57 protein-coding genes and 4 tRNA genes (1 of these 61 only partly in view) are annotated in these 57671 nt (G+C 56.1%); 19 read left to right on the top strand and 42 right to left on the bottom strand.

Annotated elements, in window-relative coordinates; genetic code table 11:
• Window positions 1–5: 5 nt before the first annotated feature.
• The 34 genes from rpsH to RZA33_RS13905 form a co-directional block, all read right to left on the bottom strand.
• A complete protein-coding gene (gene rpsH / locus RZA33_RS14070) occupies window positions 6–398 on the bottom strand; it encodes a 30S ribosomal protein S8 (RefSeq protein WP_317508335.1) in 393 nt (130 codons plus the stop codon).
• 32 nt (window positions 399–430) lie between these two features.
• Entirely contained in the window at window positions 431–736 is a 306-nt protein-coding gene (rpsN, locus tag RZA33_RS14065) for a 30S ribosomal protein S14 (RefSeq protein ID WP_022520866.1), read from the bottom strand.
• A gap of 10 nt (window positions 737–746) precedes the next feature.
• Window positions 747–1286: a 50S ribosomal protein L5 gene (gene rplE / locus RZA33_RS14060; RefSeq protein ID WP_317508334.1), complete on the bottom strand. Its 540-nt coding sequence runs from the start codon at window positions 1284–1286 to the stop codon at window positions 747–749.
• A gap of 18 nt (window positions 1287–1304) precedes the next feature.
• Entirely contained in the window at window positions 1305–1619 is a 315-nt protein-coding gene (gene rplX, locus RZA33_RS14055; protein ID WP_007111996.1) for a 50S ribosomal protein L24, read from the bottom strand.
• Between the two features lie 14 nt (window positions 1620–1633).
• Window positions 1634–2005, bottom strand: coding sequence for a 50S ribosomal protein L14 (gene rplN, locus RZA33_RS14050; protein ID WP_008959163.1), 372 nt, complete (start codon window positions 2003–2005; stop codon window positions 1634–1636).
• Window positions 2006–2054: 49 nt separating this feature from the next.
• A complete protein-coding gene (rpsQ, locus tag RZA33_RS14045) occupies window positions 2055–2315 on the bottom strand; it encodes a 30S ribosomal protein S17 (RefSeq protein ID WP_317508360.1) in 261 nt (86 codons plus the stop codon).
• 1 nt (window position 2316) lies between these two features.
• A complete protein-coding gene (gene rpmC / locus RZA33_RS14040) occupies window positions 2317–2508 on the bottom strand; it encodes a 50S ribosomal protein L29 (RefSeq protein ID WP_317508333.1) in 192 nt (63 codons plus the stop codon).
• Window positions 2508–2921, bottom strand: coding sequence for a 50S ribosomal protein L16 (rplP, locus tag RZA33_RS14035; RefSeq protein ID WP_007112000.1), 414 nt, complete (start codon window positions 2919–2921; stop codon window positions 2508–2510). The genes rpmC and rplP overlap by 1 nt, the downstream gene beginning before the upstream one ends.
• A gap of 15 nt (window positions 2922–2936) precedes the next feature.
• Complete coding sequence (gene rpsC, locus RZA33_RS14030) at window positions 2937–3641, bottom strand: 30S ribosomal protein S3 (protein WP_317508332.1); 705 nt, start codon at window positions 3639–3641, stop codon at window positions 2937–2939.
• Window positions 3642–3651: 10 nt separating this feature from the next.
• Window positions 3652–3984: a 50S ribosomal protein L22 gene (rplV, locus tag RZA33_RS14025; RefSeq protein ID WP_007112002.1), complete on the bottom strand. Its 333-nt coding sequence runs from the start codon at window positions 3982–3984 to the stop codon at window positions 3652–3654.
• A gap of 18 nt (window positions 3985–4002) precedes the next feature.
• Window positions 4003–4278, bottom strand: a complete 276-nt coding sequence (gene rpsS / locus RZA33_RS14020; RefSeq protein ID WP_027337511.1) for a 30S ribosomal protein S19 — start codon at window positions 4276–4278, stop codon at window positions 4003–4005.
• Between the two features lie 33 nt (window positions 4279–4311).
• Window positions 4312–5142 (bottom strand): 50S ribosomal protein L2, encoded by an 831-nt coding sequence (gene rplB, locus RZA33_RS14015; protein WP_317508331.1) that lies wholly within the window; start codon window positions 5140–5142, stop codon window positions 4312–4314.
• 17 nt (window positions 5143–5159) lie between these two features.
• The gene (rplW, locus tag RZA33_RS14010; RefSeq protein ID WP_317508330.1) at window positions 5160–5456 is read right to left on the bottom strand and encodes a 50S ribosomal protein L23; all 297 of its coding nucleotides are present in this window, start codon (window positions 5454–5456) and stop codon (window positions 5160–5162) included.
• Entirely contained in the window at window positions 5453–6058 is a 606-nt protein-coding gene (rplD, locus tag RZA33_RS14005) for a 50S ribosomal protein L4 (protein WP_317508329.1), read from the bottom strand. Before rplD ends, rplW begins: the two co-directional genes overlap by 4 nt.
• Before the next feature lie 15 nt (window positions 6059–6073).
• A complete protein-coding gene (rplC, locus tag RZA33_RS14000; protein ID WP_240718646.1) occupies window positions 6074–6712 on the bottom strand; it encodes a 50S ribosomal protein L3 in 639 nt (212 codons plus the stop codon).
• 158 nt (window positions 6713–6870) lie between these two features.
• A complete protein-coding gene (gene rpsJ, locus RZA33_RS13995) occupies window positions 6871–7182 on the bottom strand; it encodes a 30S ribosomal protein S10 (RefSeq protein WP_007112007.1) in 312 nt (103 codons plus the stop codon).
• A 158-nt stretch (window positions 7183–7340) separates the two neighbouring features.
• On the bottom strand, window positions 7341–8534 hold the full coding sequence (gene tuf, locus RZA33_RS13990; RefSeq protein ID WP_317508328.1) for an elongation factor Tu: 1194 nt from the start codon (window positions 8532–8534) through the stop codon (window positions 7341–7343).
• A 29-nt stretch (window positions 8535–8563) separates the two neighbouring features.
• Window positions 8564–10687 carry an elongation factor G gene (gene fusA / locus RZA33_RS13985; RefSeq protein WP_317508327.1) on the bottom strand — a complete coding sequence of 708 codons (2124 nt, stop codon included), beginning with the start codon at window positions 10685–10687 and terminating at the stop codon, window positions 8564–8566.
• Between the two features lie 258 nt (window positions 10688–10945).
• The gene (rpsG, locus tag RZA33_RS13980) at window positions 10946–11416 is read right to left on the bottom strand and encodes a 30S ribosomal protein S7 (RefSeq protein WP_146874554.1); all 471 of its coding nucleotides are present in this window, start codon (window positions 11414–11416) and stop codon (window positions 10946–10948) included.
• Window positions 11417–11579: 163 nt separating this feature from the next.
• On the bottom strand, window positions 11580–11954 hold the full coding sequence (rpsL, locus tag RZA33_RS13975; RefSeq protein ID WP_008959173.1) for a 30S ribosomal protein S12: 375 nt from the start codon (window positions 11952–11954) through the stop codon (window positions 11580–11582).
• A 275-nt stretch (window positions 11955–12229) separates the two neighbouring features.
• Complete coding sequence (gene rpoC, locus RZA33_RS13970; protein ID WP_317508326.1) at window positions 12230–16444, bottom strand: DNA-directed RNA polymerase subunit beta'; 4215 nt, start codon at window positions 16442–16444, stop codon at window positions 12230–12232.
• A 10-nt stretch (window positions 16445–16454) separates the two neighbouring features.
• A complete protein-coding gene (gene rpoB / locus RZA33_RS13965; protein ID WP_317508325.1) occupies window positions 16455–20531 on the bottom strand; it encodes a DNA-directed RNA polymerase subunit beta in 4077 nt (1358 codons plus the stop codon).
• A 346-nt stretch (window positions 20532–20877) separates the two neighbouring features.
• On the bottom strand, window positions 20878–21246 hold the full coding sequence (gene rplL / locus RZA33_RS13960; protein ID WP_317508324.1) for a 50S ribosomal protein L7/L12: 369 nt from the start codon (window positions 21244–21246) through the stop codon (window positions 20878–20880).
• A 112-nt stretch (window positions 21247–21358) separates the two neighbouring features.
• On the bottom strand, window positions 21359–21865 hold the full coding sequence (gene rplJ / locus RZA33_RS13955) for a 50S ribosomal protein L10 (protein WP_317508323.1): 507 nt from the start codon (window positions 21863–21865) through the stop codon (window positions 21359–21361).
• 366 nt (window positions 21866–22231) lie between these two features.
• Complete coding sequence (gene rplA / locus RZA33_RS13950) at window positions 22232–22924, bottom strand: 50S ribosomal protein L1 (protein WP_317508322.1); 693 nt, start codon at window positions 22922–22924, stop codon at window positions 22232–22234.
• A gap of 2 nt (window positions 22925–22926) precedes the next feature.
• Window positions 22927–23358, bottom strand: coding sequence for a 50S ribosomal protein L11 (rplK, locus tag RZA33_RS13945; protein WP_317508321.1), 432 nt, complete (start codon window positions 23356–23358; stop codon window positions 22927–22929).
• A gap of 85 nt (window positions 23359–23443) precedes the next feature.
• Window positions 23444–23977: a transcription termination/antitermination protein NusG gene (gene nusG / locus RZA33_RS13940; RefSeq protein WP_317508320.1), complete on the bottom strand. Its 534-nt coding sequence runs from the start codon at window positions 23975–23977 to the stop codon at window positions 23444–23446.
• A gap of 8 nt (window positions 23978–23985) precedes the next feature.
• Window positions 23986–24369 carry a preprotein translocase subunit SecE gene (gene secE, locus RZA33_RS13935; protein ID WP_317508319.1) on the bottom strand — a complete coding sequence of 128 codons (384 nt, stop codon included), beginning with the start codon at window positions 24367–24369 and terminating at the stop codon, window positions 23986–23988.
• Between the two features lie 73 nt (window positions 24370–24442).
• A tRNA-Trp gene (locus tag RZA33_RS13930) sits at window positions 24443–24518 on the bottom strand.
• Window positions 24519–24709: 191 nt separating this feature from the next.
• Window positions 24710–24784 (bottom strand) — tRNA-Thr (locus RZA33_RS13925).
• A 13-nt stretch (window positions 24785–24797) separates the two neighbouring features.
• Window positions 24798–24871, bottom strand: a tRNA-Gly gene (locus RZA33_RS13920).
• A 134-nt stretch (window positions 24872–25005) separates the two neighbouring features.
• A tRNA-Tyr gene (locus RZA33_RS13915) sits at window positions 25006–25089 on the bottom strand.
• A 119-nt stretch (window positions 25090–25208) separates the two neighbouring features.
• Window positions 25209–26048 carry a type III pantothenate kinase gene (locus RZA33_RS13910; protein ID WP_317508318.1) on the bottom strand — a complete coding sequence of 280 codons (840 nt, stop codon included), beginning with the start codon at window positions 26046–26048 and terminating at the stop codon, window positions 25209–25211.
• The gene (locus tag RZA33_RS13905) at window positions 26045–27040 is read right to left on the bottom strand and encodes a biotin--[acetyl-CoA-carboxylase] ligase (protein ID WP_317508316.1); all 996 of its coding nucleotides are present in this window, start codon (window positions 27038–27040) and stop codon (window positions 26045–26047) included. Before RZA33_RS13905 ends, RZA33_RS13910 begins: the two co-directional genes overlap by 4 nt.
• A 234-nt stretch (window positions 27041–27274) precedes the next feature.
• Between RZA33_RS13905 and typA the strand changes: the two genes are divergently transcribed.
• From typA to RZA33_RS13875, 6 genes are all read left to right on the top strand, one after another.
• Window positions 27275–29125: a translational GTPase TypA gene (gene typA, locus RZA33_RS13900; RefSeq protein ID WP_317508315.1), complete on the top strand. Its 1851-nt coding sequence runs from the start codon at window positions 27275–27277 to the stop codon at window positions 29123–29125.
• 289 nt (window positions 29126–29414) lie between these two features.
• Window positions 29415–30848 (top strand): sodium-dependent transporter, encoded by a 1434-nt coding sequence (locus RZA33_RS13895; RefSeq protein ID WP_317508314.1) that lies wholly within the window; start codon window positions 29415–29417, stop codon window positions 30846–30848.
• A 65-nt stretch (window positions 30849–30913) separates the two neighbouring features.
• Window positions 30914–31684 carry an ABC transporter ATP-binding protein gene (locus tag RZA33_RS13890; RefSeq protein WP_317508313.1) on the top strand — a complete coding sequence of 257 codons (771 nt, stop codon included), beginning with the start codon at window positions 30914–30916 and terminating at the stop codon, window positions 31682–31684.
• 74 nt (window positions 31685–31758) lie between these two features.
• Window positions 31759–32463, top strand: a complete 705-nt coding sequence (locus tag RZA33_RS13885; protein WP_317508312.1) for an ABC transporter ATP-binding protein — start codon at window positions 31759–31761, stop codon at window positions 32461–32463.
• A 15-nt stretch (window positions 32464–32478) separates the two neighbouring features.
• The gene (locus RZA33_RS13880) at window positions 32479–33486 is read left to right on the top strand and encodes a branched-chain amino acid ABC transporter permease (RefSeq protein WP_317508311.1); all 1008 of its coding nucleotides are present in this window, start codon (window positions 32479–32481) and stop codon (window positions 33484–33486) included.
• Entirely contained in the window at window positions 33483–34808 is a 1326-nt protein-coding gene (locus tag RZA33_RS13875; protein ID WP_317508310.1) for a branched-chain amino acid ABC transporter permease, read from the top strand. The genes RZA33_RS13880 and RZA33_RS13875 overlap by 4 nt, the downstream gene beginning before the upstream one ends.
• A gap of 209 nt (window positions 34809–35017) precedes the next feature.
• Here the strand turns inward: RZA33_RS13875 and RZA33_RS13870 are convergent, their stop codons facing one another.
• Together RZA33_RS13870 and RZA33_RS13865 are read right to left on the bottom strand one after the other, a co-directional pair.
• Window positions 35018–36226 (bottom strand): ABC transporter substrate-binding protein, encoded by a 1209-nt coding sequence (locus tag RZA33_RS13870; protein ID WP_317508309.1) that lies wholly within the window; start codon window positions 36224–36226, stop codon window positions 35018–35020.
• A gap of 118 nt (window positions 36227–36344) precedes the next feature.
• Complete coding sequence (locus tag RZA33_RS13865) at window positions 36345–36590, bottom strand: hypothetical protein (protein WP_317508308.1); 246 nt, start codon at window positions 36588–36590, stop codon at window positions 36345–36347.
• A 117-nt stretch (window positions 36591–36707) separates the two neighbouring features.
• Here RZA33_RS13865 and RZA33_RS13860 point away from each other — a divergent pair, with 117 nt between their 5' ends.
• Both RZA33_RS13860 and rapA read left to right on the top strand, forming a co-directional pair.
• Window positions 36708–37511 (top strand): TlpA disulfide reductase family protein, encoded by an 804-nt coding sequence (locus RZA33_RS13860; protein WP_317508307.1) that lies wholly within the window; start codon window positions 36708–36710, stop codon window positions 37509–37511.
• A gap of 115 nt (window positions 37512–37626) precedes the next feature.
• Window positions 37627–40572 carry an RNA polymerase-associated protein RapA gene (rapA, locus tag RZA33_RS13855; RefSeq protein WP_317508306.1) on the top strand — a complete coding sequence of 982 codons (2946 nt, stop codon included), beginning with the start codon at window positions 37627–37629 and terminating at the stop codon, window positions 40570–40572.
• Window positions 40573–40582: 10 nt separating this feature from the next.
• Here rapA and RZA33_RS13850 read toward each other — a convergent pair whose 3' ends face one another.
• Window positions 40583–41485, bottom strand: a complete 903-nt coding sequence (locus tag RZA33_RS13850; protein ID WP_317508305.1) for a TIGR01777 family oxidoreductase — start codon at window positions 41483–41485, stop codon at window positions 40583–40585.
• A gap of 178 nt (window positions 41486–41663) precedes the next feature.
• On the opposite strand from RZA33_RS13850, the gene RZA33_RS13845 reads away from it, so the two are divergent.
• The 9 genes from RZA33_RS13845 to RZA33_RS13805 all read left to right on the top strand — a co-directional run bounded on the left by RZA33_RS13845 (window position 41664) and on the right by RZA33_RS13805 (window position 50670).
• Window positions 41664–42737, top strand: a complete 1074-nt coding sequence (locus tag RZA33_RS13845; protein WP_317508304.1) for an NAD(P)/FAD-dependent oxidoreductase — start codon at window positions 41664–41666, stop codon at window positions 42735–42737.
• A gap of 238 nt (window positions 42738–42975) precedes the next feature.
• Window positions 42976–43896: a MerR family transcriptional regulator gene (locus RZA33_RS13840; protein WP_317508303.1), complete on the top strand. Its 921-nt coding sequence runs from the start codon at window positions 42976–42978 to the stop codon at window positions 43894–43896.
• Between the two features lie 91 nt (window positions 43897–43987).
• The gene (gene phrB / locus RZA33_RS13835; RefSeq protein ID WP_317508302.1) at window positions 43988–45400 is read left to right on the top strand and encodes a deoxyribodipyrimidine photo-lyase; all 1413 of its coding nucleotides are present in this window, start codon (window positions 43988–43990) and stop codon (window positions 45398–45400) included.
• 37 nt (window positions 45401–45437) lie between these two features.
• Window positions 45438–45869 (top strand): nuclear transport factor 2 family protein, encoded by a 432-nt coding sequence (locus RZA33_RS13830; protein WP_317508301.1) that lies wholly within the window; start codon window positions 45438–45440, stop codon window positions 45867–45869.
• A gap of 109 nt (window positions 45870–45978) precedes the next feature.
• A complete protein-coding gene (locus RZA33_RS13825) occupies window positions 45979–46764 on the top strand; it encodes an SDR family NAD(P)-dependent oxidoreductase (RefSeq protein WP_317508300.1) in 786 nt (261 codons plus the stop codon).
• The gene (locus tag RZA33_RS13820) at window positions 46764–48110 is read left to right on the top strand and encodes an NAD(P)/FAD-dependent oxidoreductase (protein ID WP_317508299.1); all 1347 of its coding nucleotides are present in this window, start codon (window positions 46764–46766) and stop codon (window positions 48108–48110) included. Before RZA33_RS13825 ends, RZA33_RS13820 begins: the two co-directional genes overlap by 1 nt.
• Window positions 48107–48871 carry a DUF1365 domain-containing protein gene (locus RZA33_RS13815; protein WP_317508298.1) on the top strand — a complete coding sequence of 255 codons (765 nt, stop codon included), beginning with the start codon at window positions 48107–48109 and terminating at the stop codon, window positions 48869–48871. Before RZA33_RS13820 ends, RZA33_RS13815 begins: the two co-directional genes overlap by 4 nt.
• On the top strand, window positions 48868–50136 hold the full coding sequence (locus tag RZA33_RS13810) for a cyclopropane-fatty-acyl-phospholipid synthase family protein (RefSeq protein ID WP_317508297.1): 1269 nt from the start codon (window positions 48868–48870) through the stop codon (window positions 50134–50136). The genes RZA33_RS13815 and RZA33_RS13810 overlap by 4 nt, the downstream gene beginning before the upstream one ends.
• Complete coding sequence (locus RZA33_RS13805; RefSeq protein WP_317508296.1) at window positions 50137–50670, top strand: DUF2878 domain-containing protein; 534 nt, start codon at window positions 50137–50139, stop codon at window positions 50668–50670.
• Here the strand turns inward: RZA33_RS13805 and RZA33_RS13800 are convergent.
• Window positions 50651–52492, bottom strand: a complete 1842-nt coding sequence (locus RZA33_RS13800) for a putative bifunctional diguanylate cyclase/phosphodiesterase (RefSeq protein WP_317508295.1) — start codon at window positions 52490–52492, stop codon at window positions 50651–50653. The genes RZA33_RS13805 and RZA33_RS13800 overlap by 20 nt on opposite strands.
• Before the next feature lie 372 nt (window positions 52493–52864).
• Between RZA33_RS13800 and fabA the strand changes: the two genes are divergently transcribed.
• Together fabA and fabB are read left to right on the top strand one after the other, a co-directional pair.
• The gene (gene fabA, locus RZA33_RS13795; RefSeq protein WP_146874617.1) at window positions 52865–53380 is read left to right on the top strand and encodes a 3-hydroxyacyl-[acyl-carrier-protein] dehydratase FabA; all 516 of its coding nucleotides are present in this window, start codon (window positions 52865–52867) and stop codon (window positions 53378–53380) included.
• Window positions 53381–53393: 13 nt separating this feature from the next.
• Window positions 53394–54611, top strand: a complete 1218-nt coding sequence (fabB, locus tag RZA33_RS13790; protein ID WP_317508294.1) for a beta-ketoacyl-ACP synthase I — start codon at window positions 53394–53396, stop codon at window positions 54609–54611.
• A 92-nt stretch (window positions 54612–54703) separates the two neighbouring features.
• On the opposite strand, the gene RZA33_RS13785 is transcribed toward fabB, so the two are convergent.
• The 4 genes from RZA33_RS13785 to RZA33_RS13770 all read right to left on the bottom strand — a co-directional run.
• Entirely contained in the window at window positions 54704–55438 is a 735-nt protein-coding gene (locus tag RZA33_RS13785; RefSeq protein WP_317508293.1) for a lysophospholipid acyltransferase family protein, read from the bottom strand.
• Entirely contained in the window at window positions 55435–56325 is an 891-nt protein-coding gene (locus RZA33_RS13780) for a sugar nucleotide-binding protein (protein WP_317508292.1), read from the bottom strand. The genes RZA33_RS13785 and RZA33_RS13780 overlap by 4 nt, the downstream gene beginning before the upstream one ends.
• A 20-nt stretch (window positions 56326–56345) precedes the next feature.
• Entirely contained in the window at window positions 56346–56933 is a 588-nt protein-coding gene (gene ssb / locus RZA33_RS13775; RefSeq protein WP_317508291.1) for a single-stranded DNA-binding protein, read from the bottom strand.
• A 70-nt stretch (window positions 56934–57003) separates the two neighbouring features.
• Window positions 57004–57671, bottom strand: the final stretch of a protein-coding gene (locus RZA33_RS13770; protein ID WP_317508290.1) for an MFS transporter. 712 nt of this gene lie beyond the right edge of the window; 668 of the gene's 1380 nt are visible here — the last part of the coding sequence; its start codon lies off the right edge, out of view; it ends in the stop codon at window positions 57004–57006.

Below are 57671 nucleotides of genomic sequence, written 5' to 3'. Positions count from 1 at the left end.
GCCTCCTAGAATACGGTGCAGATGACTTCGCCACCGACACCGGCTTGGCGCGCGGCACGGTCGGTCATGACACCATTGGACGTGGTGACAATCGCGATACCCAGCCCATCGGCGACCTTAGGCAGTTCGTCCTTGCCTTTATAACGGCGCAGGGACGGCTTGGAAACCCGCTGAATGTGCTCAATAACCGGCTTACCCTCAAAGTACTTGAGAGTCACGGTAAGCTCGGGCTTAACGCCCTCTGCTACCGTAAAGTCGGCAATGTAGCCTTCTTCCTTTAGCACTCGGGCCACTTGCACTTTCAGCTTGGAGGACGGCATGGTTGCCGCCTCCTTGGTGGCCATCTGCGCATTGCGGATACGGGTAAACATATCCGCCAGAGTGTCTTGCATGCTCATTTAATGTGCGCTCCTGATGATTCTACGTGGCGTTACCAACTGGACTTCTTCAGCCCAGGAACGTCGCCACGCATGGCGGCTTCACGCAGCTTGTTACGGCCGAGGCCGAACTTGTTGTAAAAACCGTGCGGACGACCGGTGATACGGCAGCGGTTACGCTGACGCACCGGGCTTGAGTCGCGCGGCAGTTGCTGCAGCTTCAGCGTCGCCTCGAAGCGGTCTTCCTCGGACGTGTTAACGTCCGAGATGATTTTCTTGAGTTCAGCACGCTTGGTCGCATACTTCGCGACTAGCTGAGTACGCTTAAGCTCACGCTCTACCATACTTTTCTTAGCCATGATCTCGCCCCTATTTCTTGAACGGGAAGTTGAGCGCGCTTAACAGCGCACGACCTTCCTCGTCGTTTTTGGCGGTCGTGGTGATAGTGACATCCAACCCCCGGATACGATCGATCTTATCATACTCGATCTCCGGAAAGATGATCTGCTCACGCACACCCATTGAGTAATTGCCGCGACCGTCGAAGGACTTCGGGTTGAGACCACGGAAGTCACGCACGCGGGGAATCGCGATGTAAACCAAGCGGTCCAAGAAGTCCCACATGCGCTCAGCGCGCAGGGTCACCTTGATGCCGATTGGCCAACCTTCGCGCACCTTGAAGCCCGCGATGGACTTACGTGCCTTGGTCACCAACGGTTTTTGACCAGAGAGCTTCTCTAGATCGCCGATGGCATTGTCAATCAACTTTTTATCGTTGACTGCTTCGCCGATACCCATGTTCAGAGTCACTTTCGTGATCCGGGGTATCTGCATAACGTTGGCATAGCTGAACTCTTCTTTGAGTTGAGCTGCTACCTCGTTTTGATAACGTTCTTTCAAGTTCGCCATTTTGCTACCCGACTCGCGTTAGGCGTCGATCTGCGTCTGCGTCGACTTGTAGATACGTACCTTGGTACCGTCTTCCTTCACCTGGAAGCCGACGCGATCCGCCTTACCGGTCTCCGAATTGAAGATGGCTACGTTGGACGCGTGAATCGGAGCCTCACGCTCGACGATACCGCCCTGATTTCCCGCCATGGGATTTGGCTTGGTGTGACGTTTAATCATGTTCACACCGGACACCAAGAAGCGGTTCTCTAATACCCGCTTAACGGTGCCACGTTTGCCTTTATCCTTCCCGGCGATGACGATGACTTCATCGTCACGTTTGATCTTTTGCATATCCGCCTCGCTCCTTACAGCACTTCAGGCGCTAAGGAAATGATCTTCATGAACTTTTCATTACGAAGTTCACGAGTCACCGGCCCAAAAATACGGGTACCGATGGGCTGTTCGTTGGTGTTATTCAACAAAACCGCCGCATTTCCATCGAAACGGATGAGCGAACCGTCGGGACGACGGACGCCACTACGGGTCCGGACCACGACCGCTTTTAGCACCTGGCCTTTTTTGACCTTGCCACGCGGAATCGCTTCCTTAACCGTGACCTTGATGATATCACCTACGCGAGCGTAGCGACGGTGTGAACCGCCTAACACCTTGATGCATTGCACCCGGCGCGCTCCGCTGTTGTCGGCGACATCCAGCATTGTCTGAGTCTGAATCATCGGTTTTCTCCAAACCTAATCTGACTGCACTGATTGGACAGCTTCGGGATCAACCCTTAGCGTGTTCAACCACCTCGACCAGCGCCCAGGCTTTCTTCTTGGAAAGCGGACGGCACTCCTGAATGGAAACCGTATCGCCTGCCTTAGCCTGGTTCGCCTCATCATGGGCTTGCAGCTTGGTGGAGCGCTTAACGTATTTTCCGTAGATCGGGTGACGCTCGCGCCGCTCGATCATGACGACGATGGACTTGTCCATCTTATCGCTCACCACTTTACCGGTGAGCGTACGCGTTGTTTTCTCTTCGGCCATCTCAATCACCTGCCTTCTCGTTGAGCATAGTCTTAACGCGGGCTATATCCCGGCGGACCTGCTTGAGCAGATGAGTCTGGCTCAGTTGGCCAGTGGCCTTCTGCATGCGCAGGTTAAACTGCTCGCGGAGGAGTTCGAGGAGTTGCTCCTGGAGCTCTCCTGCGGACTTGTCACGAATTTCCTGGGCTTTCATCACATCACCGTCCGTTTCGCAAAGGTGGTGGATAAGGGCATTTTCTGTGCGGCAAGCTCAAACGCTTCACGTGCGAGCTCTTCCGACACGCCTTCAATTTCATACAGGACCCGACCCGGTTGGATCTGGGCAACCCAGTACTCAACTGAACCTTTACCTTTACCCATACGAACTTCGAGCGGCTTCTTAGAGATCGGCTTATCAGGGAAGACGCGGATCCAAATCTTACCGCCACGCTTAACGTGACGTGTGATCGCACGACGGCCGGCTTCGATCTGACGCGCAGTGATGCGGCCGCGACCGGTAGCTTTTAGGCCGTATTCCCCGAAGCTGATCTTACTTCCGCGATGCGCCAGGCCACGGTTGCGGCCTTTCATCATCTTGCGGAATTTCATACGCTTGGGCTGTAACATCGACTCGCTCTCCCCTTACCTGGAACCTTTCTTCTTGGGCGCGTTGCCGGAAGGCTGCTGTTGCTTAGCCTTGGCACGTACTTCCTCAATACCGCCGAGGATTTCACCCTTGAAGATCCACACTTTGACGCCGATAACGCCATAGGTGGTGTGAGCTTCGTAAGTGGCGTAGTCGATATCCGCACGCAACGTGTGCAGCGGAACGCGACCCTCGCGGTACCATTCGGTACGTGCGATTTCAGCGCCACCAAGACGACCTGACAGCTGAATCTTGATGCCACCAGCGCCAAGACGCATTGCGTTTTGTACCGCGCGCTTCATCGCACGACGGAACATGACGCGACGCTCAAGCTGACCCGCTACGTTAGCAGCGACTAGCTTGGCATCCAGCTCCGGCTTGCGAACTTCTTCGATGTTCACATGCACGGGGACACCCATCATCTGGGTGAGATCGCGACGCAAACGGTCGACATCTTCACCTTTCTTACCAATCACGATACCCGGACGGGCAGTGTGAATGGTGATGCGGGCATTGTTCGCCGGACGCTCGATGTGGATGCGGCTAACAGAGGCGCTTTTAAGACGCTCTTCCAGGAAGCTACGCACAGCGAGATCGTTATTGAGCTTATCGGCGTAAGCGCCGCGCTCAGCATACCAGACAGAAGCATGGTCTTTGACGATGCCCAGTCGAATGCCTGTTGGATTGACTTTCTGACCCATCGGTCGACTCCTACTTCTCGGCTACCTTGACGGTGATGTGGCACGTGCGCTTCAAGATACGATCCGCCCGCCCTTTGGCACGCGGCTTGATACGCTTGAGCGTCATGCCCTCATCGACGCAGATGGTCGAGACACGCAGCTCGTCAATATCCATGCCGTTATTTTCTTCCGCGTTTGCAATGGCGGATTGAAGCACCTTCTTAACCAGCTTGGCAGCCTTCTTCGGTGAGAAGGTCAGCAGGTCGAGTGCCTCGGCGACCGGTTTACCGCGCACCTGGTCAGCCACCAAACGGGCCTTCTGGGCGGATAAACGAGCGCCAAGCAGCTTAGCTGTGACTTCCATCTCTCAATCCTCTCTGGCTTACCGTTTGGCTTTCTTATCCGCCACGTGCCCACGGTAAGTGCGGGTGGCAGCGAATTCGCCCAATTTGTGGCCAACCATTTCCTCGGAGACGTGCACCGGGACGTGTTGGCGACCGTTATGGACCGCGATAGTGAGGCCTACCATGTTTGGCAGGATCATCGAACGGCGCGACCAAGTCTTAATTGGTTTGCGATCGTTCTTCTCCACTGCAGCCTCTACCTTCTTCAAAAGATGAAGGTCAATGAAGGGACCTTTCTTAAGTGAACGTGGCACAGCCATTACCCCTTAATGTCTTGGCAATTTCGATCAACGTGTCTTATTACGACGACGAATGATCAGCTTGTCGGTGCGCTTATTCTTACGCGTCTTATAACCCTTGGTTGGTACACCCCATGGGGTAACCGGGTTACGACCACCGCTGGTGCGGCCTTCGCCACCACCGTGCGGGTGATCCACCGGGTTCATCGCGACACCGCGAACCGTCGGACGCACACCTCTCCAGCGCTTCGCACCGGCCTTGCCAAGTTGACGCAGGCTGTGCTCGGAGTTGCTCACTTCACCCAATGTTGCGCGGCACTCGGCCAACACTTTACGCATTTCGCCAGAGCGAAGACGTAGCGTGGCGTAGTTACCTTCACGCGCTACAAGCTGGGCGCTTGTACCGGCACTGCGAGCAATCTGCGCGCCTTTACCCGGTTTGAGTTCGATGCAGTGCACCGTAGAACCCAGCGGGACGTTACGCAGCGGCAAAGCATTGCCTTTCTTAATCGGCGCATTAACACCAGATTCCAGCACGTCACCCGCGCTGACACCTTTCGGTGCAATGATGTAACGACGCTCACCATCGGCATACTTCAGCAGCGCAATGTGCGCACTGCGGTTGGGATCGTGCTCTAGGCGCTCAACGGTGGCAGGAATGCCATCTTTGGTGCGCTTAAAGTCGACCAGCCGGTAGTGGTGACGATGACCACCGCCCACGTGGCGGGTGGTGATACGACCGTAATTATTCCGGCCGCCGGACTTGGACTGTTTTTCTAGCAGCGGTGCATAAGCACGGCCCTTAAACAGTTCCTCGCCAACGATCTTGACGACGTGGCGACGACCGGCGGAAGTTGGTTTGGTCTTGACGATTGCCATTATCCGTACTCCTGCCCTTATTCGGCGCCTGTGAAGTCTTCGAGCGTTTCACCCGCAGCCAGGGTCACATACGCTTTACGGTAACCCTTACGCAGGCCAATGCCGTTCGCAGTACGCTTTGTTTTACCCTTGACGTTCAACACTTGAACGCCGCCGACCTTCTTGCCGAAGAGTGCTTCAACGGCTTTCTTGATCTCGGGCTTGGTAGCATCGCTCGCTACCTTGAAAACGTACTGGTTGCGCTCGGCTGCCATCGCGGCTTTTTCGGTCACGTGCGGTCCAAGCAGAACCTTGAATACGCGTTCCTGGTTCATGCCAGCTTCTCCTCGAATTTACGCAGGGCGGAGACGGTAATCAGGACCTTATCAAAGGCAACCAGGCTTACCGGGTCAGCTGCCGCGACATCCACCACGTCAACGTGGGGAAGGTTGCGTGCGGCTAAATAGAGCTTCTCGTCAATTTCTTCGGTGACGATCAACACTTTTTCAAGGTTGAGCTCTTTTAGCTTGGCAGCTACCTGCTTGGTCTTAGGCGCATCGACGATGAACTCTTCAATCGCGACTAAGCGCTCTTGACGTACCAGCTCTGACAAGATGGAGCGCATCGCTGCACGATACATCTTGCGGTTAACCTTCTGGGTATAGTCTTGCGGGCGAGCCGCGAAGGTTACACCGCCGCCACGCCAGAGCGGTGAGCGGATAGTACCGGCACGTGCACGACCGGTGCCTTTCTGACGCCACGGCTTTTTACCACCGCCACGTACGTCGGAACGACTCTTTTGTGCGTGAGTTCCCTGACGGCCAGCTGCTAGATAAGCAGTGACAACCTGGTGAACGAGCGCTTCGTTGAATTCTTTGCCAAAAGTGGCGTCGGCTACTTCAACGGTACCCGTGCCTGCAGCAAGATTCAGATTCATTGGTAATTATCCCCTTCAGCCTGCTTTCACGGCGCTGCGAACGATAACGTCACTACCAGGAGCACCCGGTACGGCGCCTTTAATCAGCAGCAGGTTACGCTCGGCGTCGACACGGACGATCTCAAGGCTTTGAACGGTGCAACGGGCATTACCCATTTGACCGGCCATCTTTTTGCCTTTAAAAACGCGACCCGGAGTCTGACACATGCCGATAGAACCCGGCGCGCGGTGCGACAGAGAGTTACCGTGAGTCATGTCTTGGGTACGGAAATTCCAGCGCTTAACAGCACCCTGGAAGCCTTTACCCTTAGAGGTGCCAGTCACGTCAACCATTTGACCAGCTTCGAAGAGGGATACAGTGATTTCGCCGCCCACCTCAGGAATTGTTTCGCCTTCTGCAAGACGGAATTCCATCAGCGCACGACCAGCCTCAACACCCGCCTTGGCAAACTGACCAGCCTGCGCTTTGGTGAGGTGCTTAGCTTTGCGAGAGCCAGATGTGACCTGAATCGCTGCGTAACCGTCAGAATCGACTGATTTAACGCGTGTAACACGATTAGGATCAACTTCAATAACGGTTACGGGCACGGATGCACCGTCTTCGGTAAAGACACGAGTCATCCCGGCCTTTTTACCGACTAAACCGATAGTCATACTCAGTCTCCTATAGTGTACGGGGCTATCACCCGCTATGGCTGCCCTTTCCAGAGCATTCCACTAGCACATTGTATGGCGCCTCACGGCGCGGCGGCTGCTGCTCATGCTGACGCTATAACAAGCGATGAGCGCTGGGCCGCAAGTGACTAGTGTTATTAGTTGAGCTTGATTTGCACGTCAACGCCAGCGGCGAGATCAAGTTTCATCAATGCATCAACAGTTTTCTCGGTTGGCTCAACGATGTCGAGCACACGCTTATGCGTACGAATCTCATACTGGTCACGCGCATCTTTATTGACGTGCGGCGAGATCAGAATGGTGTAACGCTCGCGATTGGTCGGCAGCGGGATCGGCCCACGAACCTGAGCACCAGTACGCTTAGCGGTTTCAACGATCTCCGCTGTGGACTGATCGATCAGGCGATGGTCGAACGCTTTCAACCGAATGCGAATCTTTTGGTTCTGCATTTGCCCTAAACTCCAATGGATGTCGACGGCGCGAGCCGTCTACCCACGCATTCAAAGGATGCGCATTATAGGCACGCCACAAGCCCATGTCAAACATTTGCTGATGGTGCGCAGAAAAGGGGGCTCACCAGAGCCCCCTCCATCATTCAAGCAACTGCTTACTTGACGATCTTGGCCACAACGCCAGCGCCGACGGTACGGCCGCCTTCACGAATAGCGAAGCGCAAGCCTTCGTCCATGGCGATTGGAGCAATCAAGGTAACAACCATTTGCACGTTGTCACCCGGCATGACCATTTCAACGCCTTCTGGCAGTTCACAAGTACCGGTTACGTCGGTGGTACGGAAGTAGAACTGCGGACGGTAGCCCTTGAAGAAAGGCGTATGACGACCGCCTTCTTCTTTGGACAGCACGTAAACTTCTGCTTCGAAGGTAGTGTGCGGGTTGATGGTGCCCGGCTTAGCCAGTACTTGGCCACGCTCGACGTCATCACGCTTAGTACCACGCAGCAGGGCGCCAACGTTCTCACCAGCACGACCTTCGTCGAGCAGCTTACGGAACATTTCAACGCCGGTAACGATAGTCTTAACGGTATCACGGATACCGACGATTTCGACTTCGCTACCCGGTGTGACGATACCGCGCTCAACACGACCGGTCACAACCGTACCGCGACCAGAGATGGAGAACACGTCTTCAATCGGCATCAGGAACGGCTGATCGATGGCACGCTCCGGCTCCGGAATGTACTCGTCCAGTGCTTTGATCAGATTGGCAACGGCGGTGGTGCCCATGCCGTTCTCATCTTCACCGTTCAACGCCATCAGCGCAGAACCAGTGATGATCGGCGTGTCGTCACCCGGGAAGTCGTACTGGTCGAGGAGTTCGCGAACTTCCATCTCTACCAGCTCAAGCAGCTCTTCGTCATCGACCATGTCCGCTTTGTTCAGGAACACAACGATGTACGGTACGCCTACCTGACGCGACAGCAGGATGTGCTCGCGAGTCTGCGGCATCGGGCCGTCTGCGGCAGAACATACCAGGATCGCGCCGTCCATCTGCGCGGCACCGGTAATCATGTTCTTGACGTAGTCAGCGTGCCCGGGGCAGTCAACGTGCGCGTAGTGACGCGCCTCAGACTGATATTCCACGTGCGATGTCGCGATCGTGATACCGCGCTCACGCTCTTCCGGCGCATTATCGATAGCGGCGAATTCACTCCAGTCGCCGCCAAAAACTTCAGCGGAAACACGGGTCAAGGCCGCTGTCAGAGTCGTTTTACCGTGGTCGACGTGACCAATGGTGCCGACGTTGATATGCGGTTTGGAACGTTCAAATTTTTCCTTAGCCACTGCTATAACCTCTTTACGTTAGCTAACGGTTAACCGTTTTGATTGATGACGGCTTCAACGACGCTGGAGGGCGCCTCGTCGTACTTCGAGAACTCCATGGAGTAGCTCGCACGGCCCTGGGTTTGTGAGCGCAGATCGGTAGCATAACCGAACATCTCGCCCAGCGGCACCGTTGCACGAATGACTTTACCAGAAGAAGAGTCATCCATGCCCTGCACCAGGCCGCGACGACGGCTCAGGTCGCCCATGACGTCACCCATAAATTCTTCGGGGGTCACGATTTCGACCTTCATCACCGGCTCCAGCAGCACGGCCTTGGCCTTCCTGGCACCTTCTTTTACTGCCATAGAAGAAGCAATCTTGAACGCAGTCTCGTTCGAGTCCACGTCGTGGAAAGAGCCGTCGAACAGCGTTACTTTAACGTCAATCATCGGATAACCCGCGATGACGCCGTTTTTAAGCTGCTCGTAAGCCCCTTTCTCAACCGCAGGGACGTATTCCTTAGGAACCGCACCGCCTACGATTTCAGAGTTGAATTTGAAGAAGATTTCTTCGTCGCCTTCACCCTTTTCTTCAGCAGTCAGCGGTTCGATACGCAACCAAACGTGACCGTACTGACCACGACCGCCCGACTGACGTACAAACTTGCCTTCTTGCTCAATATTACCGCGGATGGTTTCACGGTAGGCAACCTGCGGCTTACCGATATTGGCTTCAACCTTGAACTCGCGACGCATACGGTCAACAAGGATATCGAGGTGAAGCTCACCCATGCCAGAAATAATCGTCTGGCCGGTTTCTTCGTCGGTCTTAACCTGGAAAGAGGGGTCTTCTTGGGCAAGCTTGCCCAACGCAACGCCCATCTTCTCCTGGTCTGCCTTGGATTTCGGCTCTACGGCAACCGAAATAACCGGGTCCGGAAACTCCATGCGCTCGAGAACAATTTTGTTATCGATATCGCACAGGGTGTCACCGGTAGTGACATCTTTCAGACCGATACAAGCGGCGATATCGCCAGCCAGAACCTCTTTGATCTCTTCACGGGAGTTGGCGTGCATCTGAACGATACGGCCAACGCGCTCTTTTTTCTGCTTAACGGAGTTATACACACCGTCGCCAGACTTCAGAACGCCCGAGTAGACGCGGATAAAGGTCAGCGTTCCGACGAAGGGGTCGGTAGCAATTTTAAACGCTAGCGCGGCAAACGGCTGATTGTCGTCTGCTTCACGCGTATCGATGGTGCCGTCTTTATCATCAAGCTCACCTTCGATCGCCTTAACTTCCGTCGGCGAAGGCATGTACTCGATAACACAATCAAGCACTGCTTGAACGCCTTTGTTTTTAAAGGCAGAGCCACAGGTAACCAGGACAATATCGTTAGCCAAGGTACGCGCACGCAGCCCAGCTTTGATTTCTTCGATGGTAAGCTCGTTACCTTCGAGGTACTTTTCCATCAGCTCGTCAGAGCCTTCGGCAGCCGCTTCGACCATCTCTTCGCGATATTTTGCAGCTGTGTCTTGTAACTCAGCCGGAATATCCACGAGGTCATAATTCATACCCAGGCTTTCCTCATCCCACAGGATAGCCTTCATCTGAATCAGGTCGATAACGCCTTTGAAGTCCTCTTCCGTGCCCCAGTTAATCTGGATCGGCACAGCCTTGGCGCCCAAACGCTCTTTAAGCTGGTCAACGACCATGAAGAAGTCTGCGCCGGTACGGTCCATCTTATTGACGAAAACCATGCGCGGTACTTCGTACTTGTTGGCTTGACGCCATACTGTTTCGGTCTGCGGCTGAACGCCGGAAGAACCACACAGCACAACGACCGCACCATCAAGCACGCGCAGAGAACGTTCAACTTCGATGGTGAAGTCAACGTGCCCTGGGGTGTCGATAATATTAATACGGTGCTCAGGAAACTGCTTGCTCATGCCCTGCCAGAAACAGGTAGTTGCAGCTGAGGTGATAGTGATACCACGCTCCTGCTCCTGCTCCATCCAGTCCATGGTCGCAGCACCGTCATGCACTTCGCCCACTTTGTGGGAGAGGCCGGTATAGAACAGTACACGCTCAGTCGTCGTGGTTTTACCCGCGTCAACGTGAGCGACGATACCGATATTGCGGTAGCGATTTAGTGGAGTCTTGCGTGCCACGGTGAAACTCCCGTTTGTTGGCGATGCTCGTTAATTTAGCGGCGTATGCAGCGAGGCTTATGCGACCGCCGCTACCACTGCAGGGTAGCGGTTGGGCATTGCAACTTAAGCGTTGCAACGACGCGACTCAGCGAACACTTCACCATGCTGAACAACGTGCATATAAAAGCCATAAGGCCGTACTTAAAAACGCCGTACTCAGAAACGCTGATCTCAGAAACGTCGACCTTAAAAGCGACGATCTTAGAAACGACGCTCTTAGAAACGGTAGTGCGAGAAGGCCTTATTGGCTTCAGCCATACGATGCACGTCTTCGCGCTTCTTAACGGCCGAACCTTTGCCTTCTGCAGCATCCAGCATTTCGCCTGCCAGACGCAGCACCATAGTTTTCTCACCGCGACGACGCGCCGCGTCTACCAGCCAGCGCATGGCTAGCGCTTGACGACGAGACGGACGTACTTCTACCGGCACCTGATAAGTTGCACCGCCCACGCGGCGCGACTTCACTTCGACCATCGGCTGAATAGCTTCCAGCGCCTTGTCGAAGATCTCCAGCGGCTCTTCTTTACTACGCTCGGCAACCTTGTCCAACGCACCGTAGACGATACGCTCAGCTATGGACTTTTTGCCGCTGAACATCAGGTGGTTCATAAACTTCGCTAGACGCTCACTTCCGAACTTAGGATCCGGCAGGATTTCGCGTTTAGCTACTACTCTTCTTCTAGGCATGATAAGCCCTCAATTAAGGATCTTTCAGGTAAACCCGGAACTCGTACTGTGCAAAAAATGCCGTGCACCGCCCGACCTTACTCTTATCAGACCGTCAAATTCGTGATAATCGTTACTCAGCACACCCAACTACACGACTGTGCTGTAAAGCCACCCTATCGTCTTAAGACTTAGGACGCTTAGTACCGTATTTAGAACGACCCTGACGACGGTTTTGAACGCCGGAGGTGTCAAGGGCGCCACGTACGGTGTGATAACGCACACCTGGCAAATCCTTTACACGGCCGCCACGAATCAAAACGACAGAGTGTTCTTGAAGGTTGTGACCTTCACCACCGATGTAAGAAGACACTTCAAAGCCATTCGTCAGGCGCACACGGCAAACCTTACGCAGGGCCGAGTTAGGCTTCTTCGGGGTGGTGGTGTAAACGCGGGTACATACGCCGCGCTTTTGCGGACAAGCCTGCAGCGCGGGCACATCACTTTTAGTGACGGGGCGCTTGCGCGGCTTGCGCACTAGCTGATTAATCGTTGCCATGGTGTTTAGCTGACTCCAATGGTTGCCTGACCTTTTACAAATACAAGCAGCGGCTGCGGGCGTACCCACCCCACTGTTAAAGGCTGCGCATTCTAAAGGCTGACCCTAGGTGGCGTCAAGCCTTGCCGGCGGTTTTACCGGCAAGGCTACGCTTTTCAGGTCAGCGACTCGTTTTACTTACTGATGTTACTTACTGTTTTTACCAACTGTTTTTTCCAGTTGTTTTTACTAACAGTTTTTACCAACAGTCTTAACGACTGCCTAAGGCGTCAAATTTACAGCTCGTCGTCAGAATCGAGAGCGGTTAACTGAGCGCCCAGCTCCTGCTCTACTTCGGTAGCCGAAGGATTGAACAGTTGCTCAACGTCTTCGCGCTTGCGACGACGCTCGGCGTGGTGAGTCAAGCCGGTACCTGCCGGAATCAGACGACCCACAACGACGTTTTCTTTCAGGCCGCGCAGGTAATCGCGCTTGCCGGTTACCGCTGCTTCGGTCAGTACGCGGGTTGTCTCCTGGAAGGAGGCCGCGGAAATGAACGACTCGGTCGCCAAGCTGGCCTTAGTGATACCCAACAACATGCGCGTATACTTGGCTGGGAATTTCTGCTCTTTTTCGAGACGAATATTCTGTTCCAGCACGCGTACCAGTTCTGCCTGGTCGCCAGTGATGAAATCTGAGTCGCCCGAGTCTGTAATCTCTACCTTGCGTAACATCTGACGCACGATCACTTCGATGTGCTTATCGTTAATGCCAACGCCCTGCAGACGATAAACGTCTTGTACTTCGGCAGTGATGTACTTGGCGAGTTCCTCAACACCCAGCAAACGCAGGATATCGTGAGGGTTGCTCGGGCCATCGGAAATCACTTCGCCCTTCTCGACGGCCTCACCTTCGAAGACCGCAATTTGACGCCACTTGGGAATCAACGCTTCAAATGCATCGCCAGATTCCGGCGTAATCATCAAGCGACGCTTACCTTTGGTCTCTTTACCGAAGCTAACCACACCGCTTATTTCAGCCAGGATAGACGACTCTTTCGGCTTACGTGCTTCGAACAAGTCAGCCACCCGTGGCAGACCACCGGTGATATCTTTGTTCGCCGATGCTTCTACCGGGATACGGGCGACCACTTCACCGACACCGATCGTGACACCATCGTCGACCGAAATAATCGAGTTGCCTGGCAGCAAATACTGCACCGGAGTATTAGAACCGGAGACGGAAACGTACTCACCAGCGTTGTCCTGCAGCATGACCATCGGGCGCTTGTCACGACCAGCCATCGGGCGGGCTGCAGATTCAATCACCTCAATAGAGGACAGACCGGTCATCTCGTCGACACTACGGTGCATGGTGACACCTTCGTCGAGATCGATAAACTGCGCCTTGCCTTCTACTTCGGCAACGATCGGGTGCGTGTGCGGGTCCCATTTAGCAACAATAGCACCGGCATCAACAACATCACCGTCGCGCACAGAGAGCTCAGCACCGTAAGGCAGCTTGTAGTACTCGCGCTCGCGGCCATGGTCGTCGGCAACGGCCAAGGCGCTTGAGCGCGAGACCACCACCAGCTTACCGTCGGCACGCTCAACGTTTTTAATGTTGTGCAGACGAACCTTACCACCGTGCTTCACTTGAACACTGTCGGTAGCTGAAGACCGTGACGCCGCACCACCAATGTGGAACGTACGCATGGTCAGCTGGGTACCCGGCTCACCGATGGACTGTGCGGCGATAACGCCGACTGCTTCACCGATATTAACCTGGTGGCCGCGCGCCAAGTCACGGCCGTAGCAGGACGCACACACGCCGTGAGCGGTTTCACAGGTAATCGTGGAGCGCACGACTATCTCGTCGACACCCATGGTGTCGAGCTCGGCACACCACTTCTCGTCAAGCAGCGTACCTTTAGCGAGCTGCACTTCACCGCTGCCCGGATGAATGACATCCTGAGCCACCACGCGACCTAGTACGCGCTGTGAAAGCGGCACAATGATGTCACCGCCCTCGATGATCGGGTGCAGCGTCAGGCCATTTTCGGTGCCACAGTCGACTTCGGTGATGACCAAGTCTTGCGCTACGTCTACCAAGCGGCGGGTCAAGTAACCGGAGTTGGCGGTTTTCAACGCCGTATCCGCAAGACCTTTACGTGCACCGTGGGTCGAGATGAAGTACTGAAGTACGTTCAGACCTTCACGGAAGTTGGCGACGATCGGCGTTTCGATGATCGAGCCATCCGGCTTGGCCATCAGGCCACGCATACCCGCCAACTGACGAATCTGAGCAGCAGAACCACGCGCACCGGAGTCAGCCATGATGAAGACGCTGTTGAACGAGTCCTGCTCAACTTCATTGCCATCACGATCGATGACAGTCTCTTTCGAGATACCCACCATCATCGCTTTGGCGACTTTATCGTTGGCTTTGGACCAGATATCGATAACTTTGTTGTACTTCTCGCCGGCAGTTACCAGGCCAGAAGAGAACTGGTCTTCGATTTCTTTGACTTCGGCTTCGGCCGCATCAACGATCTCGGTTTTGGCTTCGGGGATAACGAAGTCGTTAACACCGATTGAGGCACCCGACCAAGTCGCTAAGCGGAAACCGGTGTACATCAGCTGGTCAGCGAAGATGACGGTCGGTTTGAGACCGGCACGACGATAAACTTCGTTGATCAGACTGGAGATCGCCTTCTTCTTCATCGGCTGATCGATCAGCGCGAACGGCACACCTTCGGGCAGAATGCGGTACAGCAGTGCACGGCCAACCGTGGTGTCGTAAATACGCCGGTGGAAGCTACGCTCGCCGGTCTCTTCTTCAATGTCGGTTTCGTCGAGACGCACTTTGACGTGGGCGTGTAACGAAACGGATTGCGTACCGAAGGCGCGCTCGACCTCATTAAGGTCGGAGAACACCATGCCTTCGCCTTTGGCGTTGATCTTTTCGCGGGTCATGTAGTAAAGACCCAGAACAACGTCTTGCGACGGTACGATGATCGGCTCGCCGTTGGCGGGCGACAGCACGTTGTTGGTCGCCATCATCAGCGCACGCGCTTCAAGCTGGGCTTCCAGGGTCAGCGGTACGTGTACCGCCATCTGGTCACCGTCAAAGTCGGCGTTATAGGCGGCACATACCAGCGGGTGCAGCTGAATCGCTTTACCTTCGATCAACAGCGGCTCAAACGCCTGGATACCCAGACGGTGAAGCGTTGGTGCACGGTTAAGCAGTACCGGGTGCTCGCGGATAACATCGGCAAGGATGTCCCACACTTCCGGCAGCTCGCGCTCGACCATCTTCTTGGCGGCTTTGATCGTTGAGGCGTAGCCCAGCGACTGCAGCTTGGAGTAGATAAACGGCTTGAACAGCTCCAGCGCCATTTTCTTGGGCAGACCACACTGGTGCAGACGCAGGGTCGGACCTACGGTAATAACCGAACGGCCCGAGTAGTCGACACGCTTACCCAGCAAGTTCTGACGGAAACGACCCTGCTTACCTTTGATCATGTCGGCGAGCGACTTCAGCGGGCGCTTGTTAGAGCCCGTGATCGCGCGGCCACGACGACCGTTATCCAGCAGTGCATCGACCGCTTCCTGCAGCATGCGCTTCTCGTTACGCACGATGATGTCCGGCGCATTGAGATCAAGCAGCCGCTTCAGGCGGTTGTTACGGTTGATCACACGACGGTATAGGTCGTTAAGATCCGAGGTCGCGAAGCGGCCGCCATCCAGCGGTACCAGCGGACGCAGGTCCGGCGGCAGCACGGGCAGCACTTCCATGACCATCCACGCCGGCGCATTGCCGGAGTGGTAGAAGGCTTCAAGCAGCTTAAGGCGCTTGGAGAGCTTCTTGATCTTGGTTTCAGAGTTGGTCTGCGGAATTTCTTCGCGCAGATGATTGATCTCTTCTTCCAGATCGATGTCTTTGAGCAATTCCTGAACGGCTTCGGCACCCATGCGGGCATCGAAGTCGTCACCGAACTCTTCCAGCGCTTCAAAATACTGCTCATCGTTCAACAGCTGACCACGCTCCAGCGTGGTCATGCCGGGATCAATCACCACAAAGCTCTCGAAGTAGAGCACGCGCTCGATATCACGCAGGGTCATATCGAGGAACATGCCGATACGCGACGGCAGCGACTTCAAAAACCAGATGTGAGCGACCGGCGAGGCAAGCTCGATGTGCCCCATGCGCTCACGACGCACGGCGGCTTTAGTCACTTCAACGCCACATTTCTCGCAAATAATGCCGCGGTGCTTCATGCGCTTGTACTTGCCGCACAGACACTCGTAGTCTTTCACCGGGCCGAAGATTTTGGCACAGAACAGACCATCCCGCTCCGGTTTAAAGGTACGGTAGTTGATGGTCTCAGGCTTCTTCACCTCGCCAAACGACCAGGAGCGAATCATGTCCGGCGACGCCAGGGTAATCTTGATCGCGTCGAACTCTTCGGACTGAGACTGCGATTTGAGTACTTTCACCAAATCTTTCATGGGACGGCTCCTAGCTCTCTAACTCGATATCGATGCCCAGCGAGCGGATTTCCTTCACGAGTACGTTGAAGGATTCCGGCATGCCTGCCTGCATGGTGTGGTCGCCATCCACGATGTTTTTGTACATCTTGGTGCGGCCTTCGACGTCGTCCGACTTGACGGTGAGCATCTCTTGTAGCGTATAAGCGGCACCGTAAGCTTCCAGCGCCCACACTTCCATCTCACCGAAGCGCTGACCACCGAATTGCGCCTTACCACCCAAGGGCTGCTGGGTCACCAGCGAGTAAGAACCGGTAGAACGTGCGTGCATCTTGTCGTCTACCAAGTGGTTAAGCTTCAGCATGTACATATAGCCAACGGTGACCGGACGATCAAAGGCGTCACCGGTACGGCCATCGAACAGGGCCATCTGGCCCGACTCGGGAATGTCAGCAAGCTTCAGCAGGTGCTTGATTTCGTGCTCTTTAGCACCGTCAAACACCGGCGTTGCCATCGGCACACCCGCTTTCAAGTTTTTCGCCAGGGCAATGACTTCGTCGTCGGTTAAGGAATCAATATCCTCGACGCGAGTGCCCGGCGTGTTGTACACCTGACCCAGGAAGTCACGGATCTCGGCGACTTGCTGACCGCGTGCATCGCGCAGCATGGCGTCGATTTTGACCCCTAAACCACGTGCCGCCATACCCAGGTGAGTTTCCAAAATCTGACCCACGTTCATACGCGACGGTACGCCCAGCGGGTTCAGCACCACGTCGACCGGCTCGCCCTTCTCGTCGAACGGCATGTCTTCGATAGGCATAATCGCCGAGATAACACCTTTGTTACCGTGACGCCCGGCCATCTTGTCACCCGGCTGGATGCGACGCTTAACCGCCATGTAGACTTTGACGATTTTTAGCACGCCCGGTGCGAGATCATCGCCCTGGGTCAGCTTGCGCTTCTTATCTTCGAAGCGCTCGTCCATCTCTTTGCGACGGATTTCCAGCTGTTCGTCGGCCTGAGCCAGCAGCTCATTAAACGACTCATCCTGCAAGCGCAGCTTGAACCACTGCTGACGCGGCAACTCATCCAGGTACGCTTCGTCGAGCACATCGCCTTTCTTGAGGTTCGGGCCGCCGTTAACTGCCTGGCCGTCCAGGGTACGCTTTAGACGCTCAAAGGTGGCGTCTTCGGCGATACGGTAAGTCTCTTGGAGATCCTTACGAACTTCGTCAAGCTGAATGCGCTCGATTGTCAGGGCGCGAGAGTCTTTCTCAACGCCGTCACGAGTAAACACCTGAACGTCGATGACCGTGCCTTTCATGCCGGTGGGGGCACGCAGGGAAGTGTCTTTAACGTCAGACGCTTTCTCGCCGAAGATGGCACGTAGCAGCTTCTCTTCAGGCGTCAGCTGGGTTTCACCCTTGGGCGTCACCTTACCGACCAAAATATCCCCTGGGCCGACTTCGGCACCAATGTAGACAACGCCCGCTTCGTCCAGTTTGGACAACGCCGACTCGCCTACGTTGGGAATATCAGAGGTAATCTCTTCTGAACCCAACTTGGTATCACGTGACACACAGGTAAGCTCCTGAATGTGAATCGTCGTGAAACGGTCTTCTTGGACCGCCCGCTCAGAAAGCAGGATGGAATCCTCGAAGTTGTAGCCGTTCCAGGGCATAAAGGCGATGCGCATGTTCTGACCCAGCGCCAAGTCGCCCATATCCACCGACGGGCCGTCGGCAAGAATATCGCCACGCGCCACGTTATCGCCAGGCCGCACGATGGGGCGCTGGTTCATACAGGTGTTCTGGTTCGAGCGGGTGTACTTGGTCAGGTTGTAGATATCCACCCCGGCTTCACCGCCGATGATTTCATCTTCATTAACCCGCACCACAACACGGCGTGCGTCAACCGAGTCAATCAGGCCACCACGACGCGCAACCGCACAGACACCGGAGTCACGGGCAACGAAGCGCTCCATGCCGGTACCCACCAATGGTTTCTCGGCACGCAGGGTCGGCACCGCCTGACGCTGCATGTTCGAACCCATCAAGGCGCGGTTGGCGTCATCGTGCTCAAGGAACGGAATCAACGCTGCGGCAACTGATACAACCTGACGCGGTGAGACATCCATCAGCGTCACTTGCTCAGGACGCATAAAGGTCGTTTCGCCACGGTGGCGCGCCTGCACCAGGTCGTCGCTTAGCTTATTGGACTCATCTACCGCCGCCGACGCCTGGGCGATAACAAAGTCGCCCTCTTCAATCGCCGAGAGGTGAACGATTTCATCCGTCAACTGGCGATCGACCACTTTCCGGTACGGCGTTTCTAAGAAACCGTAGCTGTTGGTGTGGCTGTAAGTCGCCAGGGAGTTAATCAGGCCGATGTTCGGGCCTTCCGGCGTTTCGATCGGGCACAGACGCCCGTAGTGCGTGGCGTGTACGTCACGCACTTCGAAGCCAGCGCGCTCACGGGTCAAACCACCGGGGCCGAGTGCGGACACACGACGCTTGTGGGTGACTTCCGAAAGCGGGTTGTTCTGATCCATAAACTGGGAAAGCTGGCTGGAACCAAAGAACTCTTTCACCGCTGCCGCGACCGGCTTGGCGTTGATCAAGTCTTGCGGCATCAGGCCTTCACTTTCCGCCATGGAAAGACGCTCTTTAACGGCACGCTCGACACGCACCAAGCCAACGCGGAACTGGTTTTCGGCCATCTCGCCAACGCAGCGAATACGGCGGTTACCCAGGTGATCGATATCATCAACGTCACCGAAGCCGTTACGGATGCTGATCAGCTCGCGCAGCACATCAAGAATGTCTTTACGATCCAAGACGCCGGAGCCTGTGTCAGTATCACGACGCAGGCGACGGTTGAACTTCATGCGGCCAACGCCCGACAGGTCGTAGCGGTCTTCAGAGAAGAACAGGTTGTTAAACAGCGTCTCAGCTGACTCTTTGGTCGGCGGCTCGCCAGGACGCATCATGCGGTAAATTTCGACCAGCGCTTCGAGAGCTGAATTAGTCGTATCCAGCTTCAAGGTGTCGGAAATGAACGAACCGCAGTCCAGGTCGTTGGTGTAGAGCGTTTCCACCAGGGTGATGCCACCCTGGGCCATACGCTCGAGTACTTCCGGCGTGATCTCGGTGTTGCACGGGCAGATCAGCTCACCGGTTTTAGAGTCAATTTGATCTTTGGCCAGCGTTTTGCCGAACAGGTATTCCATCGGCACGTCCAGACGCTCAATACCAGCTTTTTCAAGCTGACGAATGTGCTTCTGGGTAATCCGACGACCTTCTTCAACGATGACATTACCTTCGCCATCCTTGATGTCGAAAGTCGCCGTCTCACCGCGCAAACGCGACGGCACCAGCTCCACATAGAAACCGGATTTCTCAATGTGGAAGATACTGGTTTCAAAGAACTCGGCAAGAATCTCTTCGGTGTTCATCCCCAGCGCACGCATCAACACCGAGGCCGGTAGTTTACGGCGACGGTCGATACGCACAAAGACGTTGTCTTTAGGATCAAACTCGAAGTCTAACCAAGAGCCACGATAAGGAATCACGCGGGCTGAGTAGAGCAGCTTGCCCGACGAGTGGCTCTTGCCTTTGTCGTGATCAAAGAACACACCGGGTGAGCGGTGGAGCTGGGAAACGATAACCCGCTCAGTACCATTGATAACAAAGGTACCGTTCTCGGTCATCAGGGGGATCTCCCCCATGTAGACTTCCTGCTCTTTAATATCTTTGATTGCTTTGTTCGAGGAGTCGCGATCATAGATGATCAAGCGAACCTTGACGCGCAACGGGGCGGAATAAGTCACGCCGCGTAGCTGACATTCCTTAACATCGAACGCCGGCGTGCCGAAACGGTAGCTGACATACTCAAGCGCAGCGTTACCGGAGAAGCTCTCAATCGGAAACACGGACTTAAACGCCGCGTGCAGACCGACCTCGTGACGCTCGTCGGGCGAACGATCTTGCTGGAGGAAGTCGTAATAGGAATCAAGCTGGATCGCCAGCAAGTAAGGCACATCCATCACTTGGGGCAGTTTGCCGAAATCCTTGCGGATGCGTTTTTTCTCAGTATATGAGTAAGCCATCTGTATTCCCCAGCTTGTTCACCATGGGTGACCGATGCGTGGTCATCGCTGCCCGGCGGGCTTCGTCAGACACAGACAGCAAGCTCCTAAATCGGTAGCTCGCCGTCGAAAATCTAGCTCGATAACTCAGTCGTCGATAACACTGTAGTCGATAACACTATCTTTAATAACGCCATCTTCAATAACGCTTTTACGTTTCTGCCGTGGCTGCTCGTGGTAAGCAGCACTGCTGTTGTTCAATATCAACTACTGTCAACATCAGCTACAACAGAAAAAGGCCGGCAGCGGGATATCCCGCCGCCAGCCGTGGAAGCTTACGCAGCGCGTAAAGCCGTCCGCACAAGAATTACTTGAGCTCGACGCTTGCGCCTGCTTCTTCCAGCTTCGCTTTAGCTGCTTCAGCGTCGTCCTTGGACAGACCTTCTTTGATGGTCGCCGGAGCGCCGTCAACAGCACCTTTAGCTTCTTTCAAGCCAAGGCCAGTGATCTCACGAACCGCTTTGATCACGTTAACTTTCTTGTCGCCAGCAGCGGTCAGAACGACGTCAAACTCAGTCTGCTCTTCGGCTACTTCGCCGCCAGCAGCCGGACCAGCCACTACGGCCGCCGCTGCAGAAACGCCGAATTTCTCTTCCATTGCTTCGATCAGCTCGACAACTTCCATTACGGACATGTCGGCTACAGCATTGATGATATCGTCTTTAGACAGTGCCATTGTTTCATTCCTAACTTTGCGGGAGTCTCGTTCAGACGAGGACTCAGGATTCATTGCTCGGTTCAGGCAGTGCCCCGCCAATGCAGGTCACGCTGCCCACAAAAAGCACTGCTTACGCAGCTTCTGCTTCTTGCTTCTGGTCGCGTAGTGCGGCCAGAGTACGAACCAGCTTGCCAGCGGAGGCTTCTTTCATTACCGACATCAACTGAGCAATTGCTTCGTCGTAGGTCGGTAGGGTTGCCAGACGGTCGATGTCAGCAGCCGGAATCAGCTCACCTTCGTAGGCCAACGCTTTGACTTCGAAGTCTTTATCCGTTTTAGCAAACTCTTTGAACAGTCGAGCAGCAGCGCCCGGATGGTCAGTAGAGAAAGCCAACAGTGTCGGACCAACGAAGCTATCCATCAAGCACTCCCACTGAGTGCCTTCTAGAGCGCGGCGAGCCAGCGTGTTACGAACCACACGCAGCTCTACACCATTTTCGCGCGCCTGCTTGCGCAGATCGGTCATTTTACTAACCGTAACGCCGCGAGAATCAGCAACTACGACGGAGAGTGCGCCCTTGGCCGCTTCACTGATCTCGGCAACAATCGCTTTCTTGCCTTCAAGTGCTAGTGGCACAGTGATCACTCCTTCGTGCCGGAACCCAAGAAGGTCCCGGTGGTTACCATCTCCTCCCGCCTTTTATTGCTAAAGCCGTACTGCAAAAACTATCACAGCGGCAGCATTGCAAGGCGGGAAGCCTTGGGGATGGTGCTCACCAGAAAGCTGTTAAGCTAACCAACTGGCGGCCACACCATCTGCGCAGGCGCTCGATGAGCAATTAAGCCGCTCCCGACGATACAAAAACTAATTTAGCTATTGTATCGACAAAGTGCGGCACCTGCGGTCTTTGACGGCGCCCCGGCTGGCATAACGCTCAAACGGGGGACCGCAAAGTTTTGCTCGGTACTTCCTATCTTACCTTAAACCTAACGATCTTATGCCTTATGCGAAAGCAGAGTGATCGATGGTTAGACCCGGGCCCATGGTCGTGGACAAGGTCATTTTCTTAACATAAATACCCTTAGACGTGCTCGGCTTGAGACGCTTAAGGTCAGCAACTAGTGCTTCAAGGTTGCCGTGAATCGCGGCTACGTCGAAATCCACTTTACCCAAGGTAGTGTGGATAATGCCGTTTTTGTCGGTACGGAAGCGTACCTGACCCGCTTTGGCGTTTTTAACCGCTGTTGCCACATCAGGCGTAACGGTACCCACTTTCGGGTTTGGCATCAGGCCACGCGGACCTAGAATCTGGCCCAGCTGACCAACAACGCGCATAGCGTCTGGTGAAGCGATAACGACGTCAAAATCCATCACGCCTTTTTTCACTTGCTCAGCCAAGTCGTCCATACCCACGATGTCGGCGCCAGCTTCTTTAGCGGCATCAGCATTGGCACCCTGGGTGAAGACGGCAACGCGTACGTCTTTACCAGTACCGTTAGGCATGACGGTAGCGCCACGCACAACCTGATCGGATTTACGCGGGTCAACGCCCAGGTTAATAGCGACATCAACAGATTCTTTGAATTTAACAGTAGACAGCTCGGAGAGCAGCGCTACGGCTTCTTCAATAGAGTATGCTTTGTTGGTGTCTACTTTTTCGCGAATATTTTTCGCACGCTTAGACAGTTTAGCCATGATCAAAGACCCTCCACGTTTAGGCCCATGCTGCGAGCGCTGCCAGCAATGGTACGCACAGCGGCGTCAAGATTCGCGGCCGTCAAATCAGGCTCTTTCGTTTTAGCGATCTCTTCAAGCTGCTCACGCGTCACAGTACCAACCTTCTTCTTGTTCGGCTCGCCAGAACCCGACTTGATACCGGCGGCTTTTTTCAGCAGCACGGCAGCAGGTGCAGTTTTGGTGACGAACGTGAAGCTACGGTCAGAGTAGACAGTGATCACGACCGGCGTCGGCAAGCCCGGCTCAATTTCTTGAGTCGACGCGTTGAACGCCTTACAGAATTCCATGATGTTCACGCCGTGCTGACCCAGTGCTGGGCCTACCGGCGGACTTGGATTGGCTTTACCTGCAGCAACCTGCAGTTTGATGTAAGCCTGTACTTTCTTGGCCATTTTTATGCTCCAATTGGGTAATAGCGCCCGAAGGCTCCCCGGTACCAGCGAGACAACCGCTAGGTCATCTCACGCGAATCAAAACTTATTCTTTCTCAACTTGAGAGAATTCTAACTCAACAGGCGTTGAGCGCCCAAAGATCAGCACGCTGACATGCAGGCGACTCTTTTCATAATTCACTTCTTCGACAACGCCGTTGAAGTCGGCAAACGGACCGTCGACAACACGCACCGACTGACCCGGCTCAAACATTGTTTTGGGCCGCGGCTTGTCGGTGCCGTCTTTGACGCGCGCCAGAATGGCGTCGGCTTCGCGTGAAGTGATCGCAGCTGGCTTCTCTTTGGTGCCGCCAATAAAGCCCATTACACGCGGCGTCTCATTGACCAGATGCCATGTTTCGTCGGCCATTTCCATCTCGACCAAGACATAGCCGGGATAAAACTTACGCTCACTCTTGCGACGTTTGCCGTCACGCATTTCAACTACTTCTTCTGTCGGCACTAGAATCTCGCCAAAGCGATCTTCCATACCGTACATCTTCACGCGCTCAGTCAACGAACGCATAACCTGCTTTTCAAAGCCGGAATAAGCGTGGACGACGTACCAACGTTTGGACATGAAAACTCCTAACCAATGACGCCGGACATCGCCCAGCCAAGAAGAGTGTCGATCAACCACAGCATCAACCCCACCACGACCACAGCTGCCATTACAATAGCAGTGGTTTGGATGGTTTCGGCTCGGGTCGGCCATACAACGCGCTGAATCTCTTTCTTGGCGCTCATAGCAAGCTCTACTAAATCACGACCTTTGGTAGTGGTTAGCGCGATCAAACCTGCAATCACACACAACACCACCACACCAAGCACGCGGTAGAGCAGGCCAATATCGGCGAAATAGGTATTACCAACGATAGCAACGATAAGCAGCGCTACGACCGCCGCCCATTTGAGCCCGTCATGGCGCTTCTCTTGCACCTCGGCGCCATGTTTTACAGAACCAGGCTTCATAAAAACGAGACTCCTAAGGGTGCGGCGAACGATAAAAGAATTTTGAAAAAAGACATACCAACCTGGGGAAGGTTGGCAGGCCAGGAGGGAATCGAACCCCCAACCTGCGGTTTTGGAGACCGCTGCTCTGCCAATTGAGCTACTGGCCTGTATCGTCGTACTATTATTTACATCAACTTACTACATCTGCCGACAGGCGTTTTTTAATCGCCTATACAACAGCGGGCGTCATAATAGCGAACAAACACGCTTCTGACAACCCCTTCCCACGCCCGAAAACGGCTAACGCCGCCGATCGCAGAGACAAAAAAAGCGAGCATCGCTCGCTTGATTCGCAATATGGAGCTCATGGACGGAATTGAACCGTCGACCTCACCCTTACCAAGGGTGTGCTCTACCCCTGAGCTACATGAGCCAAACACATCAACTGGAGCGGGCGGCGGGAATCGAACCCGCACCATCAGCTTGGAAGGCTGAGGTTCTACCGTTGAACTACGCCCGCAAACCCTGCCAAAAATGACAATCCGCTACGCGCTGCCCTATAGCTCTACTTACAAAAAAGCTACCAATCGTAGACCAAGCCCGCTACCGGCTTTTCATTTAACAGCACCGACAACAATCGCTGCTGCTTAATTCTGGTGGAGAGGGAAGGATTCGAACCTTCGAAGCTTTCGCGGCAGATTTACAGTCTGCTCCCTTTGGCCACTCGGGAACCTCTCCAACTGTGGCGGCACATTATGCCAGCCTCCAAAATGGTGTCAAGCACGATATTAACTTAATTTATCGCAACTTGCGATGCTTTTGCATCTACTGCCCGCCTTGGAACGCGCTGCATTCTGTCAAAGCAGCATTGAGAATGCAAGTCCTGCGCGAATCTTTTCTAGCGACACCGGTTCCGGAACGCGTGGCGCGCCGGACATTTTGCCCGCACGCTCAGCGAAGGTCATTGGAAAGCACGCCTCTAAACCACCGTAGACCATATCGGGCCATACTGCGTGGGGCACCTGCACCCCCCGCGAGACTACCCGCGCATCGCCGCCGGTCAACAGCATTGGCAGCGCCACGCTTTCCTGATCGCACACTTCACTATAGATGCGGTTAATGGCACTCACAGCGGCCATGTAAATGCCGTGATTGACCGCGTCAACGGTGCGACGTCCCGGCTCTAACAGCTCGTCGGCTTCACTTTCGGGATCGATGGCCACGTTACGGGTACCAAGCTTTAAGCTCTCTTTCATCAGGCGAAGACCGGGGATAATAAAGCCACCCAGGTGCTGGCCGCCTGGCAGCACAAAGTCAATGGTAATCGCGCTACCGCAATCCACGGCGCAGCAGCCGCCCGCTAGCTGGTATCCCGCCAGCGCTCCCATCCAACGGTCAACGCCAAGCCGCCACGGCTCTTGATAGCCGTTAACCACACCCAGCGCCTCGTGGGTCGAGTGCGCTACGTGCACATGGCGCACCCGCCGACGCAGCAACGCGACCGTCTCTTCCAGCACCGCCGCCCTTGCGACGCTGGATATGCGCACCGCCTCCACCACATCAAGGTCGGGAATATCGGCACCTGGACGCCACTCTTCTCGGGTCCATACCGCCCCGCGGGAACGTATCTCGCTACTCTCGGCATCTTTAAGCCGCCATTTAGACAGCGTGTTGCCGACATCCAGATCCAGAATCATAAACGCCTACGTACGCTGATCTCACCGCCGGCTAGGCGTCGCGAGTGACCATTTTCGGCAACCCAAAGGTTACCACTCTCATCCACTTCCCCGGCGACGGCATCGCTGGTCTGCTGGCCTTGCATCACCCGAATCGGCAAACCGGCATACGCATGGCGCTGGTTCCAAGCATCGCGCCAGGCACTAAAGCCGTCCTGCTCAAAGTTCGCTAGCATGGCCAGCAACCCTGCGACCATCTCGGATGCCAACTGATTACGCGAGATATCCGGCAGTCGCTCGAAAAGCGCCGCGACGGGCTGGTCAATAGCAGCTCGCTGGGCAGCAGGTAACCACAGGTTCATGCCGATACCGATGACGACTTCGCAAGGGCCTGCGGCATCCCCGGTCACTTCGATAAGAATACCCGCAAGCTTGCCTAACTCGTCGCCTGGATCATTGCCCTGCTCAGAAAGCAGGATATCATTAGGCCACTTGAGTTTGGGTGCCACGCCGTGCTGCTCCAATATCTGCGCCACCACAACGCCTACCGCAAGACTCAAGCCTTCCAGCACTGCGATGCCCGACTCAAAGCGCCAGCCCAGCGAGAGCATCAAACTCTGCCCCCAAGGCGTCGACCAGACGCGCCCACGCCGCCCGCGTCCCGCTGTCTGCAGCTCCACCAGACAAACTTCGCCATGCCCGGCGCCCTGCTCAAAGCGCTGACGCAGGTACGCGTTACTTGAAGGCAGCTGATCCTCGACAAACAGGCGGGTAAGATAGTGGCGAGCCTGGGCAGGCAACTGCGCGACGATTTGCGCACCCTCCAAAGGCTCCAGGCGCTGCGAAAGCTGATAGCCGCGGCCTTTAACAGCAACTACCTCGACACCTAATGCTTCGAGTTTTTTTAACTGCTTCCACACCGCCGCACGAGAAATACCCAGCGCTTCACCCAGCTGCTCGCCAGAGTGAACCTCGCCATCGCTTAACAAACGCATCAGGTTGCCGATGGTCATGCTCCTGCCCCAGTAGGAAAAGCGCTAGTCTAGCGGATGGAGGTTCGCTGAGAAAACTTTCCTGAGCGAGACCAAGGTCGATATACGCACCAGTAATATCAGCGAAGCCTTTGACATGGTAGAATAACCGCTGGACGCAAGCCCTGAGCCAAGATGGTCGGCAATTGCCAGCCCTTGCGACCCGCATTTTCCGACCCGTGGACAAACGGGTGTTCACAAGAGTTCTCTCTCAGCATGCAAAACCAGCAAAACTCCAGCGCGGTTAATAACCTGCGCAACGTCGCGATCATAGCCCACGTTGACCATGGTAAAACCACACTGGTCGACAAACTCCTGAGCCAGTCCGGCACTCTTGACCGTAAAGCAGAAGGTCAAGACCGCATCATGGACTCAAGCGATCAGGAAAAAGAGCGTGGCATTACCATTCTGGCCAAGAACACGGCCATTCAATGGCAAGACAGCCAGGGTAACGGCTACCACATCAACATCGTGGATACGCCAGGACACGCCGATTTCGGTGGCGAAGTTGAGCGCGTTATGTCCATGGTCGATTCGGTGCTACTGCTCGTAGACGCCGTTGATGGCCCGATGCCGCAAACTCGCTTCGTGACCCAAAAAGCGTTCGCTCAAGGTCTCAAGCCGATTGTGGTCGTCAATAAAATTGACCGTCCCGGCGCTCGCCCTGACTGGGTAATCGACCAGATTTTTGATCTGTTCGACAATCTGGGCGCGTCCGACGAACAGCTCGATTTCCCGATCATCTACTGCTCTGCCCTCAACGGCATTGCCGGTATGGATCCTGAAGAGCTGGCCGAGAACATGGATCCTATGTTCCAGGCTATCGTCGATATCGTCGAGCCGCCGCAGGTTGAGCTTAACGGCCCCTTCCAGATGCAGATATCAGCACTGGATTACAACAGCTACGTAGGCGTTATCGGCCTGGGTCGCATCAAGCGTGGTGCGGTGAAACCCAACCAGCAGGTGTCGATCATCGGCGTTGATGGCAACGTGCGTAAAGGCAAAATCGGTCAGGTCATGACCCATATGGGCCTTGAGCGCGTGCAGACCAACGAAGCCACCGCGGGCGACATCGTCTGTGTTACCGGCATCGACGATCTGTCGATTTCGGATACGCTATGCGATCCGGCCAAGGTCGAAGCGCTGCCACCGCTTTCCGTTGACGAACCGACCGTTTCAATGACCTTCCAGGTCAACGATTCGCCGTTCGCCGGTAAAGACGGCAAGTTCGTGACCAGCCGCAACATCAAGGACCGCCTTGATCAAGAGCTGATTCACAACGTGGCACTACGCGTTGAAGAAGGCGAAACGCCCGAGAAGTTCAAGGTATCTGGTCGTGGCGAGCTGCACCTTTCAGTGCTGATCGAAACCATGCGCCGCGAAGGCTTTGAGCTGGCGGTGGGTCGCCCGGAAGTGATCATCAAAGAGGTCGACGGCGAGAAGCAGGAGCCCTACGAAGAAGTCATCATCGACTGTGAAGAGCAGCACCAGGGCTCGATCATGGAAGAGCTGGGCTACCGTAAAGGTGAGATGACCAACATGCTGCCGGACGGTAAAGGACGGGTTCGCCTGGACTTCATCATTCCTGCTCGCGGCTTGATTGGTTTCCGCGGTCAGTTTTTGACCCTGACCTCAGGCACCGGCATTCTGACCAGCCGCTTTGATCACTACGGCCCGCTGAAGCCTGACGCCTCTATCGAGCGTCGTAACGGCGTGCTGGTTTCGATGGTTGACGGCAAGGCCCTGGCCTACGCACTTTTCGCCCTTCAAGAACGCGGCAAGCTGATTATCGACCACGCTACCGAAGTTTACGAAGGCATGCTGATCGGCATCAACAACCGTGCTAACGATATGGTGGTTAACCCCACTAAGGGCAAGAAGCTCGACAACATGCGCTCCACCGGTAACGATGAGAACATCGTGCTAACGCCGCCGATTAAGTTCTCGCTGGAGCAGGCGATCGAGTTTCTCGACTCCGACGAACTCGTCGAAGTGACGCCGTCGCATATCCGCCTGCGCAAAAAACTGCTCAAAGAGACCGAGCGTAAGCGCTATAGCAAGAAGTAGCCCGCTTAGAGCAGTGAGTCCCTTGAAAACCCGCGCAAGCGGGTTTTTTTGTATCAAGCCACCAACTCAGCCGCCTCGTCATTAAATCAGCAACGCTGCCAAGCTCCCCACTTAACGCAGCCTAAACGCTATGATGCTGGAAAGACCGAGCGTTATATCGCAAAGTGGCGTTATCTTTAGCGCGTTTAAAACGCGCTAGCGTCGCTATATTCATACATACGTTTGATACTCGTACCCATGTTTGGATATTCGCCTTCATCCTGATACCCAACCACGGACATTCTTACCCATGAGCGGTCATAACGTCTGGACGCATAAAGGCACTTTTCTTCTTGCCGCGGTTGGCTCCGCCGTCGGCTTGGGGAATTTGTGGCGCTTCCCCTACCTCACCGGTGAAAACGGCGGCGGTGCTTTTATCTTGGTCTACGCATTGACGATTTTTGCCGTCGGCATCCCGATTCTGATTGCCGAGATCATGCTGGGGCGCACCAGCCGTCAGAGCCCGATTATGGGTATGCGGCACCTGACCAAAACCCACGGCACCTCTCGCGCCTGGGAAACGATCGGCTGGTTGGGGGCCGCCTCGGCATTTTTGATTTTAAGCTTTTACTCGGTGATCGCCGGGTGGGCAATTCACTACACTTGGTTAATGCTGACCGGCTCCCTGGTCGGCGCCGACGCGCAAACCATTGGCACTGGCTTTGATGCCCTGCTGGCCTCCCCCGGCTTAATGACGCTCTATCACACCCTGTTCATTGCCGCATCCGCGGTGATTGTTGGCATGGGCATTCATAAAGGCATCGAAGCGGGCCTGCGCATTTTGATGCCTGCGCTCTTTGGGATTCTGCTCGTGGTGCTGGCCTATAGCGTGGTAAACGGCGATGTAGGCGCTGCCGCCAGCTTCCTGTTTACCTTTAATATCGCCGACCTCAGCCTTGAAGGCTGGCTACAGGCCATGGGGCAGTCATTCTTCACGCTGAGCTTGGGTATGGGCGCGATTATGGCGTACGGCGCCTATATGCCCAGCAACGTATCACTGACCCGCACCGCCTTTGCGGTCGCCGTCGTCGATACTGCCGTGGCGATGGTCGCGGGTTTGGCCATTTTTGCCCTGGTGTTTGGCGCTGGCCTGGAAACCGGCCAAGGCCCTGGGCTGATGTTTGTGACACTTCCGCTGGCGTTTGCCGAGATGCCGTTTGGCGCTTTAGTTGGTGGGGTGTTCTTTATTTTGGTGCTCGGCGCGGCTCTCAGCTCCGCCATTTCGCTGATTGAGCCTGTTGCGGCATTTCTGGTGGAACGCTTTGATATGACCCGCCCGCAGGCGGTGACGATTATGGTGATTGCAGCCTGGGCAATGGGTTTACTAACCGTGGTTAGCTTTAACATTTGGGCCGAGGGGACGATATTCCACACCCTGTTTGGTCGCAGTGCGTTTGAGTTTATCGAGCTACTGACCAATATCTTTATGCCGGTGGGCGGCTTGTTAATCGCACTGTTTGCGGGCTGGGCGCTGACGCAAAGCGAAGTGATGAAAGAACTGGGCAGCAGCGTCACTTGGTTTAAATTCTGGCGGTTTCTGGTGCGCTTTGTGGCCCCCGCCGCCGTGGCCTTTGTGTTTTTGCGCACCATTCCGCTGGTAGAGGGTTACCTAGTCCCTACCCTTGGCGCGCTGATGATTATCGGCGCTTTTGCTGCCAGCCAGCGGTGGCTGAAAAAACCGTAGCAACAAACCTTTAATACGCATTCACAGGCGGCTGATCGGCCGCTTGTGTCGCGTGGAGACAGCGTATGACCCCCCTCATTGATGTACAGCGAGTCAACAAAGCATTCGGCGGCCTACAGGTAATTAACGACTGCTCCATCCAGGTAGAGAAAGGCTCAATTACCGGCATGATTGGCCCCAACGGCGCGGGCAAATCGACCCTGTTCAACCTTATTGCTGGCTCCTTGGCACCCGATAGCGGCCGCGTCCTGCTCGATGGTGAGGACATTACCCTGCTCAGCCCCGACCAGCGCTTTCATCGCGGCTTACTGCGCACCTTTCAAATCGCCCACGAGTTTAGCCAGATGAGCGCGCTGGAAAACTTGATGATGGTGCCGCCCAAGCAAGCTGGTGAAGACCTGTTCAGTGCCTGGCTAAAGCCTGGCAAGGTGCAGCGGGAAGAGGCCGAGGTGCGCCGCCGCGCCCTGGAGGTGATTGACTTCGTCGGCCTGCACCACGTGCGCAATGAATTAGCCGGTAATTTGTCCGGAGGCCAGAAGAAGCTACTGGAGCTTGGCCGCACCATGATGACCGATGCCAAGGTGGTACTGTTAGATGAAATCGCCGCCGGGGTAAACCGCACCTTGCTGGGTGATTTGATCAGCAATATCGAGCGGCTCAACCGTGAAATGGGTTACACCTTCCTGGTCATTGAGCACGATATGGAAATGATAGCCCGCCTGTGCGACCCAGTGATCGTGCTGGCTCAAGGCAGCGTGATGGTCCAGGGGCACATCAACGACATCCAGAATAATCCCGAAGTTATTGAAGCGTACTTTGGCACCGACGCCGCTTGAAGGTGACGCTTACTCTACCTGCTGTTAACTACCATGATGTCGCTATCAGGCGACCTTGCTGAGATATTTTTCTTATGCCTTTAATCGACGCTCGCGACGTGCACGGCGGCTATGGCGGCATGAATATCCTTAACGGGGTAAACATGACGCTAGAAGCCAATGAGGTCGGGGTTATCGTTGGCCCCAACGGCGCCGGTAAATCTACCATGCTAAAAGCCATTTTCGGCCTGCTGCATGTCAATCAGGGCGAGATACTGCTGAACGGCCAGCCGATTCAAAACTTACCTCCCAACCAGTTAGTGCAGCGGGGCATGGGCTTTATCCCCCAGGAGAAGAACGTTTTCCCCAGCCTTTCGGTGCAGGAAAACCTCGAAATGGGTGCCTTTTTAAAGCCGCAAAACGTCAAGCGCATGCTCGCTCAGGTGTATGAGTTCTTCCCACCGCTGTATGAAAAACGCCGCCAGCCAGCAGGTGAGCTCTCCGGCGGTCAACGCCAGATGGTCGCCATGGGACGCGCCTTGATGGCCGAACCCAGCTTGTTGTTGCTTGACGAACCGACCGCGGGGCTGTCGCCGCTGTATATGAATGAGATATTTGACCGCGTCAAACAGATCAACGCCGCCGGCGTAGGCATTTTGATGGTGGAACAGAACGCCAAACAGGCACTCGCGATAGCCGACAAAGGCTTTGTGCTGGCTGCTGGCCAAAACCGCTTTACCGACACTGGGGCGACACTGCTCGCCGACCCTGATGTCGCCAAAAGCTTTTTGGGCGGCTAGCCCTAGGAGATATACGTGAACGAACTGGTTTTTTTCATCAATAATGTGGTGATTTCGGGCAGCGTGAGCGGCTCTATTTATGCCATCGGGGCGGTTGGCGTGACGCTGGTCTTCAGCATTATGCGCTTTGCCCACTTCGCCCACGCCGACGTAATGACCTTTGGTGCCTTTATGGTGCTACTGCTGACCACGGCATTTCCGGCAGCGGGCGCCAGCATCGGCGTACCCACCGCTTTGTTGATGCTGCCACTGGCGATGTTGCTCACTGCCGGCCTGGCCGTAGGTATTGACAAGCTGTTCTACAAACCGCTGCGGGCCCATGGGGTACAGCCCATCGTGCTGGTGATTGGCTCGCTGGGGGTCACCTTGATTCTGCAGGGCTTAATTCGCCTCTTTTCGGGCACCGGCGGGCAGAGTTTATATGTCGATGACCGTAAAGAGATCTTCCGGCTGGCGCTGCCCTTTGAGGGCGTCCGGGCGCCTATCGTGGTCACCGAGCCGCAGATTTACCTGTTTGTGATTACGATTGTCGCCGTCGTTGCACTACATCTATTTCTCAATCGTTCGCGGTTAGGCAAGGCGATGCGCGCCATGTCAGACAATCCGGAGCTCGCCCAGGCATCGGGTATCAACACCAATACCATTGTGGCGGTGACTTGGATGATTGCCGGAGCGCTGGCGGCGATTGCGGGAACGCTGCTCTCCCTGGATGTCACCTTTAAACCCGATTTAAGCTTCTTCCTGCTGCTGCCCATTTTCGCCGCCGCCATTGTCGGCGGCGTTGGTCACCCTTACGGCGCCATTGCCGGTGGCTTTGTGGTCGGCTTTGCCGAAACCCTGGCGGTATTCAACTGGAACGTACTGCTGCGCCCCTTCAGCGATAGCCTGCCCGCCTGGCTGGAACTACCGTCGAACCTCGCCTTCGTGGGTACCGAGTACAAAATTGTGGTGCCGTTTTTCATTCTGGTGGCCATTCTGGTGTGGCGCCCCACCGGACTCTTTAAGGGCAAGGTGATTTCATGAGCCATTCACCCAACACACGCGATCCTAACGACACCCCTCAAGACGCCACCCAAACGCGGCGCTTTCCACTGCGCGAGCTGGTTTTATTTGGCCTACTGCTGGTGGCTATCTTGGCGGTTTACGCCATCATGGGCGCTGCCTATAGCACGCGCATGTTAGTAGAAGCCGCCTGCTACGCCATTCTTGCTTTGGGGTTAACCATTCAGTGGGGCTATGCGGGGCAGTTCAACGCCGGGGTCATGGGCTTTGTCGCCCTGGGCGGCTTCTGTGCGATGTTCTTCAGCGTGCCGGTTAACGATGCCTTCTGGGGCACCGCGTTGCCTGGCGAATTTGGCCTTGTGTTGCTGTATGTTGCTGCCGCCGTCTTGCTTATCGTTGGCGCCAGCAAACTGGATCGCCTGGGCGTGCCCAGGCCTCTGCGTACGTTTATCACGGTGGTGCTGGGCGTGGTGCTTTACCTGGTGGTGATTAGCCAGCTGCGCGAGGTCACTGAGGCGATTGAAAATCAGGCCGGCTTTGTCGGTGGCCTGGGCTTACCGCCCTGGGTCGGCTGGATTGTCGGGGGCGCCTTGGCCGGTGGCGTTGGCTACTTTATTGGCCATATCTGTTTAGGTTTACGCAGCGACTACCTGGCCATTGCCACCCTGGGCATAGCTGAAATCATTAAAGCGTTTTTGAAAAACTCTGACTGGCTTACCCGCGGCACTGCCACCGTTTCTCCGCTACCCTGGCCCACACCGGGGCCTGCCGAACTGGGGTTTACGCTCTCCCGGGCTATTTACCTTTCGTTTACCGCGGTGATCATTGCAGTCATCTTCTTTCTGCTCAATCGCGCCTACAACGCCCCCTGGGGCCGTATGATCCGGGCGATTCGCGATAACGAAGTGTCTGCAGCCGCGATGGGTAAAGACATCAATAAACGGCGTTTGGAAATCTTCGTGCTGGGCTGCATTTTGATGGGCATCGGCGGCGGCATACTGGGCACTTTTAACAGCCTCTTTGATCCGCAAGGCTACCTACCGCTTAACCATACCTTCCTGGTGTTGGTGATGGTGATTCTGGGTGGGCCGGGCAATAACCTGGGCACTATTTTTGGTGCCGTGGCGGTGTATATCATCTGGATTATGTCGGAGCCCCTGGCGCTGTTCTTAATGCAACTAGCGGTGGCGTTTGGGGAAGGCGCTTTCGGTTGGGATGCCCCTAGCAATATGGATAGTCGCGCCCTGCAGGCACGGGTGCTGGTGATTGGCTTATTGATCACCATGGTGCTGCGCTTCGCGCCCAAAGGGCTGCTGCCCGAGAAGATCAAAAGCCACAGCTGATCTTCTCAACTGCTGAGCCATAAAAAATGCCCGACTGGTAATAGTCGGGCATTGTTGTGTTTAGTGCCACTAGTCGGTCGAAACAACCCTATGCGGGGGCGCTGTGAACCCATCCATGGGCGCTACTTTCGCCATCCTTGGCGAAAGACCCCCGCTACGGGTTGATTCCGCCCTTAGCTCAAGCTAACTGAACTAATGGCATTGCTCTCTTAAAGATCAACCAATCCTTTGCTGGTGAAAGTACCGTCTTCGACGACCATTTCCACCACCACGCCGGGCACATCGCCGTTATCATCAAACTCATGCGAGCCGGAGGCGCCTTCGTAGTTGATCTCGGTGCCTGCTGCAATTAGCTCAACCGCCTTTTCCCACTCGCCGGGCAAAATGACCTCGCCGGGGGCGCTAGAGACGCTGCGCAGTGCTTCAGAGAGCCCTTCACGTTCGGCACTACCGTTTTGCTCAATCGCCAGCGCTACCAGAAAAGCGGCGTCGTAGGCTTGGGCGGCAAATACCGCACTCGGGTCTAGATCAGCAGCTTCGGCGGCTTCGATAAACATATCGGTGCCGGGCAGATCAGGACTACCTGGGCGCGTGGCGATCATGCCATCCAGCACATCCGCACCAATGGCCTCAATCAGGCTATCGCCAACCATGCCGTCGGCGCCAACGTACTGGGTGAACATGCCGCTTTCATAGGCTTGGCGCAACACCGTCTGACCCGACGTATCGGCGTAGGCAAGCACGACGAGGGTCTCTACGCCACTCACCGACAACGAGCCTAGCTCAGAGCGATAATCCGCGCGGTTGTCTTCGTGAGCAAGACTTTCGGCAATCTCGCCGCCGCCCGCTTCAAAAGCTGCGCTAAAGGCGTCAGAAAGCCCCTGACCGTAATCATTGTTGACGTAGGTGACCGCTACCGAATCGATGCCTTTTTCCAACAACAGTTTTGCCAGCATTTCCCCCTGGAAGGCATCGGACGGCACGGTACGGAAGACGAGATCATTATCGTCCAGCTCAGATACCGCAGGGGCCGTGGAAGCGGGCGATACCATCAACACACCACCGGGAATGGCGGCGTTGTTGGCCGCCGCAATGGTCGCACCGGTACACAGTGCACCGACAATCGCGGTGACATTTTCGGAGTTCACCAAGCGGTCAGCAGCATTAGAGGCAGCTGAGGCATCGGAGCAGGTGGTATCGCCGGTGGGCATCGTCAGCGTTTCGCCATCTAAAATGCCGCCCTGCTCATTGATCTGCTCAACGGCTAGCTGGGCCCCTGCGAAAATGGCGGGGGTCAGGCTTTCAATCCCGCCCGTGAAACCGCCCAAAAAACCCACTTTGACCTCCGCCTGAGCGAAGCTGGTCATTGCCAAGGTTGAGGCCGCCACCGCGGTGGCTAGTACACGCTTATTGATCATGTTATGTGTCGCTCCCAGTGAGTGAAAATCTGTCTATTTTTTTAGTCTGCCCCAGCGGACAATCGTTAAGGCTGCTACTAATCTGGAACTGGAAAGGCAAAAACACAAGTCTATGTTGCTAACGCTTGTCTTCTTCCTCTAAGCGTTGCCTGCGTTCAGCGATCTGTTTTTGGTTGCGTTTATGGCGATAAAGACGCACCAACGCAATTCCTATCGCCGTCGCCAGCATGGCGGCCAACACAACACCCTGCCAGGGGCGTGCTGCGTTACCCATCACGGTTTCCAGGGCAATGATCAGGGTTAAACCAATCGCTTGGGAGCCGATCGCAAGCGCGCGCAGTTTATCGAAAGCGGGTGGGGGCATAACGTCTCCGTAATTGTCAGCTCGCATGGTATGGTCTGCCAGTGTAACGGCTTAACGCGAAGCTTATTAAACGGGAAAGCTAATTAGATACTTAATTGGAACATTAACTGGAACCCCATGAACGCCATTGCCCTCGGCCCGCTTTTGATTTCATTACCGCGCCTCTACGCTATCGGTTGCGCGCTGTTGCTACTGCTCTGCGCGCGCTTTTTGTTAGGGCTGCCACGCCCAACTCAGCAGCGCTGGTTTAGCGGACTTATCATTGTGTGGTTGGTCGGCGCCCGGGTGGGCCATGTCGTACTCAACCTGGATAGCTACAGCGCTACGCCGCTGGAAGCGCTCAAAGTCTGGCAGCCCGGCTACCACGGCCTGTGGGGGCTCGCTGCTGGCCTAGTCTGGACGGCCTGGGCGCTGCGGGCGCGGCTATTAGCCATGGGCGGCGCCATGGCCATGCTCGTCGCCGCTTCCAGCCTGTGGCTGGTGCTTCTCACCTTGGCGCCCTTGGGCAATGACTTCGCCGTTAAAACTCTGCCCGAGGTCACCCTTGAGGACACTGAAGGACAGCAGGTATATCTCCCATCGCTGGCCGAAGGCGGCGATTTGGTTATCGTCAATCTATGGGCCACCTGGTGCCCGCCCTGCCTGCGCGAAATGCCGCTGCTTGAAGAGGTTGCCCAGCGCGAGGGCGTCAACGTAGTGGTTGCCAACCAGGGCGAAGACCTGCTGCCCATTGTGCGCTATCTGGACGAGCAGCAGCTTGAGTTTCGCTATGCGCTGCGAGACCCCGGCCAGCAGCTAATGGCGCTTTTTCAAGCGCCGGGGTTGCCTACCACCGTGCTGTTTGACGGCCAGGGCAACACCCTCGATGTGCACGTAGGCGAGCTAACCCGCGCCCACCTGGATCGCTGGTTAGCCGATTGATGCCGATACTCCTTAATCCCTCCGCGGCTTTGCGTTAGAATCCCCCGCCCTGTTTGCCGTCGGCGCTCCCCTACCGACGGCTTACGACCCGTTTTGCAGACTTCTCCGAGGCATCATGAGCGATTTTTCTCCCGGCCAACGCTGGATTAGCGACGGCGAAGCTGAGCTTGGGCTTGGCACCGTGCTTAACTGCGACGCCCGTAGCGTTACCATTTTGTTCAGTGCCAGTCAGGAAACGCGTACCTACAATACCCGTCAGGCCCCACTGACCCGAGTGATGTTCGGCAGCGGTGACCGCGTGCTCTCCGCCGATGGCTGGCAAATGGTGGTCGATGACAGCAAAGTGTCCGACGGCCTGATTACCTATATCGGTGAAGATAGCCAAGGCAACCCGCGCGAGCTGCCCGAGACCAAGCTCGCCGATACCATGCAGTTCGACCAAGCGCGCGATCGTTTGTTGACCGGCCAAGTGGATCGCAATGACTGGTTTGACCTGCGTTTTCGCACGCTGCACCACTTTCAACGTATTGAGCAGCACAGCGCATTGGGCTTTTCCGGGCCGCGCATCGACCTGATCCCCCACCAGCTCTACATTGCCGACGAGGTTTCCCATCGCCACGCCCCGCGCGTGTTGTTGGCGGACGAAGTGGGCCTGGGTAAAACCATCGAAGCGGGGCTGATCCTACACCGGCTGCTGCTCACCGGTCGCGCCGAGCGCGCGCTGATCTTGGTCCCCGACAGCCTCACCCATCAATGGCTGGTCGAGCTGCTGCGGCGTTTCTCGCTCAACGTCTCGCTGTTAGATGAAACCCAAAGCCAGGCCCACGGCAGCGACAACCCGTTTGAGAGCGCCCAGCTCGTGCTGGCGAGCCAAGGCTGGCTATTTGCCAACCCCCAGCGTCAGGAGCAAGCGCTGGCCAGCCAGTTCGATATGCTCATCGTTGACGAAGCCCACCACCTCGATTGGAGCGAGGAAGGCAGCGGCCCCGGTTATCGATGTGTCGAGCAGCTTTCGGCGGTGATTCCGGGTCTGCTGCTGCTCACCGCCACGCCTGAGCAGATGGGCATTAACAGCCACTTTGCCCGCTTGCGCTTGCTGGACCGCGAGCGCTACCACGACCTTGAGCGTTTCAAAGCGGAAGAGAGCCACTACACCGAGGTAGCCAGCGCCATTGATGCCTTAGCGTCGCTGCCGGGCGACGCTGACGCCCGCGCCCGAGTATCTGCCGTGGCCGATGACCGCGACAGTCAGGCCCTGCTGGCCACGCTATGCAATAGCGAAGCCAGCCAAGCGCAGCAGGACACCGCCCGCGCCCAGCTGAGCGAAGCGCTGCTTGACCGCCACGGCACCGGCCGGGTGATGTTTCGTAACAGTCGCCGCCACGTCGGCGGCTTCCCCGAGCGGCGCTTGCACTTAGTACCACTCGCGCTGCCGCCCGCCTATCGGCGTATCGTGCGCCGCCTTGAGCGCGACGACGATTACCTTGATGAGCTGTTGATCGAGACAGGCATGGATCACCCCGACGTGCTGATCTATCCAGATGCAGCCTATCGCGAACTTAGTGATGACCCGCTCAATAGCGAACCCTGGTGGCACATTGACCCGCGGGTTAACTGGCTGCTGGAAAAGCTCAGCGACGACAGCGAGAGCGGTTTCGCCAACGACAAAGTGCTGGTCATTGCGCACCACCGGGAGACCGCCGAAGGGCTTGCCGAAGGGCTACGGGTGTTGGGTGGCTACCATGCACCGGTGTTCCACGAAGACCTCTCCCTGATCGAGCGTGACCGCGCGGCGGCGGCATTTGCCGACGATGAAGACGGGGCCCAAGTGCTGGTGTGTTCAGAGATTGGTTCTGAGGGGCGTAACTTCCAGTTCTGTCGGCACCTGGTGATGTTCGATATGCCCCAGCACCCGGATCAGCTTGAACAGCGCATCGGCCGCCTCGACCGCATCGGTCAGCGCAACGCCATTGAGCTGCATATTCCCACCTTCGAAGGCAGCCCAGGTCAACGTCTGTTGCGTTGGTACCACGAAGGCATGGACGCCTTCAGCGCGCCCCACGGGGTCGGCAGTGACCTGTTTGAAGCCTTTGGCGACGCCCTGGCCGACGCCCTGCTAGATGACGAAGCCCTTGACGAGATCATCGCCGAAACCCGCACGATGTTTAGCGCCAAGTTGGCGGAACACGATGCGGGACGCAACCGGCTGCTAGAGCTCAACGCCTGCCGCCCTGCGCGGGCCCAGCAGGTGATCGACGCCGTTCGCGAGCTCGATGAGGACACTGCCCTGCCGCGCTACATTGAGCGGGCACTGGATATTTTCGGTGTAGATAGCCAGGAAATTGGTAAAGGGCTTATCCACCTAAAGCCCAGCCAACATATGTTGGACGGCTTACCCGGCCTGGTTAAAGGCGAAGAGGGCTTTACCGCTACCTACAGCCGCGCCCAGGCACTGGCCCGGGATGATGTTCAGCGACTTTCTTGGGAGCACCCGCTGATACGCGAAATGATGGGCCGCGTGTTGGATGGCACCATGGGCAATTCGGCGCTAGCGCTGCTGCGTCACGATGCCATTCCCAGTGGCCGGTTGATGGCCGAGCTGGTATTTCGCACCCATTGTCCGGCACCCAAAAAGCTGCACCTTAATCGCTTCTTGCCGCCCACCGCCGTGCGCGTGTTACTGGATGAATCAGGCGCCAACTTGACCAGCAAGATCTCCTTCACCGGCCTGGGTAAAAATCTGCAGAAGGTCAATAAATCGCTGGCGCGAGATTTGATCAAAAGCCGCCACGACCAGCTGCGTCAGCTGCTCACCCAGGGCGAAGGCGAGGCCGAGCGCCAGCTGCCCAGCATTGTCGAAAACGCCGAAGTGCAAATGCGCACTCATCTGGACGCCGAAATTGCCCGCTTAACCGCCTTGGCCGAACACAACCCGGCGGTACGCAGTGCGGAAATCGACGCCCTGAAGGATGAGCGAAAGGCGCTTAGCGAAGCGATTGAAAACACCCGCCTGCGGCTTGATTCAGTGCGGGTGATTATCACCGTCGATGCTGATCGCTAGGCTGAGATTGCTAAAGAATGGCCTCAAGCGCCTTATCGAGCGTGGGATACTGAAATTCAAATCCTGCCTTTTCAAGGCGCTCAGGGCGCATATCCGCGCCGGTCAGCAATATCTGGGACATTTCCCCAAACGCCGCTTTCAGTACAAACGCCGGTACGGGGAATATCGCTGGCCGGTGTAAATGCTTGGCCAATGTCTTGGTAAACTCGGCGTTGGTCACCGGGTGAGGCGCGCTTGCGTTAAACACGCCGCTTAAGGTGTCTTGTTCGAGGAGAAACAGAATCGCCGCGACGAGATCTTCGCGGTGAATCCACGGCATAAACTGCTCACCGCTGCCAAATCGGCCACCCAAACCCAGCTTAAACGGCGGCAACATTTTGGCTAAACTGCCGCCGTTGGCTTCCAGTACCAAGCCAATGCGCACAATGGCCAGCCGCACCCCCATTGCCTCAACCGGCTGCGCAGCCGCCTCCCACTGCTGACACAGCCGATGGTCAAATCCACCATGGGGCTGAGTCTCTTCGGTGACCACGCGCTTGCCTTGATCGCCGTAATAACCCATTGCCGAAGCCGAAACCATCACACTGGGAAGCGGTTGTCCGTTGGCCTTAAGCTGCTCGCAAAGCGCCACTAACTGCTCAGTGGCCCCCACGCGTGAGTTAATCAGCTCCGCTTTTTGCGCATCACTCCAACGCTTCGCTGCAATCGGCTCGCCGGCCAGGTTGATCAATGCATCCGGCGGTGACTCGATAAATGCCTGAGCACTGTCGCGAATGTCACAGCCGATAGGCAGGTGCTCGCGCACTTTATGAGGCGTGCGCGATACCACCTGGACCTCATGGCCTTGTGCCACAAGCTCTGGACAAAGCCGCTGGCCGACAAAACCACTGCCCCCGGTCACTAATACGCGCATGGTGTTACTCCTGTTGGTGTCGCTGGTGTCGCTATCTGTTAGCGTTTTTTGCATGCCGCCTTGGCAAACGCATCACTGCGCGACTGTGTGGCAAATAAAATGATATTTAAATTGTACTGCATTTATACACAGCTGTTACAATAAGGCGATAATACCCGCTTAAACGTCACGAGGGGCTATGACGACACCGCCAATATCAACGCTCACCGAAAGCTACTCCATTGCGATTATCGGCGCGGGTCTCTCGGGCCTTGCCTGTGGTCAAGTGCTGGCCAGTAGTGGCGTCGCCGTTTCGCTGTTTGATAAAGCCCGTGGCCCCGGGGGGCGCATGTCGAGCAAGCGGCGCCCCGATGCAACGCTGGACCTGGGCGCCCAGGCTTTTAGCGTACGCGACCCAGACTTTCAATGCGCGGTGGACCAATGGCTATCCATCGGCTGCGTTGCCCCTTGGCCGACGCGCACTTATCAGGCTAGCTCAAGTGGCTGGCAGGCGCATAACGATGGTCAAACGCGCTATACCGGCGCCCCACGTATGAGTGCCTTAACGCGTCACTTAGCGGATTCATTGGCGGCCTTACCCAATACCCAGATGCATATGGGCACTGCCATTGCGGCACTGCAACGCCTGCCCACTGCTTGGCAGTTAGTCGATGATAACGGCACCGTCCACGGGCCTTTTGATTACGTGGTGATCAGTGCGCCGCCGCCCCAGGCACAGGCGCTGGTCGCACCATGGGACGACGACCTCGCGGCCGCCTGCCAAGCTCGCCACCAGCGTGCCTGCTGGGCTGGCTGGGCGATTTTTGAACAACCCTTACCCCGCTTAAGCGAGGTTGATCACGCCTGGCAGATGGCACGCGTAGACCACCCTGCACTGCGCCTGATCGCGCGCAATCAGACGAAACCGGGGCGCGAGGATCAGCCGGAAAGCGTCAGCCTGCTGGCTCAACTTGACTGGAGCGAAACCCACTTAGAGCAACCCGCCGAGGTGATTGCCGAGCAGCTATTCGCGGCACTAAAAAGTGTTTTTCCGGCATCAGCAACGTTGCCCAGGGTTATCGAAACGGGAGCCCATCGCTGGCGTTATTCACAGCCCGCCACCCCTTGCGAATACGCTTTCTTATACACGACAGGTGGCCTGGCGCTATGTGGCGATAGTTTTCGCGATGGCCGCGTCGAAGATGCCTGGCTTTCAGGGCATCATTTAGCGCAAACGCTACTCACCAAAGCACTAGTAGGCCGGTCGGTCTGATAGCTAAATTATATGATGAAGTAGGAAGGATTCTTATAAAGGTTGTACCGGATGGAGACAAGTTGTACAAATGGGCATAGAGTATTGTGCTTATGTTTGGCTCTTTAATCAGGCAACTTAACATGGAAAATGAATTACCTTCGCCGCCGCGAACAATGTCGCCCCCCTGCAGCACTCGGCTGCAGTCAACGAATGCCCGGCTAATTAAGTTGAAGTTAACGACGAGGCACTGGTGCCAATGAGTCACAAGGCGACCCACCCAGCCGATACGCCACTGTATCCGATACGCGAGGTTTCGCGCATAACGGGTGTGAATTCGGTCACGCTGCGCGCCTGGGAAAGACGCTACGGTTTAATTCGCCCTAAGCGCACCCCGAAGGGCCATCGGCTTTACGCCCAGGACGATATAACCCGCATCGAACGCATCTTACAGTGGCTCAACCGTGGTGTGCCGGTCAGTCAAGTCGGCGACTTGCTTGACCAGCCGGCAACGATTGAAACGCCCACTTCCAATGTGGGCGACTGGGCGAGCCAGCGCCAACAGCTACAGGCCATTATCGAGGCGCTAGATCTGCCCAAGTTAGAAGCGTTTTATCACCAAAGCCTAGCGGTCTATCCGCTTAGCGTTGCGATTAATGAGCTCTGGCAACCGGTCATTTTAACCCTGGAAGCCCAGTGGGCTATTCAGGAGGATCAGTTAGTTCGCCGTACGCTTGAGGCATTTTTACGCAGCCAGGTGGGCATACGCTTACACTATGCCAACCAAACGACCCGGGGCCCGTTGATTCTACTCAACGCGATGCCGGATGATCCTGGCCCCCTCTGGGTTTTGATGTCGGCGCTGATGGCCAGCGAACAAGGTTACCGCGTGCAGATGCTTGACCACTCGTTACCACTGGAAGATCTGCCCCAGGCAGTAGCTCGCCTGCACTCATCGATGGTGCTGCTTTCCAGCGGCCAACGCGAAAGCGATAGCTACATTCATCAAGCGCTACCCAAAGCAGCGGAGTCACTCAACGTGCCCATTGGGGTGTGCGGGGAAGTAGCGCGTTTGCGTGAAAACGACCTGCGCGATGGGCCCGTACACATGCTGGGCGACGACCTTCCCCAAGCCATTGCCCGCCTGCGGCCCTTGCTGCGTGAGTGTGGAATCCTGTAACAAGCATGCTGTCACTCTGGCCGATCCCACCTCTATGTGATCGGCCATTTTTTTTATCACGCCGCGCGAGCCCCCTTTGACAGGAGAGCCCATGAAACGACAGTTGGTGTGGCTGCGCAGTGACCTGCGCATTGATGACAACAGTGCCCTGGCCGCCGCTGCGGCAAAAGGGCCGGTCATAGCGGTATTTTTGCGTAGCATTCCCCAGTGGCAAGCGCATGGCCACGGCGCCAATAAGCTGGATTTTTGGGCGCGTGGCGTTGACGCCGTTAGAACAGCGCTGAACGGCCTGAATATTCCGCTGCTGCATCGCGATATTAAACACTATGACCAAGCGCCTGAAGCGCTGCTCGATATCGCTCGCCACTATGCCATCGAGCAGCTGCACTTCAACTGTGAGTACGCGCTCAATGAACGTCGCCGCGACCGAGCGGTAGAGGATGCCTTCAAGCAGGCCGGGATGGCTGCCCATGGTTATCACGACGCGGTGGCATTTGCCCCCGGCAGCCTGTTAACCGGCAAAGGCGATTACTACGGGGTATTTACGCCGTTTTCAAAAGCGTGGCACAAGCAGGTCAGCGCCGAAAAGCTGGCCCTGCGCGACACCCCAACGGTGCAAACGCCGCTGGCTATCGCCAGCGACCCGCTGCCAGCGCTGCCGGAGCTTGAAAGCCGCCCAGTTGATGGGCGACTCTGGCCCGCTGGCGAACAAGCCGCGAGTGATAATTTAGCGCGGTTTTTGCGCTTTCGGGGCCGCCACTACAATGCCCAGCGCGACCTGCCTAACGTGCGCGGTACCAGCGCGCTATCGCCCTATCTCGCGCTGGGTATGATCTCTTACCGCCAATGCCTTCAAGCAGTGATGAGCGAGAACGGCGGCCATTTGGCCGATGGCGATAGCGGCCTTACCACCTGGGTTAACGAACTGATTTGGCGAGAATTTTATCAACATGTAGCGGTTGGCTTTCCCCAGGTATGTCGCTATCAACCCTTTCAAGAACATACCAAGCATTTAGCCTGGCGCGACGATGAGGAAGGTTTTCAAGCCTGGTGTGAGGGGCGAACAGGCTACCCGATCGTCGATGCTGCCATGCGCCAGCTAGTCAACACCGGCTGGATGCACAACCGGCTACGCATGATCACGGCGATGTTTTTAAGCAAGCACCTGCTGATTGATTGGCGGCGTGGCGAAGCTTTTTTTCTTAATCATCTAGTGGACGGTGAGTTCTGCGCCAATAACGGTGGCTGGCAGTGGGCGGCCTCAACGGGCACGGACGCTGCGCCCTATTTTCGTATTTTTAACCCGACCACCCAATCCACGCGCTTTGACGCCGAAGGCGAGTTTGTTGCCCACTGGCTGCCCGAGCTGGCTCAACTGCCCGCTAAAGCGCGCCATGCGCCGCCCCAAGATCTGCTAACCGATATTGACTATCCACCACCGATCGTCGATCACAAAGCAGCACGCCAGCGCGCGTTAGCGGCGTTTAAGTCGCTGTCCAAATAGCCATCTGAGTTAACCGTTGAGGCGAGGAGTCACCGTTATGGCTGAACCTGCGGCGCTGGAAGCGTTTTGTGCCTTTTATAATAAACTAGACAACACCTGTACAGAAAAACTATACGAGGTATATACTGAAGACGTGGTATTCGACGATCCGCTGCATCACGTTGAGGGGCGGCAGGCATTGGAAACCTATTTGGCCGCCATGTATGCAAACGTTGAACGCTGTCAGTTTGTTTTTCACACGCAGCAGCTTAAGGATAACCAAGCATTTGTCGTTTGGACCATGACCTTCGTGCATCCAAAGCTGGCTGGCGGCCGTACGATAAACGTAGAGGGGTGTAGTGCACTGACGTTTGCTGCCGATGGCAGAGTACAACGGCACCGAGACTACGTTGATGCGGGAGCCCTGCTCTATGAACACATACCGCTGATGGGTAGCGCCATTCGCTGGTTAAAAAAACGCCTTGCCTAATCACGTGAGCCTATTTTAGTCGCAAGATTAAGTCACACACTCTCTGTGCGGGCTCTAGGCGGGCCAGGTGTAACAGAAAGGGCTGGAGTAAGGTCTTGAGGAGAATCTTATGAGCACATGGACAACCCCCCAACGCATTTGGCTAACCGGCGCCACCTCTGGCATTGGTGAAGCGCTTGCGCGCAAGCTCATCGCTCAAGGCCATCACGTGGTGCTCAGTGCCCGCAACGCCGAGGCGCTCGACGCGCTATGCCAAGACCACCCTAACGCCTACCCCCTGGCGCTGGACATTAGCGACCGCCAAGCGGTGCTTGCTGCGGGCCAGCGTATTAAAGAGCGCCTGGGTTCGCTCAACCTAGCGCTCTTCAACGCTGGCACTTGCGAATACCTTAACGCTCAGCAGTTTGATATGGCGTTGGTTGAGCGCGTTTTCACGCCTAATTTGTTTGGCACTTTATACGGGGTTGAAGCTGCCCTGCCGCTACTACGCGCAGCGCGACAAGAAGGTTTGCCTGCGCGATTGGCGGCAACGTCAAGCGCCTCAGCTTATCTTGCGCTGCCCCGCGCGGAAGCCTACGGCGCATCTAAAGCCGCAGTGAGTTATTTCCTGGAGTCGCTGCGCTTAGATCTCGATCAGGAAGGCATCGACGTCAGCTTGATTCACCCCGGCTTTGTGAAGACGCCACTCACCGAGCGTAACGACTTTCCTATGCCGATGCAGGTGACGGCAGAGCAAGCAGCCGATGCCATTATCGCGGGGCTGATCAAGGGGCGTTTAGATATTCATTTTCCACGCCGCTTTACCTATATCGTCAAATTACTGGGTATTTTGCCGCCAGCCCTGCGGCGTCAAATCGGCCTACGCCTGACCCGCCCGCCCAAGGAGACGTCATAATGTCGATGGCATCGCAACGTATCGCCATTGTCGGCAGTGGCATTAGCGGCATGGCCGCTGGCTGGTACCTGTCAGCACAACACGAGGTGACGCTATTTGAGGCCGATGATCGCCTGGGTGGCCACACAGCCACGATGGATGTGGAGGTCGAAGGCCGCCGCTACGCAATTGATACCGGTTTTATCGTCTTCAACGACTGGACCTACCCCCACTTCCAGCGCCTGCTGGCCACCCTCGGCGTCGCTTCACAAGCTACCGAGATGAGCTTCTCGGTGCATGAAACAGAGCGGGATTTTGAGTACAACGGCCATACCTTAGGTTCGCTGTTTGCTCAGCGGCGCAACTTGTTTAACCCGGCTTTCTATCGTTTGCTTGGCGACATCCTGCGCTTTAACAAACAGGCCACAAAAGCGCTAGACAGCCAGCAGCTACCCAATGATATGACCCTGGGCGAGTATTTAGACCAAAACCATTACAACCGTGATTTTCAGCAGCGCTACTTACTGCCCATGGGCGCCGCCATTTGGTCAGCCAGCATCAGCGACTTACGCGCCTTTCCATTGGCATTTTTTGTGCGCTTCTTCCGTAATCACGGCCTGCTTTCCATTAGCCACCGCCCGCAGTGGTACACCCTGGTCGGCGGCTCGAAAAGCTATATTCCCAGCCTGACGGCGCCCTATGCGTCACGTATTCATCTCAATACGCCGGTGACGCGGATTACCCGCGAGCACGCGGGCGTCAACATCACGACGCCTTCTGGTACCCAGCGCTTCGACCAGGTCGTGCTTGCCTGTCACGCCGACCAGGCATTGGCTATGCTCGGCGACGCCAGCAGCGTTGAGAAAGAGGTGCTCGGCGCCATGCCGTATCAGGATAACGAAGTGGTGCTGCATACCGACACCCATCTGCTCCCACGGCGCCGCCGCGCCTGGGCAAGCTGGAACTATCGCCTGGACCAACGCGATAGCGGCGCGCGGGTATCAGTCACTTACGATATGAATATCCTTCAACAAATCGACAGCGACACCACGTTTTGCGTCACTTTGAACGACAGCGCCAGCATTGATCCCAGCAAAATTCTCGGCCGCTATAGCTACGCACACCCCCAGTTCACCCTGGCAGGTCAGGCCGCTCAGGCGCGCCACGCGGAGATATCGACCACCGCACAACGCACGCACTTTTGCGGCGCCTACTGGCGCAATGGCTTCCACGAAGACGGCGTATGGAGTGCACTAAGAGTCGCTCAAGCGCTGGGCTGCGATGAGGCTGCCCCGCCCCCTGCGCCTCCGACCACGCTGCCGGCCCATGAGCTACTGACGCCCCAGGGCGTCGAGGGGTTGGGATGATCGCCAATCCGCGCTCGCGTATTTATCGCGGTACCTTACGCCACCGCCGCTTTACCCCCAAGACCCACACCTTTAGCTACCGGGTGTGGATGGCGTGGTTTGACCTTGACGAGCTGCCCGACCTATTGGATCAGGTACCCGGCTTTAGCGCTCGGCGCCCGGCGCTAGCGCGCTTTCGGCGCGAAGACTACCTGGGCCCGGTCGACCGGCCGCTAAAAACAGCCGTGCGCGAAGAGTTAATTCGTCAGCTTGGCAGCGCCCCCAACGGTCGTATCTACGTGCTCACCCAGCTACGCACGCTGGGCGCCATGTTTAATCCTATTTCGGTCTATTACGCCTACGACCACCTGGGACGGCTGGCGGCGGTATTGAGCGAAGTGACCAACATGCCGTGGCGTGAGCGTACCCGTTATGCCAGCGCGGTAGACCCATCACGGCATAGTCATCAAGCGCATTTCGCTAAAGATATGCACGTTTCGCCCTTCAATCCCATGGACATGGATTATCGCTGGAAATTTAATGCTCCAGGCGAAAAACTGTTTTTGCATATGGAGAACTGGCAGGACGAACAGTGCCACTTCGATGCCACATTGACCCTTGAAGGCTTACCGGCGACTCGCTCCGTGCTGGTAAAAACCTTGGCACGCCAACCATGGATGAGTTTGAAAACCATCGCGGGTATTCATTTTGAAGCGCTACGCCTGTGGCTTAAGCGCGTCCCCGTTTATAACCACCCCAAGCGCAAGGAGACTTCAAAGTGACGACCCTGCGTTCTACCCCGCCCAGTATTCAACCGGCCAAGCAAGACCGCTTAACCCGGTGGCTAAAACCTCGCTTAATGGCCAAGCTGGACACCTTTAATGGTGGCCGCATTACGCTCATTGAAGGCAACCAATGCCACCACCTGGGCCAAGAGGGGCCACTGCAGGTCACCGTAGTGATCCGCCACTCCCGTGCCTGGAAACGGCTGGCCTTTGGCGGCACCGTTGGGGCGGCTGAATCCTATATGGACGGCGATTGGGATGCCGATGACCTTGTCGCGCTAATACGTCTGTTTGCCTCAAACCTTGAGCAGGTCAACGGCAATATTGAGAACGGCAGCGCACGCTTTGCCCGCTGGCTGCTGGGCGCCACCTATCGTTTTCAGCGCAACAGCCTAAGCGGCTCTAAACGCAATATTTCTGCCCATTACGATATCGGTAACGATCTCTTCTCAACTTTCTTAGACCGCAGCCACTGGATGTATTCAAGCGCGGTGTTTCCCTACCCGGAAGCCAGCCTGGAAGAAGCTTCTACCTACAAGCTCGACCTGATGCTTGAAAAACTCGACGTGCAGCCAGCGCACCACCTGTTAGAAATTGGTACCGGCTGGGGCGGCTTGGCGATTCACGCCGCAAAAACCCGCGGCTGCCGTGTCACCACGACGACTATTTCTGAAGAACAGTATGCCCATACCCAACGCCGCATCCACGAAGAAGGCCTCGCCGATAAAATCACTCTGCTCAAGCAGGACTACCGCGAGCTGACCGGCCGCTTTGACCGATTGATTTCGATAGAAATGATCGAGGCCGTGGGACACCAGTACCTGGATACCTACCTGCATAAGCTGGATAGCCTGTTGACCGACGATGGCCAGGCCATGCTTCAAGCCATCACCATTCGCGACCAGCGCTTCGAAGAGGCGAAACGCGATATGGACTTTATCAAACGCTACATTTTCCCGGGAGGCTTCCTGCCCTCCCACCACGCCATGCTCAACAGCGTGATGCGTAAAACCTCCCTGAATGTGGTCGCGCTGGATGAAATAGGCCCGCACTATGCTCGTACACTGCGCGAATGGCGTCACCGTTTTGAAGCCAGCTTGGAGCAGGTGCGCGCACTCGGCTACGACGAGCGCTTCATCCGTATGTGGCGTTACTATTTATGCTACTGCGAGGGCGGCTTTATAGAGCGTTCTATCGGCACCTGCCACCTATTGCTGGCTAAACCAGCGGCTAAGCCGATACCGCTCACGGGCGCACTCTAGATGGCAACACGCAAATGGCAAGCGTTGGTGCTGAACGCGCTACGTTTTGAAGCTGGCTGGTTATTGTGCGTACTCGGCGGCTCATGGGTAGCAGCCATAGCAGGGAGCAGCCTGCTTGCATGGCACCTCTGGCGCTGCAGCTTTTCCGGGGAATGGCGCTTTATCGCTGGCTTTGCACTGCTCGGGCTGGTGATTGACGGCAGCTTGCAGCTACTGGGAGGCTTTGATTTTAATGATCAAACGCTCGTGCTGGGGTTATTACCACTGTGGCTGTGGATGCTTTGGCCGCTGTTTGCCACCCTGGTTTATCACTCGCTGGGCTGGTTATGGCGTTACCCGCTGATCGCCGCGCTTTGCGGGGCGGTCAGCGGCCCGCTCTCCTACTATGGCGGCGCGTTGCTGGCAGAGGTTAGCCTTGCGCCCTGCTTGCTTCCCGTTCAGGCGTTGATTTGGGCAGCGCTATGCGCGGGGATCAGCCGTTATTATAGGCGGCTGATCCCCGCCGTTAAGACAGCTATGACTCAGAGTGGCTAGCGAGTGGCACAGGTGCCAGGCGTTTTTCCAGCTCATCGGCGGGCGTCGGTCTAGAAAAGTAAAACCCTTGAACGCTCACACACCCTGCGGTAACCAAGAACTGGCACTGCTCTTTCGTTTCGACGCCTTCGGCGATCACTTCCAGCCCCATACCCTCGGCCATCGCTAGTACCGCTTTGACGATGGCAGCATCGGCTTGATCGTGGGGCAAGTCTTTAATGAACGCCCGGTCGAGCTTGATTTTATCCACCGGCAGGCGTTTCAGATAGCCAAGCGATGAGTATCCTGTACCAAAGTCGTCAATCGCAATCGCAAAACCTTGGTCGCGCAACCCCTGCAAGCGCGGCCGCATTTCGCCCGCTCGCTCATCGAGCAACACCGATTCAGTTAACTCTAGACCAATCTGGGAAGGCAATAATTGATAGCGCTTTAAACACGTCGCTAGCTGGCTTTCCAGATCGCCTTGAAACAGCTGCAATGCTGAAATATTGACCCAAATAGTCAGTTTGGGCATGTCGCGATGACGCCAATGGGCCTGCTGAGCGCAGGCTTTTTCAATCACCCAGGCGCCCAGCTGCGACATCAAGCCGTGGCGCTCAGCCAGTGGAATAAAGTCGCCGGGGGAAATCATACCGTCCCGTGGGTGGCGCCAACGCAGCAGCGCCTCCATACCCACTATCGCACCGGTACTGGGATGATGCTGGGTTTGAAAGTGTAGCTCTAACTGATCACCGGAAATCAGCGCCGCGCGTAGGTCGCTAACCAATGCCAATTGAGGGTTGTCCTGCTTATCTAGCGCAGGACGAAAGCGTTGGCTAAGGTTTCGCCCGAGCCGCTTGGCGCTGTAGAGCGCCGATTCCAAGCGCTGAAAGAGTACCCCTGAGTCGTTACCATCTTCGGGCACGCGACAGCTGCCAATCGTCAGCCCCAGGCGCAACGAGTGATCATTGATTTCAAACGGCCGACTCATGTGCTCGCGCAGGGTAGCGATCCATTGGTCGTGATCGTCGAAGGTAGTCGTGCGGATGACCATAAATTCGTCGCCCCCCAAGCGGCCCACCACACTTCCCGCTACATAGCTGGTAAGCCGCTGGGCAAAGCGCGCTAACAAGCGGTCGCCCTGTTCAACTCCCAGGCTATCATTGACCGACTTAAACCCATCAATGTCTATCAACGCCATATCCAGGCTTTCCCCCGCACGGATATGGCGCAGTCGAGAAGCCAGCAAGTCGTGGAGGCGGCGCCGGTTGGGCAGACCGGTCAGAGGGTCTTCAAAGCCGATACGGCGCAGGTCATTTTCACGCGCCTTCTGTGCCGAAATATCGCTAAACAGGTTGATAAAATGGGTAATCTTGCCGCGTTTATCGGTCACAGCGCGGACTTTGAGCCACTCGGGGTACTCGTCGCCACTTTTTCGTTGGTTCCACATTTCGCCTTCCCAACGGCCGGTGCTTTTTAGCGTACCCCACATTTTTTGGTAGAAGGCTTTGTCATGACGCGGCGCAGCCAGGGTTTCAAGTTTAACGCCTTGGACCTCAGGACCTGTGTAACCGGTAATGTCGGTAAACGCCGGGTTAACGGTAATGACACGGTTTTGCTCATCGCTGATCACCATCGCATCGCTCGCCAGCCCTAAGGTATCTTGCGTTAGCTGCAAGCGAAGCCGCTGCTGGCGCACTTGCTTCCAGGCGTTCCCCAGCCCAAGCGCGACTAACAGGGCGGCCACCAAGCGTAGGCCGCTATCGGGTAACCACACGCAGGCAGGCAGCGCTATCAGCGCCACCCAAATTAATGGACGATTAAGAGAAACGGGCAACCACATGGTGATTTGCTATATCCTATTTAACATTTTCGATAAAAAATTAGCGCTAGGCGCCATGCTGATCATGCCGCTTAATGAAAAACTCCGGTCGTCTATATTACTGCAGTCGCCAATTTTTGTGCATAATTGGTCTTTATCGAACAAAATGTGTCGTTATAGTGTCATCGGCCAAGCCACTGAAAACTGTAGGCGCAGGCGATAAATGGCCAGTTGCGTGCATTCGACGGTTTCGGGAAGTAGACTAGACTAGGCTTTGCGGGCCGTGCCTCGGCGCTAGACGCGAGTGCTGATTTAAGTGCTATGCTCCGATGCCATGCATCGGCTCTAAGTGCCGTACGCGGCCAACCACCATTTGAAATTCGGAAAGATTCAGTGATCAAGCAACATTCCTTTAATCGCGAAGAACTGCTGGCCTGCTCGCGGGGCGAACTATTTGGCCCCGGTAACGCACAGCTTCCGGCGCCTAACATGTTGATGCTTGATCGCATCAAGCACATTCACGAAGAAGGCGGTGAGCACGGCAAAGGTGAACTAATCGCCGAGCTGGATATCACACCAGATTTGTGGTTCTTTGATTGTCACTTTCCCGGTGACCCCGTTATGCCCGGCTGCTTAGGGTTAGACGCCATGTGGCAGCTGGTCGGTTTTTATTTGGGCTGGCTAGGCCATCCTGGGCGCGGGCGCGCACTTGGCTGCGGCGAGGTCAAATTCAGCGGACAGATCCTGCCTGATGCGCAAAAAGTGACCTATAGCATTAATATCAAGCGTATTATTACCCGACGCCTTATTTTGGGTATCGCCGACGGTACAGTCACCGTCGACGGACGCGACATCTATCAGGCTAATGATTTGCGCGTTGGCCTATTTACCTCCACTGCGAATTTCTGAACAGGAGGCTCCCATGCGACGAGTGGTAGTCACCGGCCTTGGTATTGTTTCATGCCTTGGCAATGACCAACGACAGGTCCTGGACGCGCTCAAAACTGGGCGTAGCGGTATTCGTTTTAAGGAAGAGTACGCCGAGCGTGGCTTCCGCAGTCATGTAGCCGGCAGCGTCGATATTGACCTTGACGCACTCATTGACCGTAAACTGCGCCGCTTCATGGGCGATGCGGCAGCCTATGCCTACGTTTCGATGGCCCAAGCCATCGAAGACGCGGGGCTCAGCGAAGAACACGTATCCCACGAGCGCACTGGCCTAATCGCCGGTTCAGGTGGTGCTTCAAGCGCCAACCAAGTGGAAGCCGCTGACGTACTGCGCGAGAAAGGACTTCGCCGCGTTGGCCCTTATCGGGTCACACGCACCATGGGCAGTACCGTCTCTGCTTGCTTGGCAACGCCGTTTAAGATCAAAGGTGTGAACTTCTCCATTTCCTCTGCCTGTGCAACGTCCGCGCACTGCATCGGTAGCGCCATGGAGCAAATTCAGCTCAACAAGCAGGACGTTGTGTTTGCCGGTGGTGGCGAAGAAGAGCACTGGACCCTGTCTTGTCTGTTTGATGCCATGGGCGCGCTCTCAACCCACTATAACGATAACCCCGAACATGCCTCGCGTCCTTATGATCAGGCCCGCGACGGTTTCGTTATTGCCGGTGGCGGTGGCATGCTGGTGCTTGAAGAGCTTGAGCACGCCAAAGCGCGTGGCGCCAAAATCTACGGCGAGCTAGTCGGTTACGGCGCAACCTCAGACGGTCACGACATGGTAGCCCCGTCAGGCGAAGGCGCCATGCGTTGCATGCGCCAGGCGATGGCCACCGTTGATGGCAGCATTGATTACATCAATACCCACGGCACCTCGACACCGGTAGGCGATGTCGCCGAGCTCAAAGCCATCCGTGAAGTGTTTGGCAACACGACGCCTGCGATGAGTTCGACCAAATCGCTCACCGGCCACTCCTTGGGGGCCACCGGTGTGCAGGAGGCGATCTATTCGCTCCTCATGATGCAGCACAGCTTTGTCGCTGCGTCGGCGAATATCACCGATTTGGATGAGCAGGCCGATGGCTTCGATATCGTCACCGAACGCCGCGATGACGTGACCATTGAGCGCGCCCTGTCGAATAGCTTTGGCTTTGGCGGCACCAATGCGTGCTTAGTCTTCCAGCGCTTTAACGACTGACGCTTAACATGAAGCTGATCGAAACGGCGCCCACTGGGCGCCGTTTTTGTATCACCAGCTTTGGGTATCAAGAGAGGAAAAACATAACGCTGTTAGCGTGAGGTCGGTCGCGGTACTTCAGAGATTTCCTGTAGCTGCGCCTCGATCCATACTTCCACTTCCGCAAGGACCTCATCGGGCATGCGCCCAGCTGTCTCAATCGGCTTACCAATACGCACACGCAGCACGCCTGGCCGCTTAACCCAGTGGCGCCCTGGCCAGCGCTCACCAGCGTTGTGAGCCACCGGCAAGACCGGCACCCCTGCACGGCAGGCCACAACGCTACCGCTTTTGTTATAGCGCTTGCGGATACCTGGGTCGACACGCGTTCCTTCAGGAAAAATCAGTACCGAAAGCCCCGTTTCCAAACGCTCAACGCCTTGGGTTAGTACCTGCCGCATTGCCCGTGCCGGTTTAGAGCGATCTAAACTGATCGGGCGTAGCAAACGCAGCCCCCAGCCAAAGATGGGCAGGCGCAATAACTCGCGTTTTAGCACGGTACATACCGGCGGCATCATTACCTGTAGAAACACGGTTTCCCACTCACACTGGTGATTAGCCTGAATCACACAGGGGCCGCTGGGCAGGTTTTCTCGCCCTTGTATGTCGTAACGCACGCCGCAGGCGATACGAAACCACACCATCAAAAAGTAGTTATACAAGTTGAGTAAGCGGTAGCGGCCCGCCAAGGGCAGAAACGGCGCGATGGGCAAAAAAAGAATACCGATCATCAGCATCGCGAGAAAGTAGCCCGCGTAAAATACCAAACTGCGCACCACATTTATCAAGCCGATGCTCCTTTATCGCTGACACGGTTATTCTCGCGGGTTAAACACCAGGTATCGAGCATCCGCCCAACCTCTAGCCGCCAAGGTTTTTGATGAACGCCGAAGACATCAAGTACACGCCGGCAGTTTAAAACGCGACGCAGCTTGGCATCATGATGATGGGTCAGCGGCTGCACCTCGCCGAGGGAGACCTGCTCACCGCGGCCTTCAAGATGGGTTAACAGCTGAGTACGAATCATAGAGGTAAAGGTGAAGTCACTCACGGGCTCGGTACCGGCAAGGTGATAAGCCCCCCAAGCATTGGCGCCACAGCCCTGCTGTTGTAACATACCAATCAACGCCATAGCGACGGCGTCCGCTGATGTTGGGCAAAAAATCACATCTTCTGCCGCGCGCACCGCTTTGCCGACCACTAAACTATCGATGATTTCATTGAGCCAGGCGTGGCTGCCTTCCAAAGCAAACAACGGCCCCAGGCGTACGATCAAATGACGCTGAAATCCCGCGCGAATGCGATCACCGGTCTGCACTAGACGGCGCAAGCTATCATCCCGCGGCGTAGGCACCACAGGTTCATCAATGGGGACTTCCAGCCCCTCTTCGTAGAGTTGATCAGAGACGCACCATACCAATGCCACGTTCTGCCCCTGGCAGGCTTTTAAGCAGCCATCAACCGCATCCGCGTGTGCAGTGACATCCGCGGGCGCCATACTCAACGGGTGCGCCAGCGGCGGAATGATCACCGCGTCAGGCGCTATCGACTCAAGGCGCGCCGGCGAAATAAGCGAGCCTTGTTCGATCACCAACTCCGTATCGGTACGACGGCTTGCTTCCCGAGCCAAGGCCAAACTTAAGCAGTGTCCGGCATCCAATATCAACAGTTTCACGACGGTCTCTCCTTGTCGCGCTAAAACGGGATCTCATCGTCGAAGTCATCAAAGTTACCCGGGTCCGGCGCGCCGTAGCTGTTGTTCTGCTGGTTGGGCTGGGGAGCTTGATTACCCTGCTGCGGCGCTGGTTGCGCGGGGCGAGACGGCTGCGAGCTCTGACCGCCGGGGTAGTTATTTGCCTCTTGAGGCGCGCCACCCTGGTTATTTTGGGCCGGAGCGTTCTGAGCATAGTTATTCTGCGGTGCCCCACCGCCCTGATAATCACCGCTGCGGCCATCCAGCATTTGCATGTCGTTGGCGACGATTTCCGTCGAGAAACGATCCTGACCGTTCTGATCCTGCCACTTGCGGGTTTGCAAACGCCCCTCAATATAGACTTTAGAGCCTTTTTTCAGGTATTGCTGGGCGATTTCAGCGGTTTTATTGAACATCACCACGCGGTGCCATTCGGTGCGCTCTTGACGCTGGCCGCTCTGGCGATCCATCCACGTATCGGTGGTCGCCAAATTTAAGTTTGCCACGGCGGTGCCGCTGGGTGTGAAACGCACCTCAGGGTCCTGCCCGAGGTTACCAATCAAAATGACCTTGTTAATACCGCGAGCCATAAGGTGCTCCTTTACTCAATGTTTAATAGGGTTAGTAACCAGCCAGAATCGCGTTGACGGTCTCGCTGGGTTAAGATTTTGGCGGTGCCATCAGTTTGTTCAACGCCGCCTGATCAAGCTGTTGACGGTTCACTTTTAGATATACCAAGCGCTCTTCCGGCACCACCATCACGTCTTCGACACCGACGACATCAGCTAAGCGCTCCATCAGCAACTCAAGCGCGTCGGCCTGGGTATCGTGCAACACGACAACTTCGCTGGATAAAGGCGGCGGTGCAGGCATCCACCACATAGCCACCCACCAGCACAACGCCAGCCCAGCACAGCCAATAAAGACCGCGTTGAGGCCACCGTAATGCGCCAATAAGCCGCCTAGCGTACCGCCTAAAAAAGCGCCTAAAAACTGGCTGGTGGAGTACACCCCCATCGCGGTACCTTTGGCGCCCGCCGGGGCCAGCTTGCTGAGCATGGAAGGTAGCGTGGCTTCCAGCAAGTTAAAGCCCGTGAAGAATACAAACAGCCATACAAAGAGCCAGTAGCTTGGCGAGAGTGGCAACCCTAGCCCGGCTAAACTAATCACAATAGCGCCGATTGCCAGTAGGCACATCGAGCGCATACGCTGCTTTTTTTCCGCGACGAAAATCAACGGCACCATGGCGACAAACGACAGCGCCATAATGCCAAGATACGCCAGCCCGTGATACTCAATCGCAACTCCCGCGTTGAGCAACCGAAAAG

The organism is Halovibrio sp. HP20-59 (assembly GCF_033052795.2).
GTDB lineage: Bacteria > Pseudomonadota > Gammaproteobacteria > Pseudomonadales > Halomonadaceae > Vreelandella.
This window is presented reverse-complemented; position numbering and strand designations above follow the sequence as displayed.

Bases quoted from the DNA above. Each gene is read 5' to 3' on its own strand.
- rpsH (WP_317508335.1), bottom strand. From the start codon at position 398: ATGAGCATGCAAGACACTCTGGCGGATATGTTTACCCGTATCCGCAAT.
- rpsN (WP_022520866.1), bottom strand. From the start codon at position 736: ATGGCTAAGAAAAGTATGGTAGAGCGTGAGCTTAAGCGTACTCAGCTA.
- rplE (WP_317508334.1), bottom strand. From the start codon at position 1,286: ATGGCGAACTTGAAAGAACGTTATCAAAACGAGGTAGCAGCTCAACTC.
- rplX (WP_007111996.1), bottom strand. From the start codon at position 1,619: ATGCAAAAGATCAAACGTGACGATGAAGTCATCGTCATCGCCGGGAAG.
- rplN (WP_008959163.1), bottom strand. From the start codon at position 2,005: ATGATTCAGACTCAGACAATGCTGGATGTCGCCGACAACAGCGGAGCG.
- rpsQ (WP_317508360.1), bottom strand. From the start codon at position 2,315: ATGGCCGAAGAGAAAACAACGCGTACGCTCACCGGTAAAGTGGTGAGC.
- rpmC (WP_317508333.1), bottom strand. From the start codon at position 2,508: ATGAAAGCCCAGGAAATTCGTGACAAGTCCGCAGGAGAGCTCCAGGAG.
- rplP (WP_007112000.1), bottom strand. From the start codon at position 2,921: ATGTTACAGCCCAAGCGTATGAAATTCCGCAAGATGATGAAAGGCCGC.
- rpsC (WP_317508332.1), bottom strand. From the start codon at position 3,641: ATGGGTCAGAAAGTCAATCCAACAGGCATTCGACTGGGCATCGTCAAA.
- rplV (WP_007112002.1), bottom strand. From the start codon at position 3,984: ATGGAAGTCACAGCTAAGCTGCTTGGCGCTCGTTTATCCGCCCAGAAG.
- rplB (WP_317508331.1), bottom strand. From the start codon at position 5,142: ATGGCAATCGTCAAGACCAAACCAACTTCCGCCGGTCGTCGCCACGTC.
- rplW (WP_317508330.1), bottom strand. From the start codon at position 5,456: ATGAACCAGGAACGCGTATTCAAGGTTCTGCTTGGACCGCACGTGACC.
- rplD (WP_317508329.1), bottom strand. From the start codon at position 6,058: ATGAATCTGAATCTTGCTGCAGGCACGGGTACCGTTGAAGTAGCCGAC.
- rplC (WP_240718646.1), bottom strand. From the start codon at position 6,712: ATGACTATCGGTTTAGTCGGTAAAAAGGCCGGGATGACTCGTGTCTTT.
- rpsJ (WP_007112007.1), bottom strand. From the start codon at position 7,182: ATGCAGAACCAAAAGATTCGCATTCGGTTGAAAGCGTTCGACCATCGC.
- rpsG (WP_146874554.1), bottom strand. From the start codon at position 11,416: ATGCCTAGAAGAAGAGTAGTAGCTAAACGCGAAATCCTGCCGGATCCT.
- rpsL (WP_008959173.1), bottom strand. From the start codon at position 11,954: ATGGCAACGATTAATCAGCTAGTGCGCAAGCCGCGCAAGCGCCCCGTC.
- rpoC (WP_317508326.1), bottom strand. From the start codon at position 16,444: ATGAAAGATTTGGTGAAAGTACTCAAATCGCAGTCTCAGTCCGAAGAG.
- rpoB (WP_317508325.1), bottom strand. From the start codon at position 20,531: ATGGCTTACTCATATACTGAGAAAAAACGCATCCGCAAGGATTTCGGC.
- rplL (WP_317508324.1), bottom strand. From the start codon at position 21,246: ATGGCACTGTCTAAAGACGATATCATCAATGCTGTAGCCGACATGTCC.
- rplA (WP_317508322.1), bottom strand. From the start codon at position 22,924: ATGGCTAAACTGTCTAAGCGTGCGAAAAATATTCGCGAAAAAGTAGAC.
- rplK (WP_317508321.1), bottom strand. From the start codon at position 23,358: ATGGCCAAGAAAGTACAGGCTTACATCAAACTGCAGGTTGCTGCAGGT.
- nusG (WP_317508320.1), bottom strand. From the start codon at position 23,977: ATGTCCAAACGTTGGTACGTCGTCCACGCTTATTCCGGCTTTGAAAAG.
- secE (WP_317508319.1), bottom strand. From the start codon at position 24,369: ATGAAGCCTGGTTCTGTAAAACATGGCGCCGAGGTGCAAGAGAAGCGC.
- RZA33_RS13910 (WP_317508318.1), bottom strand. From the start codon at position 26,048: ATGATTCTGGATCTGGATGTCGGCAACACGCTGTCTAAATGGCGGCTT.
- RZA33_RS13905 (WP_317508316.1), bottom strand. From the start codon at position 27,040: ATGACCATCGGCAACCTGATGCGTTTGTTAAGCGATGGCGAGGTTCAC.
- typA (WP_317508315.1), top strand. From the start codon at position 27,275: ATGCAAAACCAGCAAAACTCCAGCGCGGTTAATAACCTGCGCAACGTC.
- RZA33_RS13895 (WP_317508314.1), top strand. From the start codon at position 29,415: ATGAGCGGTCATAACGTCTGGACGCATAAAGGCACTTTTCTTCTTGCC.
- RZA33_RS13890 (WP_317508313.1), top strand. From the start codon at position 30,914: ATGACCCCCCTCATTGATGTACAGCGAGTCAACAAAGCATTCGGCGGC.
- RZA33_RS13885 (WP_317508312.1), top strand. From the start codon at position 31,759: ATGCCTTTAATCGACGCTCGCGACGTGCACGGCGGCTATGGCGGCATG.
- RZA33_RS13875 (WP_317508310.1), top strand. From the start codon at position 33,483: ATGAGCCATTCACCCAACACACGCGATCCTAACGACACCCCTCAAGAC.
- RZA33_RS13870 (WP_317508309.1), bottom strand. From the start codon at position 36,226: ATGATCAATAAGCGTGTACTAGCCACCGCGGTGGCGGCCTCAACCTTG.
- RZA33_RS13865 (WP_317508308.1), bottom strand. From the start codon at position 36,590: ATGCCCCCACCCGCTTTCGATAAACTGCGCGCGCTTGCGATCGGCTCC.
- RZA33_RS13860 (WP_317508307.1), top strand. From the start codon at position 36,708: ATGAACGCCATTGCCCTCGGCCCGCTTTTGATTTCATTACCGCGCCTC.
- rapA (WP_317508306.1), top strand. From the start codon at position 37,627: ATGAGCGATTTTTCTCCCGGCCAACGCTGGATTAGCGACGGCGAAGCT.
- RZA33_RS13850 (WP_317508305.1), bottom strand. From the start codon at position 41,485: ATGCGCGTATTAGTGACCGGGGGCAGTGGTTTTGTCGGCCAGCGGCTT.
- RZA33_RS13845 (WP_317508304.1), top strand. From the start codon at position 41,664: ATGACGACACCGCCAATATCAACGCTCACCGAAAGCTACTCCATTGCG.
- RZA33_RS13840 (WP_317508303.1), top strand. From the start codon at position 42,976: ATGAGTCACAAGGCGACCCACCCAGCCGATACGCCACTGTATCCGATA.
- phrB (WP_317508302.1), top strand. From the start codon at position 43,988: ATGAAACGACAGTTGGTGTGGCTGCGCAGTGACCTGCGCATTGATGAC.
- RZA33_RS13830 (WP_317508301.1), top strand. From the start codon at position 45,438: ATGGCTGAACCTGCGGCGCTGGAAGCGTTTTGTGCCTTTTATAATAAA.
- RZA33_RS13825 (WP_317508300.1), top strand. From the start codon at position 45,979: ATGAGCACATGGACAACCCCCCAACGCATTTGGCTAACCGGCGCCACC.
- RZA33_RS13820 (WP_317508299.1), top strand. From the start codon at position 46,764: ATGTCGATGGCATCGCAACGTATCGCCATTGTCGGCAGTGGCATTAGC.
- RZA33_RS13815 (WP_317508298.1), top strand. From the start codon at position 48,107: ATGATCGCCAATCCGCGCTCGCGTATTTATCGCGGTACCTTACGCCAC.
- RZA33_RS13805 (WP_317508296.1), top strand. From the start codon at position 50,137: ATGGCAACACGCAAATGGCAAGCGTTGGTGCTGAACGCGCTACGTTTT.
- RZA33_RS13800 (WP_317508295.1), bottom strand. From the start codon at position 52,492: ATGTGGTTGCCCGTTTCTCTTAATCGTCCATTAATTTGGGTGGCGCTG.
- fabB (WP_317508294.1), top strand. From the start codon at position 53,394: ATGCGACGAGTGGTAGTCACCGGCCTTGGTATTGTTTCATGCCTTGGC.
- ssb (WP_317508291.1), bottom strand. From the start codon at position 56,933: ATGGCTCGCGGTATTAACAAGGTCATTTTGATTGGTAACCTCGGGCAG.